Source organism: Actinomadura parmotrematis (genome assembly GCF_019458805.1).
GTDB classification, from domain to species: Bacteria; Actinomycetota; Actinomycetes; order Streptosporangiales; family Streptosporangiaceae; genus Spirillospora; species Spirillospora parmotrematis.
The window spans coordinates 111536-169206 of record NZ_JAIBOA010000011.1 but is presented as its reverse complement, the minus strand read 5'-3'; the positions used below and the strand labels follow the sequence as shown (position 1 = coordinate 169206).

The window sequence follows — 57671 nt, the reverse complement described above, 5'->3', positions numbered from 1 at the left end:
CCAGCCCCTCGTTGCGGAGCAGCGTGATGGCGCCGCGGACGACGATCTGCGAGACCCCGTACCGGGCGCTCAGCTCCGCGAGCGTCGGCAGCCGCGTCCCGGGCGGGTGCGTACCGTCGCGGATCAGGTCCCGCAGGGCGTCCGCGATGCGCGCGTAGGCCGGACGATCGGGCACCGGCCCACCTCCTTCCCCCGCGACCGATGCCTCCTGGGCGCTATCCCCAGGGGGACGGTCCGCTTACGGACAGCTTGACACCTCTTTGACCGAGTAAGACTTTTGTATACAGAAGAACCGCCTCGGGGAAGGGACGACCTTGATGGGCGACTTCGAGGATCTGAAGACGGCCATCGAGCGGGAGTTCCCGGGCTGGCTCGTGTGGCGCAGCGACGCGGGTCGCTGGTACGCCACCCGCAGCGGCGACCTCACCGACGCCCAACTCCAGGCGGGATATGCGATGACGGTCGCGGCCGACGACGCCGAGGGGCTGCGCGTCCTGCTCCGGGACCAGTCCCGGCGCGGCGCGGCGGAACCGTGACCGGGCGGAGGAGGGACGGGCGGGGCCGGCCCGCGTGCGGGGGCGGACCGGGCTCGAACGTTCCGTTACGGAAGGGTCCTGTGGCGCCCAGGTGACACAGGACTGGATCTGGGGTCGGCGGGGTCACCCTGACCGCTCCGGACAGAGAGACGTGACCGCACGGGCGGGCACAGTCGGCGCGACCCCTGGCGAAGAGTCGTGCCCGCCCGTGCGGTCGCAATCGCGGCCGCCGCCGCACCGGGCGACCCCTGCCCGGTGCGGCGGCGGGCACGGTCGCGGACGGCGCCGCGCCCCCGGCCCCGGGCCCCGGCCGTCCACCAGGACGAACGCGATCTCAGCCCCATTCCGGGCGCCCGCACACCGTCCGGAAAACCGGTCACGGATGGCCCTTATTGCGTGACGCTCGGTGAGACGCGCGCGCGGCCAGCGGCTGCGGCGCCGCCCGCGCCCCGGGGTGAGGCAGATGTGGCCGCGTTGCGGTCCGGGGGGCGTCGGCGCAGGTGAACCCGCCCGTCGCGGCGGCGCTCTAAGCACATGTCCGGCTTTCGCCGGGCGGTCCGTGCAGGCCCCGCACAGGAGGCCCCTCTTGGAAGTCCAGCAGCGCGCGAAGCCCGAACGGGCGTCCCTGTTCGGCAACCGGCACGGCCGGCACGGGCGCCCGCACCGGCGCCTGTTCCTCGTCGCCCTCGTCGCGGCCCTCGCGGGAGTGCTGACCTCGCTCACCGTCCTCGCCGTCACCGGCCGGCTCCCCGGCGGCGGCGCGCCCGCGGCCGCGCCCGCCGCGCCCGCCTCCCGGGTCGCGCCCGGCGCGCCCGCGGGCTGGCCCGCGTGGGGCTTCACCCACACCCAGAACTCGGTCGACCCGCGGAGCGGGCCGGCGCAGGCGCTCGCCGACATCGGGTCGCAGCCCGTCCCGCAGGCCGTCCCGATCATGGGCTGGGGCGTGGACAACCCCGAGCCGCGCAAGGGCGGCTACAACTGGGGCACCCTCGACCGCCGCATGCAGGCGGTCCGGCAGACCCGGGGCGTCCCGGTCGTGACGCTCTGCTGCTCGCCCGACTGGATGAAGGGCGGCGCGCCCGGCACCACCGACTGGTCGAAGCTGGAGAAGCCGGTCGACCGGGCGCACTTCGACGACTTCGCCGCGCTCGCCGCCGAGGTCGCCCGCCGCTACCCCGACGTGCGCTACTACGCCGTCTGGAACGAGTTCAAGGGCTTCTGGAACCAGGCCGCCAACCGCTGGGACTACGAGGGCTACACCGACCTGTACAACAAGGTGTACGCGGCGCTGAAGAAGGTCGACTCCGACATCAGGGTCGGCGGCCCCTACATGGTGCTGAACAGCAGCGCGCCCGGCGTCCAGTCGAGCGGCCCGCCGTCCGAGCTCGCCGGCCCCTGGGGGTCGATGGACCAGCGCGACCTCGACGCCCTCAAGTACTGGTACGCCCACAAGAAGGGCGCCGACTTCCTGGCCGTGGACGGCGCGTCGCTGCCGCAGCAGCCGGGCGCCCGCGTCGACGAGTTCACCGCGCTCCGCAAGTTCTCCGACGCCACCCGCTGGCTGCGCGGCCTGGACGGCGGGCTGCCCGTCTGGTGGGCGGAGTGGTACGTCGAGCCGGCCGCGTCGGGCTGGACCGACGAGCACCGCGGCGCCGTGCAGGCCGTCGCGATGATGGAGTTCATCGAGGGCGGCGCGTCCAGCGCCTTCTACTGGAACCCGCAGGGCGCCGACGCGAACGACTGCGCGGGCTGCCTCTGGTACGGCAGCGCGCACGGCGGCGGCGGCACGCCGACCCTGCAGAACCTGCAGTCGTTCGGCCGGTGGTTCCCGCCGGGCACGCCGCTGGTGCGGGCGAGGTCGTCCAACCCGGCGGTGCGGGTGCTGGCGCAGCCGCACCGGATGGTCGCCGTCAACACGAGCGCGCAGGCGGCGTCCGCGCGGATCGACGGCGCGACGCTGACGCTCGCCCCCTACGAGGTCAAGTGGGCGGCCCGCTGACGCGCCCGCCCGTCCCCCGAAACGCACGACCTACCCGAGGAGAGAGACCGTGGCCGTCAACTCGGCGCCGCCCTCCGGCCCGGCCGGCATCGACCCGGCCCGCATGAATCTGGCCGGCATGGACTTCTGGGACCGCCCGCCCGCCGAGCGCCTCGCCGACTTCGCGCGGCTGCGCGGCCACGGCGTGCCCGTCCACTTCCCCGAGCCGCGCGTCCCGCTCGTCCGTTCCGGCAAGGGCTTCTACGCGCTGGTACGGCACGCCGACGTGGTCGCGGCGAGCCGCGACGCCAAGGTGTTCTCCAGCGAGCCCGCCGCGACGTCGCCCGAACCGCCGCCGTGGCTCGCCGCCGTGTTCGGCACCCCGATGGTGAACATGGACGACCCGCGGCACGCGCGGCTCCGCCGCATCGTGTTCCGCGCCTTCACCCCCAAGATGCTCGCCCGCATCGAGGACGACGTCCGGGCGACGGCCGCGCGCATCGTCGACGAGGTCCTGGCCGAGGGGCCGCGCGACTTCGTCGCCCAGGTCGCGGCGCGGCTGCCCATCAACGTCATCTGCGCGATGATGGGGATCCCCGAGCGGACCCGCCCCTACGTGCTGTCGCGCATCGACGCGATGACCGAGTACTCGGGGGTGCGCGGCTCGCTCGCCAGCCCCCGCACGATGCGGCTGCTGTACGGCAACCTGCGGGCCATCGTCGACCTGCACCGGCTCGTCGCCCGCCTCGGCGAGGCGCGCCGCGCGAACCCCGCCGACGACCTGGTGTCGGCGCTGGTCAACGCCAACCCCGACGGGGAGCGGCTGTCGGTGCGCGAGCTCGGCTCGTTCTTCGACCTGCTGCTCGTCGCGGGCAACGAGACGACCCGCAACGCCCTCGCGCACGGCCTGAAGCTGCTCACCGACCACCCAGAGCAGCGGGAGGAGCTGCTCGCCGACTACGACGCGCGGATCGGCCTGGCCATCGAGGAGATCGTCCGCTACGTGTCGCCGATCATCCAGTTCCGCCGGACGGTGACCGCGGACGTCGAGATCGGCGGCCGCACCCTCGTCGCCGGCGACAAGGTCGTGCTGTTCTACCCGGCCGCCAACCGCGACCCCGAGGTCTTCGCCGACCCCGACGCCTTCGACATCGCCCGCTCCCCCAACCCCCACGTCGGTTTCGGCGGGCCGGGCCCGCACCTCTGCCTCGGCGCGAACCTGGCCCGGATGGAACTGAAGATCATGTTCCGGGAGCTGTTCGACCGCCTTCCGGGCCTGCGCGCCGAGGGCGAGCCGGAGTACCTGCTGTCCAGCTTCGACAACGGCATCACCGGGCTGGGGTTCTCTTATCGGAGATAGCTGCGTCTCATCGGGCCGGGGCAGGTGATATGACCGGATCTCGGGGCAGTGATACAGCACTGGCACACAGGTCCGGACCCCCGCACAAGGAGGCCATGCATCCATGGCACGGGTGACGCGCGCTGAGATCGACCGGCTGGTCGGCGGCGACCACCATGACCCGCATTCGGTCCTCGGGGCGCACCCCGACCGCGACGGCGTGGTGGTGCGGGCGCTCCGCCCGCTCGCCGAGCGCGTCGAGGCGGTGCTGCCGGACGGGTCGCGGCACCGGATGCGGCACGTCCACGAGGGCGTGTTCGAGGTGACGCTGCCCGAGGGCGCCTCCCTGGCCGGGGACGCGCCCGGCGAGGCGCCGCTCGCCACCGCCGACTACCGGCTGGCGGTGACCTACGGCGACGGCGCCGAGACCGTCCAGGACGACCCCTACCGGCACCTGCCGACGCTCGGCGAGCTGGACCTGCACCTGATCGGCGAGGGCCGGCACGAGGAGCTGTGGCGGGCGCTCGGCGCCCGGGTGCGCGGCTACGCGTCGGCGTTCGGCCCGACCGAGGGCGTGGCGCTCGCGGTGTGGGCGCCGACCGCGCGCGGGGTGCGCGCCGTCGGCGACTTCAACCACTGGGACGGCCGCGCGCACCCGATGCGCTCGCTCGGCTCCAGCGGCGTGTGGGAGCTGTTCGTGCCCGGCACCGGCGACGGCACCGCCTACAAGTTCGAGATCCTCGGCGCGGACGGGGTGTGGCGCACCAAGGCCGACCCGATGGCGCAGTACACCGAGGTGCCGCCGAAGACGGCGTCGCGGGTGTTCACCTCCCGGCACGAGTGGGCCGACGGCGACTGGATGGACCGCCGCAAGGACCGCTCCTGGGTGCACGAGCCGATGAGCGTGTACGAGGTGCACCTCGGGTCGTGGCGGCCCGGCCTCGGCTACCGCGAGCTGGCGGACGAGCTGAGCGCCTACGCCGTCGACATGGGCTTCACGCACGTGGAGTTCCTGCCGGTCGCCGAGCACCCCTACGGCCCGTCGTGGGGCTACCAGGTGACGTCGTACTACGCGCCGACGTCGCGGTTCGGCGACCCCGACGACTTCCGGTACCTGGTCGACCGGCTGCACCAGGCCGGCGTCGGCGTCATCGTCGACTGGGTGCCCGCGCACTTCCCCAAGGACGAGTGGGCGCTCGCCCGGTTCGACGGGACGGCGCTGTACGAGCACGGCGACCCGACGCGCGGCGAGCACCCCGACTGGGGCACGCTGGTGTTCAACTTCGGCCGCTCGGAGGTCCGCAACTTCCTGGTCGCGAACGCCTCCTACTGGCTGGAGGAGTTCCACGTCGACGGGCTGCGCGTGGACGCCGTCGCGTCGATGCTCTACCTGGACTACTCGCGCGAGGACGGGCAGTGGACGCCGAACGTCTACGGCGGCCGCGAGAACCTGGAGGCGATCTCCTTCCTCCAGGAGATGAACGCCACCGTCTACAAGCGCAGCCCCGGCGTCATGACGATCGCCGAGGAGTCCACCGCCTGGCCGGGCGTGACGCGGCCGACGCACCTCGGCGGCCTCGGCTTCGGGTTCAAGTGGAACATGGGGTGGATGCACGACACCCTCAACTACCTCCAGCACGAGCCGCTGTTCCGCAACTACCACCACGGCGAGCTGACGTTCTCGCTGGTGTACGCGTTCTCGGAGAACTACGTGCTGCCGCTGTCGCACGACGAGGTCGTGCACCTGAAGGGGTCGCTGCTCGGCAAGATGCCCGGCGACGCCTGGCAGAAGTTCGCGGGACTGCGCGCCCTGTACGCCTACATGTGGTCGCATCCGGGCAAGCAGCTGCTGTTCATGGGCGGGGAGTTCGGGCAGGGCGCCGAGTGGGCCGAGTCGCGGCCGCTCGACTGGTGGCTGCTGAACGACGCCGCCGAGGGCGCGCACCACCTCGGGCTGCAGCGCATGGTCCGCGACCTGAACGCCGCCTACCGGGCCGAGCCCGCGCTCTGGACGCGCGACAACGATCCGGAGGGGTTCCGCTGGATCGACGCCAACGACGCGGGCGGCAACGTCCTGTCGTACCTGCGGTACGGGGCGGAGCCGACCGCCGGCGACGTCGCCGAGCCGCCGGTGCTGGCGTGCGTCGTCAACTTCTCCGGGACGCCGCACGAGGAGTACCGGGTGGGGCTGCCGAGCGGGGGCCGCTGGCGCGAGGTGCTGAACACCGACGCGTTCGACTACGGCGGCAGCGGCGTCGGCAACCTCGGCGCGGTCGAGGCGGTGGCCGAGCCCTGGCACGGGCTGCCCGCGTCGGCGGTGCTGCGCGTCCCGCCGCTCGGGGCGCTCTGGCTCGTCCCCGAGGGGTGAGCGGCGGCGTCTAGGGTGGCGGGATGAGCGTCCCGCAGCACCTGCGCATCGTCCCGTCGGAGTTCGTGGTGGAGCACCTGCCGCACGCCACGCTGCCCGAGGACGACGAGTGGATCGCGCTGGTGCGCGCCCCGGAGGGCCTGACGGTCGTCCGGGACGCGCCGCCGTTCGGCGGGGCGACGCGCTGGACGGGCTTCTACGGCGACGCCGCGCACGGCCTCGACCAGCCGGGCGTGCTCGCCGCGGTCGTCGCGCCGCTCGCCGAGGCGGGCGTGCCGGTGTTCGTCGCCTCCACCTACCACGCCGACCTGGTGCTGGTGCCGTCGCCGCGCGTCCCGGACGCCTCCGCCGCGCTGAAGGCCGCGGGGCACCGGGTCAGCCAGAGCTGACGGGGCCGCGTCGCGGCAGCCGGTCCAGCAGCCAGCGCGGGCCCGTGACGGACGCCCCGGCGGCCTCGCAGCGCGCGCGCAGCCCGCGGTCGGCGGTGACGACGACGCGGCGGGTGTCGGGCTCGTCCAGACCGGCGAGCTCGGCGATGAGGTCGTCGCCGCTGCCGGGCGCGGCGACCACCCGCAGGCCGTCCGCCGGCTCGTCCGCGACGCCGCGCGCGGCGCCCTCGACGACGAGGACGGTGTCGGGGAAGGTCCGGTCGAACGGCGAGCCGGGCACGCCGCCGACGCCGTCGCCGAGGGCGGCGAGGTCGTCGCGCAGGCGGGCGTTGGCGCCCGCGCGGTCCTTCCACCAGCCGTCGGCGCGGGCGCCGACGACGTTCGCGGCGTCCACGATCAGCACGATCCGGACGAGGCCCTCGCGGAGCGCCGGCCACGTCCGCTCGAACGGCGCGAACAGCTTGTACCCGGCGACGCGGTCGGCGGCGACCCACGCGGCGCGGCGGGTCTCCCGGGACGCGGCGCGGACCGGCGGCATCGCGTCCACGGCGCCGACGACCGAGGTGAACGCCCAGCCGCCGTGGTCCTCGGTGCGCGCGCCGAGGACGCGGACGGCGGAGGTGTCGAGGGTGCACTCCTCCTCGGTCTCGCGGAGCGCGCCGGTGACGGGGTCCTCGTGGCTGTGCGTGGCGCCGCCGAACATCCCCCACGTGCCGCCGCCGAGGCCCCACCAGGCGCGCTGCTGGAGCAGCACGTGCAGGACCCCGGCGCCGTCCCGGTGGAACGGCAGCAGCCCGGACGCCCCGTAGCGGCCCCAGTGCGTGTGCCCCTGGCCGCACTCGGCCCAGCCGTCTCCGTCACCCATGAGCGCGACGATATCGGGCGGCGTTCTCTGTACGGTGGGTTCCACGTCCGGGGGGATGGCACCAGCTACGCCGAGGGGCGCCCATGCCGCACGACCCGCTCGACCCGTCCGACCCGCGCTCCATCGGCCGCTACCGGGTGCTCGCGCGCCTCGGCGAGGGCGGCCAGGGGGTGGTGTACCTCGGCGCCGACGCGACCGGCGAGCAGGTCGCGATCAAGGTGCTGAAGCACGCGGACGCGTCCGCGCGGGCCCGGTTCGCGCGGGAGATGGCGGCGGCGCGGCAGGTCGACGAGTTCTGCACCGCCGCCGTCCGGGACGTCTCGGTGGACGGCCGCGAGCCGTACGTGGTGAGCGAGTACATCGACGGGCCCTCGCTCGCCGAGCGGGTCCGCGAGCGCGGCCCGCTGAGCGGCGGCGGGCTGCGGCGGCTCGCCAACAGCACCGCGACGGCGCTCGCGGCGATCCACGCCGCCGGGATCGTGCACCGCGACTTCAAGCCCGCCAACGTCCTGCTCGGCTCCGACGGGCCGCGCGTCGTCGACTTCGGCATCGCCCGCTCCATCGACGCCGAGACGCACACGCAGATGGTCGGGACGCCCGCCTACTTCGCGCCCGAGTGGCTCGCCGGGCGGCCGCCGACGCCCGCGTCCGACGTGTTCGCCTGGGCCGGGACGATGGTCTACGCCGCGACCGGGCGGCCCCCGTTCGGGTCGGGGCCGTCGCTGCCCGCCCTCATGAACCGGATCGCGCACGGGCCGCCCGACCTCGCGGGGGTGCCGCCCGCGCTCGCCGGGCTGCTCGCCGAGTGCCTGGACAAGGACCCGCGGCGGCGGCCGACGGCGCGGGACCTGATGATGCGGCTGGTCGACCTGAACGCCACCCCGTCGCAGCCGCTCCCGCAGCCGTGGACGGGCGCGGAGGCGACCGGCCCGCTCGGCGGCGCCGCCCCGACGGTGGCGGCGGACGCGGCGCCTCCCCGCCGCCGCCGGACGGCGGTGGTCGCGGTCGCGGCGGCCGCGGCCGTCCTGGTGGTCGCGGCGGGGGTGTGGCTGGCGTCGCGGCTCGTGTCCCCGGACGCGCCGCCGGTGGCGGCGAGCGGCCCGCCGTCCGCCTCGGCTGCGTCGGCGTCGGCGTCGGCGTCCGCGTCGTCTTCGGCGCCGTCCGGGACGGTGGTCCCGGCGGCCTTCGCGGGCACCTGGAAGGGCACGATCGTGCAGGAGGGCGGCCTCACCTCGTCCGACAGCGTGCGGACGCCGGTGACGCTGACGCTGAAGGAGGGCGAGTCCAGGGGGCACGTCTCCTACGAGGGCTGGAACTGCGCGTTCGACACCCAGGTCACCGAGATCTCGGGGGACGTGCTGACGCTGCGCGAGCTCGGCGGCAGCGCGGCCGGCTCCGGCGGCTTCTGCGTCCCCGGCGAGGTGACGCTGACGCGCTCGGGCGGCGGCCTGGCCTACTCCTCGGGCGGCGCCGGGACCGGCGACACCACGGGCGACCTGCGCAAGACCTGACCCGTGCGGTGACCCGTGCGGCGGCCCGTGCGGCGGCCCGTGCGGCGGCCCGTCCGGTGACCAACGGCACATCGCCGCGCCCGGCCCGCGCCGAATACCATTCGGCGGAGCACCGTCTGCGAGAGGAAGGCCCGATGAGCGCGGAGGCCGAGGCCGCCGACCTGTGGAACACCCTGTCGGGGGCCGAGCTGATCCAGGCCATCGCCGACGGCCGCTTCCCGCAGATCTCCGACATCAACGACCACATCGGCCAGGTCATGGTGTCGGCGGTGCCGGGCCGGATCGAGCTGTCCTGGACGCCCGACGAGCGGCTCTGCAACCCCGGCGGCATCGTGCACGGCGGCTACATCGCCATGATCCTCGACAATGCGGTGTGCCTGGCGGGCACCAGCACCTGCGAGCACTTCATGCCGATGCTGACGCTGAACCTCAACATCGACTACCTGCGGCCCGTGCAGGCCGGCCGCACCTACACGGTGTCCGGCGTCTGCGTGCACCCCGGCCGCACCCGGATGGTCTGCACCGCCGTCCTGGCGGACGCCGAGGGCCGACCGGTCGCGCAGGCCAACGCCGGCGTGCTGCCCAACAAGGCCTTCGCACGCTGATCGTCAAGGCAGCGCATAGGCTGGGTCCATGGTGGATCCTGGCTCCGTCGTCAACGTCATCAAGCAGGCGCGCGGGCGCCGCGCCGCGCCGCTGATCCTGGAACTCGACCTCGCCGACGGGCTCGCGGAGGCCCCGCCCGCCGACCCGGTGTCGGCGCTGCTGTCCCTGCGCCGCACCCACCTGCGCGACGTCCTGGACGGCCTGCGGCGGGCCCGCTCGGACGCCCGGGTGCGCGCCCTCGTCGTCAAGATCGCCGGCGGGGTGCCGCTCGCCCTGGCGCAGGAGCTGCGCGAGGCCGTCACCGCCGTCCGCGCCGCCGGCAAGCACACCGTCGCCTGGGCGGAGACCTTCGGCGAGGGCGGCCGCGGCTCGGTCCCCTACTACCTGGCCACCGCCTTCGACACGGTCTGGCTGCAGCCGTCCGGCGAGGTGGGCCTCACCGGCGTCGCGCTGGAGGAGCCGTTCCTCGCCGGCGCCCTGGAGAAGGCCGGCGTGCAGCCGCGCTTCGCCAAGCGGCACGAGTACAAGACCATGGCGAACACGTTCATGGAGACCGGCTACACGCCCGAGCACCTGGAGTCGTCGCAGCGCCTCGTCGACTCGCTCGGCGAGCAGCTCACCGCCGGCATCGCCGCCGCCCGCGGCCTGCCCGAGGACAAGGTCCGCGACCTCACCGACCGCGGCCCGCTGCTGGCCGGCGAGGCCCTGGACGAGGGCCTGGTCGACCGGCTCGGCTACCGCGACCAGGTGTACGCCGACCTGCGCGAGCGGTTCGGCGCCGAGGCGCAGCTGCGGTTCGTCACCCGCTACGCCCGCGCGACCGGGCTCGCGAAGCGGCTCCCGACCCCCGGCAAGCACGACGGCGTCGCCCTGATCACCGGGCTCGGCGCGATCCGCCTCGGCCGCAGCGGCCGCGGCGGCCCGCTGCCGTCGCAGGGCCCCGCGATGGGCTCCGACACGATCGGCGCGGCGTTCCGCGCGGCCGTCCGCGACGAGCGGGTGAAGGCGATCGTGTTCCGGGTGAGCAGCCCCGGCGGATCCGCCGTCGCCTCCGACGCGATCTGGCGGGAGGTCGCCCTCGCCCGCGAGGCCGGCAAGCCCGTGATCGTATCGATGGGCAACGTCGCGGCGTCCGGCGGCTACTACGTCGCGATGGGCGCGGACACGATCGTCGCGCAGCCCGGCACGATCACCGGGTCGATCGGCGTCGTCATCGGCAAGCCCGTGGTGACCGGCCTCCTGGACCGGCTCGGCGTCGGCCTCGGGCACGTCGCCGACGGCCGGCACGCCCGCATGTTCTCCGTCACCGAGGACTTCACCGAGTCCGAGTGGGAGCGCATCGACGCGTCCCTGGACGCCGTCTACGACCAGTTCACCGCCAAGGTCGCCGAGGGGCGCGGGCTGACCCGCGAGCGCGTCCACGACCTGGCCCGGGGCCGCGTCTGGACCGGCGCCGACGCCAGGGACAACGGCCTGGTGGACGAGCTCGGCGGCCTGGACACCGCCCTCGATCTCGCCCGCAAGCGGGCGGGGCTGCCCGCGGACGCGCCCGTCCGCTCGTTCCCGCACTCCTCGCCGCTCGACCGGCTCCGCCCGCCCGACTCCAGCGAGGACCGCACCGCCGCGGCGGCGCGCTTCGACGGCTGGGGCTCGCTCGGCGGCGTCGCCGCCCGCCTCGGCCTGCCCGCCGCCGGTCCGCTGACGCTGCCCGGGACCTGGGAGATCCGCTGACCGGCGCCGACTTCACCGACGCCGTCGCCGGGTTCGCGACGGGCGTCGTGGTGCTGACCGTCCGCGACGGCCGCGACGACCTCGGCACGACCGTCACCTCGTTCATGTCGGTGTCGCTGGACCCGCCGCTCGTGCTGGCGGGCGTCGCGACCTCGTCGTACCTGAGCGAGGTGCTGTCGCGGCAGGACCGGTGGGCGGCGACCGTCCTCAGCGCCGGGCAGAAGGCCCTGGCGGGCCGCTTCGCCGCCGAGGGCCGCCCGTCCGCGCGGCTGCTCCTGGCGTCCGAGCCGCACCACCGCGGCCCGCGCTCGGACGCCCTGGTCCCCGACACCGGCCTCGCCGCGCTGGAGTGCCGCACCCGGCAGCGCATCGAGGCCGGCCACCACACCCTCTTCGTCGCCGAGGTCGAGGCCGCCGACTACATCGCCCGCGCCCGCGACCCCCTGATCAGGGTGAACCGCCGCTATCTCGGGACGGCGTGAGCGGCCTTGCGCCTGCTGGACGGGGAGCCGCGCTACACCAAGATCGGTATCGCGCACCGGGACCGCGACGCCGCCGTTCGGGATCCGGCTCGGCCGGGCGGAGCCGGAGGTCGGCCCCCCGTCCTGGGCCGCCCTACCGCTCCTGGGCGGCGAGGTCCTTGGGGAGGCGCTCCAGGAGGCCGCGGAGGTCGTCGGCGTGCTCCTCCTCCTGGGCGAGGAGGTCCTCGAAGACGCGCTTGGTCGTCGGGTCCTTGTCGCCGAGCCACTGGACGATCTCGGTGTAGGAGGCGATCGCGATGCGCTCGGCGATCAGGTCCTCCTTGATCATCTCCACCAGGTCGGTGCCCGCGTGGTACTGCGCGTGCGAGCGGGTCGTCAGCGTGTCGGGGTCGAAGTCGGGTTCGCCGCCGAGCTGGGCGATGCGCGTCGCCAGCTTGTCGGCGTGCTCCTGCTCCTCGCCGGCGTGCTCCAGGAACTCGGCCGCGACGGCCTCGGAGTGGATGCCCGTCGCGGTGTAGTAGTGCCGCTTGTAGCGCAGCACGCAGACCAGCTCGGTCGCCAGCGCCTCGTTGCAGACCTGGATCACCCGCTCCAGGTCCGCGCCGTACGCCTCGGTGATCGGCCCCTTGTCGATCTCCTGGCGGGCGCGCGCCCGGATCGTCTCGATATCGGTAAGAAATTCGGCCATGTCTGCCTCTCCCTCGGCTGTGCAGGAGTCCGGTGCCCGGGTCTGCCGACGTTCACACTTCCCTTTTCCCCGCCTTCCACACGGCCGCCACCTGCGGCACGCCGGGCCGGTAGGCGAGGTGCACGTGCGAGGGCGCGTCCAGCACCAGCACGTCCGCGCGGGCCCCCGCGCCGAGCCGCCCGACGTCGGTCCGCCGGAGCGCGCGGGCGCCGCCCGCCGTCGCCGCCCACACCGCCTCGGCGGGCGTCATCCGCATGTCCCGGACGGCCACCGCGATGCAGAACGCCATGCTGGAGGTGTAGCAGGAGCCGGGGTTGCAGTCGCTGGCGAGCGCGACGGCGGCACCCGCGTCCAGCAGCCGCCGCGCGTCCGGGTAGGGCTGCCGGGTGGAGAACTCCACGCCGGGCAGCAGCGTCGCGACCGTCTCCGATCCGGCGAGCGCGTCCACGTCGGCGTCGCTCAGGAAGGTGCAGTGGTCGGCGGACGCGGCGCCGAGCTCCACCGCGAGCCGCACCCCGGGGCCTTCGCCGAGCTGGTTCGCATGCACGCGCGGCGTCAGCCCGGCCCGGACCCCGGCCTCCAGCACCTCGCGGGCCTGGTCGGCGTCGAACGCGCCGCGCTCGCAGAACACGTCGATCCACGTCGCGTAGGGCGCGCACCTGGCCAGCATGTCGGTCGAGACGAGCCGCACGTACTCCCCCGGCCGGTCCGCGTACTCGGCGGGCACGACGTGCGCGCCGAGGAAGGTGACCTCGTCGGCCTCCTCCGACGCGATCCGGACGGCGCGCTCCTCGTCGTCCACGGTGAGCCCGTAGCCGGACTTGCACTCGACGGTGGTCGTCCCCTGCCGCACCATCTCCGCGACGAGCCGCCGCACGTTCGCGCGCAGCTCGTCGTCGCCCGCCGCCCGCGTCCGCGCGACGGTCGTGCGGATGCCGCCGGCGGCGTAGGGCTCGCCGCTCATCCGCGCGGCGAACTCCTCGGCCCGCTCCCCCGCGAACACCAGGTGCGCGTGCGAGTCCACGAACCCGGGCAGCACGGCCCGGCCCCCCGCGTCGTAGACCTCGTCGGCGTCCGGCGCGGCCGCGGCGTCCCCGGCCCAGACGACCGCGCCGCCGTCGATCACCAGCGCGGCGTCCCGCCGCACCCCGAGCACGCCCTCCCCGAAGCCGGGCTCGTTGGTGACCAGTTCCCCGATGTTCCTGATGACGGTGCTCACCCGCCCAGAATGGCACCCGCACCACCGCCGCCCGGCCCCCGCCGCACCGCCTCCGTCTCACACCCGAGACGTGTATCGTCCGCCCCGGAGGCGACAGGGTGCCTGGTGGCCCTCCCGGTCTTCAAAACCGATGGTCCCGAGCACCTCGGGACGGCGGGTTCGATTCCCGCTCGCCTCCGCTACCAGGGCTTTCACCCCCTCCCCCACCTCTCCCCACGACGCCAGGACCCCACCTGGACACCGCGATGGGAACAATATGGGAACACCTCGCCGTGATCGCGTCCGAGATGACCTCTCGCACCCCTCCCCTGAAGGACTGATCACGTCTTCGGCAGGCAGTGCATACCGAACCCCGGACACCGCCATGCGATCTTCCCCGTCCCCGAACCGGTCCAGCGAACGATGCTCTTGCGAAGCGCCAGGCTCCTTCGGCCCTTCCGTCCGCTCCTTCGAGAAGGGCGATGATCCGTTCCGCGACGTTGCCCTGGTCGACCTTGCGAACGTGCGCGTACAGGTCGCGCGTGATGGTCGTCGTCGAGCGACCGAACTGATCGGAGACGATCTTGACGTCGAGGCCGGCTGCTTCCAGTGCCAAGGTCGGCCAGTCCACAGCCCCTGACCTCCCATGGTCAGCGACTGGTCTCTATCTGCCTCTCAACGATCTAAAGTGGCGACACGACCAGAACACGCCGCCCGCCAATATGGTCTCAAATTGGTAACGCACTCCTATAAGTGCAGGTCGCGAAGTGTTCTCTCCGCGCGAGCGGAGGTGGTCCGCATTGGAAGGGCATTCTTTCCATACTCACCGGGTTCTCTCCGCGCGAGCGGAGGTGGTCCGGTCTACAGCGAGGTTCCCGAGTGAGGATCGAGGGTTCTCTCCGCGCGAGCGGAGGTGGTCCGGCGTGTGCCCGAGCCGCATAGTCACATAGGAAGTTCTCTCCGCGCGAGCGGAGGTGGTCCGTACGCCTGGAATGTGCGGCTCACTGTACGGGCGTTCTCTCCGCGCGAGCGGAGGTGGTCCACCGGATTCGATGGGCTCACAGCGGTAGTAGTGGTTCTCTCCGCGCGAGCGGAGGTGGTCCGGTGATGTGTACCTTGCGCTCATTCGCCGGTAGGTTCTCTCCGCGCGAGCGGAGGTGGTCCGACCGCGACGGAGACGGTCAACAACTCGGCGTCGTTCTCTCCGCGCGAGCGGAGGTGGTCCGGACGATCCGGCGGGGATCGACATGGACGAGTTGTTCTCTCCGCGCGAGCGGAGGTGGTCCGACCGTCCATCCGGTGACGGTGGAGTCCCTGCCGTTCTCTCCGCGCGAGCGGAGGTGGTCCGCCGTGATAGTGATCGGTCACGTCTTCTAGATCGTTCTCTCCGCGCGAGCGGAGGTGGTCCGACGCCAAGGCGCTGGCCGAGACGGCGCGGGCGGTTCTCTCCGCGCGAGCGGAGGTGGTCCGTCCGCGTCACCGACCGGCCGATCTTCACCTGCGTTCTCTCCGCGCGAGCGGAGGTGGTCCGGCGCCGATGGCCATCCAGAGCAGCGACTTGAGGTTCTCTCCGCGCGAGCGGAGGTGGTCCGCCCCGGCGCCGTAGCGCCGGGGCTTCCCCATCGTTCTCTCCGCGCGAGCGGAGGTGGTCCGGGCGGGGACGCTGCGGCGGCCCGCCCGAGGGCGTTCTCTCCGCGCGAGCGGAGGTGGTCCGGGTTTGTTGCTGTCCCCTCTCCGGGGCAACCGGTTCTCTCCGCGCGAGCGGAGGTGGTCCGTTCGACGAGACGCTCATGGAACCTCTCGACCCGTTCTCTCCGCGCGAGCGGAGGTGGTCCGCCAACCCATATCGGCACGTGGGCGTACAACAAGTTCTCTCCGCGCGAGCGGAGGTGGTCCGCCCTGCCCGGACTCCTGACCCCGCGCCCGCGAGTTCTTTCCGCGCGAGCGGAGGTGGTCCGCCGTACGGGATGTCGCCGAACAGGTCGGCCTGGTTCTCTCCGCGCGAGCGGAGGTGGTCCGCGGCGGTCGGAGTTGTCGAGGGTCGCGGCGAGGTTCTCTCCGCGCGAGCGGAGGTGGTCCGCTCCGCCTGGTCTACCGCCTGCTGCACGAGTCGTTCTCTCCGCGCGAGCGGAGGTGGTCCGAGGCGGGCACCGGAACGCTGCACTTCTCCCGCGTTCTCTCCGCGCGAGCGGAGGTGGTCCGCCCGCTCGACACGAACGGCCCACCTCCCCGATGTTCTCTCCGCGCGAGCGGAGGTGGTCCGACCCGCAAGGGCCGCCACGAGAAGACCTACACGTTCTCTCCGCGCGAGCGGAGGTGGTCCCTGGTACTGGCCGGTGAACGAGCCGATGCCGAGGTTCTCTCCGCGCGAGCGGAGGTGGTCCGCGGGCGTGGAGCGCTACCGAGCGCGGATCGCGGTTCTCTCCGCGCGAGCGGAGGTGGTCCGATGATCGCGCCGCCGCCGAGGATGACCAGGTTGTTTTCTCCGCGCGAGCGGAGGTGGTCCGCGACCACGCCCCCGCCCCCGTTCATCCCCGGGGTTCTCTCCGCGCGAGCGGAGGTGGTCCGGTCTTGCGGTCCATCCCCTCGTCGCGCGTGAAGTTCTCTCCGCGCGAGCGGAGGTGGTCCGGTCTTGCGGTCCATCCCCTCGTCGCGCGTGAAGTTCTCTCCGTGCGAGCGGAGGTGGTCCGACGTCGAACGACCCCCACATCTCACAGGAGTAGTTCTCTCCGCGCAGGCGGAGGTGATCCGGTGCTGGAGATCGCGGCATCGATGAAGGGCCAGTTCTCTCCGCGCAGGCGGAGGTGGTCCGCAGGTCGGACCGGGTCCAGGTGTCGCGGGCCTGTTCTCTCCGCGCAGGCGGAGATGGTCCGGCGACGGCCGCCAGACACAGGGCACCTCGTTCGTTCTCTCCGCGCAGACGGAGGTGGTCCGCCTATCGAACCTGACGAGTTCGCCGGACCGGGGTATTTAGCTTGATAGCGCCGTTAAAAGAGTTCGGTCTCGTCGTCGATTGGTTCGGCTGGGTTGAGGGCGATGAGGGTGAGGCCGTCGAAGTCGATGGGGGTTCTGCGGCGTTCGCCGGCGGTGTGCAGGGTGAAGCCTTGTTCGTTGGCGTCGGGGTGGAGCAGGAGGGCCGCGCCGTCGCCTATTGATGCGGCTACGGCTGACCAGAGTTCCGTTCGCACGCGGGCTGAGAGGGTGCCGATGTAGAGGCCGGGCATGGGTTCGGTCATCCAGCGGGTGAGGGCGCCTCGTAGGTGGTCGGAGACGGCGGTGGTGGCGATGACGGTCATCGTGGCCATAGGTTATTCCCCGCCGTAGTTGGTGCCGCCGGCCAGGTTGCCAAAGTCGGGATCCCAGAGGTCGACGAGTTCCTCGCTGGCCTCTTCGGCGTCTTCTCGGCGGGTGCCGTCGTCGGGGTCCAGGAGGGTTTGGATGTCGGCGACGATGCGTGGCAGGAGCCGGAAAAGGCGTAGGCCGTCGCGGAAGGAGCGGCGGGCTTGGCCTTCGGGGTCGGCTGCGTCGTGGAGGGAGAAGGCGAGGGGGATGGTGAGTTCGGCTTTGTACAGGTCGGCGATGTCGTAGACGAAGGAGTGCGATGTGCCGGTGTGGACGAAGCCGAGTCCCGGTGAGCAGCCGATGGTGCTGATGGCGGCGTGGGTGATGCCGTACAGACAGGCGCTGGCCGAGGAGAGGGCTCGGTTGACGGGGTCCTGCTGGTCCCAGTCGTCGGGGGCGTAGGAGCGTTTGAAGGGCTTGATGCCGTTGCTCTGCGCCAGCGTCCGGTAGAGGGCCTTCATGCGGTGGCCTTCCAGGCCGCGGAGCTGGGCGACGGTGGCGTTCGCCGGTGCGGTGTCGCCGAAGCGCTGCAGGTACATGCGGCGGGCGATCTCGGCTCTGGTGGTGTCGTCGGCCCAGGCGCGGACCTGGGTTTCGAGCCAGCGGGTGGGGAGCGAGTCGGGGACGTTGGCGGCATAGCAGCGCACGCCGGCTGCGCCGGTACAGACGACGGTGGTGCCGTGGCGGGCGAAGGTGGACAGCGCGCGGGTGGTGATGGAGACGCCGGGGCCGAGCAGCAGACATCCCAGGGCGGCGGTGGGCAGCGCGACACGGCGGACGTCGTCGCCGATCTGGAACATCGCCTTGACGCCGGTGTCGTCCTGGACGATGCGGGCGACGTCGACGTACAGGAACGACAAGGAATCGCCGATGCGCGGGAGCATGGCGGCGGTCGGGGCGGCGAGGCGCTGGCGGGCGTTGCGGGGTGTTCGCGCGCTCATCGGGCGGGGGCCACGGTGAGCAGCCCGCATCCGAACGCCTTGCCGCGGCCGATGCCGGAACGGATGCGGGTGAGCAGGGCTTGGTGGTCGGTGATGGTGGCGGTGCCGTCGAAGCGGGTCCGGACGTGGGTCATGCGTCCGCCCTGGCGGTTGCCGGTCGCGCTGTCGAGCGGGGTGCTCGTCAGGCTGTGCAGGACGAGGCCCGCGGCTTCGGCCTGGCGGCGCCACCAATCGTCGGCGTCGGGGCCGGTGAGGGGGACGATCTGCTTGGGACGGCCCGCTGTGGTGTTCTTGCCGAGCTTGCTGGTGGCGTTGGCGGTGATCCGGTAGTTCACCGTGGCGCCGTTCCGCAGGCTTTCCAGCAGGGGGGACAGTGTCTTGCTGCGGGCGGTGCCGTAGGTGTCGGGCAGCCTCTCCAGATCCGGTTTGAGGTTGCTCTGCACGAGGATGCCGGTGCCGCTGCGGGTTTCTTCGATGCGGAAGAGAACCGCCGCCTGGAGGCGGGCCTGGTCGCCGAGGTCGGCCGGGAACAGCTTCATGATGCGCCGGTGCAACTTCCCGACGTCGCGCAGGTCACCGTGGACTCCGGAGTGGCGCAGGTCAGGGACGATCTGGGTGAGGAACAGTTCCGTGGTCATGAGGGGGCGCTCCCGGGGGACGGTGCAGGACCCAGGTGTTCGATGAGCCGGTCGATGTAGTCGGTGCCGTATCCGCCGCACTGGTCCGCTGGCAGTTGCTCGTGGCGCCTGTAGACGGGCCGGGTCTGGTACCGGCGGTGGTGCGGCAGGAAGGAGACCGGATCGTCCTGGATCTCGGTGTAGATCTGGTCGGCTGCGGGGAGGTGCGGCCATTCCGGATGTTCCAGCGGTGCGTCGCTGCGGAACTCCACCCGGACCGATTCGGTTTCGCCGTTCGGCTTCACTCGGGCGAGAGGCAGTTTGATCAACTGCTCCAGGGGGTCGCCGGTGATGGTCGTCAGCAGCAGGGGCGCGGTCGGTGGGCATGAGCGTCGACCCAGGTAGGGGGGCCAGACGGGATCGCGCAGCGCGGCAGCGCACTCGTCCAGGAGGCCCGCATCGGGCGCGGTGACGGCCACGGTGAACGCGGCGTCGGCGAGGTAGTAGCGGTCGGAGATCAGGGTCGCCTTGTCCGAGCTGCGCCGCTTGCCCTCGGCGGTGATGACGGTGAGCGAGCGCGGCATTCCTCCGCCGACGGTGTGGAAGTCGCGGAGGAGCCGTCCGGGACGGTCGATCCGCACGGTGAAGCCGAGCGCGGCCAGCTCTCCGATGGGCCGATCCCGCGCGCGTCCGAGCGCTGAGGAGATCAGTCCGATGAGCCCGGAGCGGGTCGGGGCGGTGCTGGTGTCGCGCTCGTTGAACCGGGATCGCTCTCCCCAGGACTGCATGGGACCGCTCAGATGCAGCAGGAAGGCGGTGGTGCTCATGCCCGTGCCCCATCGGGCAGCGCTCGGGCGAGCGCGCCCTTGATGAGGTCGTCGAAGGAGTCGACTCGCTCGCCGAGGTTGGTCGATTCGTCGTCCGCCAGGGTGGCGTAGGCGCTGTAGAGGAGCCCGCTCTTGCCGAGCAGCTTCTGGACGGCGCCCGCGTACCTGTCCAGCTCGGCGACCGAGGGAGCGGCGTGGCCGCCGAAGCGCTCCGGGCGCACCGGCTTCTCGAAGGCGGCGGCGTAGGAGACGGGCCGGCCCGAGCGGATGGTCACGTGCGCCAGGTGCGGGATGGTGTTGGGGGCGGTGGAGTTCTTCTTGGCCTGCGGCAGGGAGAGCAGGGTGGCGCGGACGAGCTCGGCGCTCAGGCGGGCGGTGTCGTCCAGGGCGCCGCCGAGGTTGCGGTGCAGGTCCTCCAGGTCCAGGACGACGTAGCGGTAGAGCACGCCGGCGCTGTGCTCGGAGTTGCCCATGTGGGCGCTGCCAGTGGTGTCCCGCCAGTCGGCGGTGATGTCGTCGACGGCGCTGAAGTAGTCGATCTCGGTGTCGGTGGCGTGGGTGGTGAAGGAGTGCGCGACCTGGACGGCGCCGTCGACGTGGGCATCGTCGACCTGGGCGAGCATGCGGCCGAACAGGTTGATGATGCCGTTGCGGCTGCGCAGGACCGCGTCGACCTCGGCCGTGGGGATGACGGCGGCGGCGTGCTTGCGCTCGAACTTCGTGGGCTGCTTGGCCTGCTCCAGGGCGTCGCGGTAGCGGATGGCCAGCCGGGCGAGCTCGGCGACGGCGGCGGCCGGAACGTAGATCATGGCCGCGGTCGTCCACGCCTTCTCGCCGTCGCTCTCGTCGTCGTCCTTCTTCTTGTTGGGCGGTTCGGCGCCGACGCTGCTCGACATGCTGACGTACCGGCCGGCCTTCTCGGCCAGGTCGGCGGGCCAGTCGTGCTCGTCCGTCAGGGCGGCGGCGATGAGTTCGGGCAGGCGGCGGGTGCGCAGGGCCTCCTGGCCGATCGCCTGCTGCAGGTGCAGCCGGATCGCGCGCTTCCAGGACTGGCTGCTGACGCGCGTGCGCTCGACGCCGCCCCACTCGACGGTCTTCACCGAGTTGGTGTCGTCGCGGTTGAGGTTGGCGTACGGAACGGGCTGGATCACGTGCACTTCGAGGAAGCGCCCGGGAAGGGAGGTCATCACGGCTCCTGGGGAGGGTCGAGTTCGTCGCCGGCCTTCGCGGCGGCTTGGTCGGTCTTGAAGCGGGTGCGGTAGAACTCCTGGAGCCAGCGGCGAGCCGTCCGCTCGCGGGAGGTGTCCCAGGTGCGGATGTCGAGCAGGAGCTGCGTCCAGTCGACGGAGTCCGGGCGGACGGCGAGCGCGCGGACGGCGGCCGGCAGGTGCCGGTGCAGGCCCTTGGTGCTCTGCCTGGTGAGCAGGTTGAGCCGGGCCTCGGCAGCGCTCTCGCGCAGGACGCCGCGTGCGACGCCCTCGGCGAGGCAGACACCGAAGTTGCGGCTCTTGGCCTGCGCCGCGTCCTGCGCGCCGCGTGCCTGCGGCGGCAGCGAGGCGATCATCGACGCGATCGCGTAGTAGGCGCGCTCACGGTCGGTGTCCCTGCCCGCCGGGACGTATGCGGCGATCAGCTTGTGCATGCGCTGGCACTTGTCGATGGGCTGCCCGAGGCCGCTGCGCAGCGCTGCGCGCTTACCGGGGTCCTCGCACAGCCTGTGGACGAGGGCGATGAAGTCGGCGGCCTCGCTGGGCTGCCGGGCGGGCGACGCCGCCTCGGTACTGGACTCGCTGGTCATGGATGCCTACCGGAAGGTGGGACGGACAGGTCAGGCGGAGCGCTTGGTCTTGGCGCGGCCGAACAGTTCCAGGCGCGCCTGCTCGACGGCGCGGGCGCTGCGGGCGTCACGGACGTGCGACCAGGTGACCTCGTTGAACGCGCGCAGAGCGAGGGCCAGGAACGGGCGCCAGGGATCTTCGATGTCCTCGCCGTCCATGATCTTCCTGTGCAAGGCCCAGAACAGCTCTTCGGCCTCGGGCCAGTAGATGGCGGCGGCGTGCTCGTTCCAGGCACAGTCGGCGATCTTGGTTTCGGTGAGCAGCGCCCACGCCCGCTTGGCCGCGTAGTCGAGGCGATGTCCGAACATCTCACCGGCGGTGCGGAGCTTGCCGATACGGTCGGCCTTCGCCGGCTCACGTTCGCCGATCTTTACGAGCAGGGGCGGAGTGACGGCGGTGACGAACTGGACGTCTTTGGTCTTGCCGTCCTGATCGAAGCCGAGAGCGCGGACCTTGAAGAAGTCCATGACCCTGAAGGTGCGCAGCACCTCGGGGGGCCGCGGCCCGCTTTCGGTTCCGGTGCTCAACTGCAGCAGGCCGTCCAGGTCGCGCCAGAGCGCCCGGTCGGCCTTGGCGTACCTGGCATAGAGATTGCCCTGCTGGCTGAGCTGGATCATCACGTAGGAGTCGTTGGTGGAAGGCTGCTTGCCCCGGCGGCCCCAGGTGATGAAGGCGTCGACGACCTCTTGCCCGGCCTCGTCCGGGACCAGGAGGAGGGCGTGCTGCCAACCGCCCGTCAGCCTCGACCGCGGTCCGGCGTACGCCGACGCCCCCGCCGAGACCTGCGCTACCGGATCGGGGAGGTCGGGCCGCTCCCACGGACACAGGTCCTCGTCTCGCCGCACGTCGGGATCCGGCGGCACGAGGCCGGCGAGCAAGGTGTCCAGGAGGGTGTCGCCCTCCAGGTGGTAGGAGAGGCTGGAGCGCAGCGGGCCGGCTGAAACGTCGGCGGCGCTCACGCCTTCGTGCACTCGGGTCGCGCACCGCCCGGAAGGGCCGTAGTAGAGCCACACCAGCAGGTCGGCGAACGCCTCGTCGGGCTTTAGCGGCACCGGCGAGGCGTCCCAGTGATGACCGAACCAGACCGCGTTGTTGCCGGCCGGACGTCCGATGGCGAGCTTGTTCACGCCCGACGACTTCGGGCAGACGGCCGGATCGGCGAGCCGGGGGTCCTGGAGGAACGGACGGTTCTCGTCGAAGAGGTCGAAGCGGCCGGCGAACTCATCGAAGTAGGCGTCGACGTCCTCTGCCGCCAAGCCGCGCTCGCGGATCTCCTCCCAGCGGTCCCACCACTCCTGGCCCTCGTACTCGTCCTCGTCGAGGTGAGCGATCCGCGAAGTGATGGCGTAGAGCAGCCGGTACAGGGCCGACTGCGCCGGCGGCGGCGTGACACCGATGCCCTCGATCTCGTGAGCATGGACCAGCAGGTCCCGAAGCCCGAGCCTGACGGGACGCTTGGCATCGCGGTCCGCCCAGCGCACACCGATGCAGGCTTCGGTGGAGACATCGAATCGAGGTCGCGTCACGGATCAACCATTCGTGAAGATGGATAATTGGCCGGAGATATTAAAGAAACCCCACCCGGCAAGGGCAATTCGCCGATGATGCGCAAGATCGGCCGAGCTGAAAAATTTCTCAAACCGGCAGAGCGAAGCACCCCACCGATACCCCGTCCAGTAGACACCCCCAATATCACATCATCCCAAAGAGGGCTTCACTTAGGATGAAGCAGTCCGGATGAGTCTTCAACTGAATTATGACAAGTCGATAAGGCATGGGTGATGGATTCGCTCAAATCCATCACAACCAGCAGAGGAGGTTCGAATCCCCGCCCTCTCTCAATCTCCCACGAGAGTACATATCCGCAGGTCAGACTATTAATGACGCACCCTAGACGAGAAGTTTGAGCCCATCATGCGGGCTGTAGACGACTCTCCCTGACCGCATTCGGCCATGCCACACCCCGCCTGCGTCCTGCCGCATAGGCAGCAGCTTCCAATAGCGGAGCACGGAACTCTCCTCCCATCCGTCCGGGAGTTCGAGAAGTTCCGTCCCCTCGCGAATCCATTGCTCTGGGACCGGGATAACGAACCGGGCGATGGTCTTGGCGTCCCCGGTGGTGACCCGCCGGCTGCCTGACAGGCCAGGGACCGGCAGCTCTCCTGCTTCGTCGAGGGTTCGTTCTCCAGACGGCTGGCCATAGACGCAGACCACGCGTTCGGAGGCAGCACCCAAGCGTGTCGTGATCATCGACTCGGTGACATGTTCCATGGGCTCGGTCAGCGGCCGAAGAGTGCGCAGCTTGACGTGATGTGGTGAAGGAATCCGAACTCCGTCGGCGATCTGGTGCGATGAGGCATCCCTCGCGAGCCGCTGGAAGTCTTCCTTCTGCAGCGCTTGTTCCTCGGGCTGGGCCATGGGCACATGAGAGGTGAATTCCTCGTTATAGACCGCGTCGACGAGCTCTTGGACCGAGCCCGGAACGGCGACCGGTGCGCCTTCTCTCATCCGCAGCAGTCCGCTCGTCCGGCGCAGGAGAGCGGCGTCGTAGACCGCCGCCCATGCGGTCGGAGGCTCGAAGCCTCCCTTGCCGTCGGTCGGGTCGAGGACGACGATGCGCGGACGACTTCCGATCCATTCCGGGCGGCGCGCGTGATGCAGGTCCCCGGCGGGATTGCGGTGGCGCTGGCAGCGTCCCGAACGCTGGAGGAGGAGGGCGATGGGCGCCAGGTCGGTGATGATCAGGTCGAAGTCCAGGTCCAGGGACTGCTCGACGATCTGAGTGGCGACCAAGACGGCGCGCGGCCTCGTCCCCTTCGCGGTCCCTTCTTTCCCGAACTCGCGCTCGCAGCGGTCGGTGATGTCCGCTCGATCGCCGGTCCGGAAGCGCGAGTGCAGGAGAGAGAGCGCCGGGGGCTCGACGCCGCTCGCGCGCAGTTCACCGAACCAGCGCTCCAGCTCGGTGTAGGTCTGCTGGGCCTCGGCGACCGTGGTGCAGCAGACCAGTACGCAGCCGTGCTCGCTCTCGACGACGGGGGCGAGCTGCGTCCGGATCACCGACATGCGGCTGTCGGGGCGGCCATCGCCGGCGTCGTGGCGGAAGGGGCGGACGTCGAACTCCAGATCCCGTTCCCGTTCGCTGGTCACCTGCCGGGGAGAGGAGACCGTGCCGGTGACGGCGTCGGCGAAGAGCCAGCCCGGATAGCACGGCGTCACCTCTTCGGAGAGGGTGTGCCCCGCTCCCTTCATGTAGGCGCCCACCAGCGCTCGGGCGGCGGAACCCGTCAAGGTCGCCGACAGCAGCACGACGGGGGTCTTGAACGCCCCCAGCCATTCCAGCAGGCGGAGGAGGAGCGCGTTCATCCACGCGTCGTACGCGTGCGCTTCGTCGATCACGACGACTTTTCCGGACAGGGCGAGGAGGCGGAGCACGTTGTAGCGGACGGGCAGTACGCCGGTCAGCGCCTGGTCAATGGTGAAGGTGCTGAGCGGGGCGAGAAGCCCGCGGCGGCTGGAGTGCAGCCACTGAGCGGCGGCGACGGACGCCTGCCGATCGCTGAGAACCGGAGACGCCTCCGCTGCCGCCGATGCGGCCTCGGCAGAAGCGTCGGCCGAGAGCCAGGCCATGCTGTGCACGCGGGTCAGCGCGGCGTCACCGCGGAGCGCCCGACCGGCGAACTTCTCGACTCGCTTGTGCATGGCGTCGGTGGTCGCCATGGTCGGAAGACAGAACCCCAGGCCGCTGACGTCACACGAACGGCTGAGGACGCCGGCGGCATGAAGCGCCACCTCCGTCTTTCCATCTCCCGGCGGTGCCGTGACCAGCAGCAGACCGGGTCCGTTGACCAGAGCCGGTAGGTCGTCGGCGACAGAAGCTTGCAGGCTGTTGGGCGAATGGAACCCGAACAGCTCGCTGAAACCGAGGTCCGCGAACTCGGCGCGCCCCAGACCGGCCTCGCGGATGAGAGAAGGCGCATCCGCGACGGCCTTCGCCCAATGCGCCCGCACCGCCTCGCCCGTGGCCACCCACCCCTCTGCCGGAAGACGGCCCTGGATGAACGACTCCTGGCTGGCCAACCAGTCCGCCACGATCACGATGCCGATGACCGCGACGGCCAGCGGAACAGGAAGCGGTTTGGAGAGCGATGCGTCGGCTTCGGTCAGCTCGCGGAGCAGAAGTACATGAGCCTCACGCTGTTCGGCCCACACTCCGTCGCCCACTCCTGGGCACGTCCCGGCCGGGTCCTTTATCTCAAGCCCTCGCAGCTCCGTGCAGAAGCGCCCATGATGCCCGCCGAGCAACTGGGCGATCTGATGGCTGGCACCGCGCCACTTCGATGGATCGCCGTATCCCAGATCGCCAAGGATCTTGGCGAGCGCCCGGTGACTCACCTCAGCATGGCTCAATCCCCTGGCAGGAGCCGAATCGGCATATTCGGGGCTCTCGTCCAGCAGACGCTTGAAGGGGCTTTGCACCAGTGTCTGGAAGGACGGCGAGATCTTCCCTATGTCGTGCAGGCCGGCCCAGAAAGAGATCAGCTTTCGCATGTCCTGCCGCGGCAGTCCGAGCACGTCCGCCTGCGCCAGGACGGGAGCGCCAGGTGCCATGGCATCGTAAAGAGCGCCGGCGACGGCTGCGACGTCCACAAGGTGGCATACCACTGGGTAGGGACGCGCGAGGCCGTGCTCCTTGCCCCAGAGCCGGGCATCAACGCGTCCCGCTCCCTGCTCACGCCTCTCTAACTCGTCTGCGCCCATCACGCTCCCGGGTTGAACGACCACGAACAGATACGAGCTAAGCAGACGACACTCACAAAATCGGGCTCGTTCTAGAATTTGGCCATGCCACCGCCCGACCGCACCTGGACAGCAATGTCTCAAATTGATAACGGCCCTACATAAGCCCAGGTCGCGAAGTGTTCTCTCCGCGCAGGCGGAGGTGGTCCGTACGGGGGGAAGGTCACCGACCCGGTCGTCAAGTTCTCTCCGCGCAGGCGGAGGTGGTCCGATGGCGCCGAGCTGCAGACGGATCGCCTCATGGTTCTCTCCGCGCAGGCGGAGGTGGTCCGGGCATCCATGTCCGCCTGAGCATCTCGGAGCAGTTCTCTCCGCGCAGGCGGAGGTGGTCCGACCGCTCGTGTCGCCGCCGAGCGGGCTCTCGCGTTCTCTCCGCGCAGGCGGAGGTGGTCCTTCGATTGCGATTGTGGGATCGCTTTCCTGCCCGTTCTCTCCGCGCAGGCGGAGGTGGTCCGCCAGGCGGGGGGAGACGGGGCAGCGCTACGCCGTTCTCTCCGCGCAGGCGGAGGTGGTCCGTGCTCCCATGTCTTGGCGTCAGCGGAGCGTCCGTTCTCTCCGCGCAGGCGGAGGTGGTCCGGGTATTGAAGACACGTTCGCCCGCTTCGGTTCGTTCTCTCCGCGCAGGCGGAGGTGGTCCGCCGAGATCACCCGTACACTCGCCGCCCAAGCAGTTCTCTCCGCGCAGGCGGAGGTGGTCCTCGCGCCCGCCGCCCGCGACCGCCACGAGTGGCGTTCTCTCCGCGCAGGCGGAGGTGGTCCGGTGATCGAGACGCCGTGGTCGGGGTGCATGCCGTTCTCTCCGCGCAGGCGGAGGTGGTCCTGTGAGCGCGCCGGCGTCGATGCGGCGCTGCTGGTTCTCTCCGCGCAGGCGGAGGTGGTCCGATATGGCTGTCTCGGGGCCGGCCGCTCGCGTTGTTCTCTCCGCGCAGGCGGAGGTGGTCCCGCGACCTCATCGACCACTGCCGCGAGCGCCTCGTTCTCTCCGCGCAGGCGGAGGTGGTCCGAGCGGCACGAACAAGTTCCGGGTCCGCACCCGGTTCTCTCCGCGCAGGCGGAGGTGGTCCGCCGGTGACGCCATGACGCCCCGCTACCAGGTCGTTCTCTCCGCGCAGGCGGAGGTGGTCCGTTGGAGTTCCGCGCGGTCTCGTGGGTCATTTCGTTCTCTCCGCGCAGGCGGAGGTGGTCCGGCGCTCCAGAAGGCCGGTCTGCTTCCCGGTGAGTTCTCTCCGCGCAGGCGGAGGTGGTCCCGTCCGGGCAGGCCGGCGCGGTCAGGCTGATGCGTTCTCTCCGCGCAGGCGGAGGTGGTCCGGAGGCCGCCGAGCACGACGGGGTCATCGTGGCGTTCTCTCCGCGCAGGCGGAGGTGGTCCGCCGGCACTAACACCCCCGTGCTGCTCGCCCGCGTTCTCTCCGCGCAGGCGGAGGTGGTCCGTACCGGAGTTCGGGAGTTCGGAGGTGTCGGAGGTTCTCTCCGCGCAGGCGGAGGTGGTCCGGGGATCTACGCGATCAACGCGGGTGACCAGCGGTTCTCTCCGCGCAGGCGGAGGTGGTCCGGCGGATCTCGTTGAGCCCGTTGACCGGAGAGCGTTCTCTCCGCGCAGGCGGAGGTGGTCCGCCCTCACCAGCGCCGGATTCGACGCCGCGGGCGTTCTCTCCGCGCAGGCGGAGGTGGTCCGTCGGTGATGGTGACGGTGACGGTGCTGCCGTCGTTCTCTCCGCGCAGGCGGAGGTAGTCCGGTCGCGAGGGACCTCGCGTGCCTGGTCATCGGGTTCTCTCCGCGCAGGCGGAGGTGGTCCGATCGGCAGCCCCGCCAACGTCCGCCGCGCCCTGTTCTCTCCGCGCAGGCGGAGGTGGTCCGGAGAAGGGCTCCTCGCCGCCGCCGATCCGGCGGTTCTCTCCGCGTGGGCGGAGGTGGTCCATCGTCCTTTGGGCACGTTCCCGTTATGGGAACAACATGGGAACAGGCAGCACTGTACGGGCCAGGACTGCATGTGATCGAGGATCATTCGCCAAGGCTCTGAGCAGGCAATACAGCACTGCAGCGCATTGCGGGAGACACCAGGTCAGTGGCTGATCAGTCTTCAAAACCGATGGTCCCGAGCACCTCGGGACGGCGGGTTCGATTCCCGCTCGCCTCCGCCACCAGCCCCTTCACCGCTTCCCCCCACCTCCCCACGCGACGCCGGGATCTCGCTTGGACACCGCGATGGGAACACCTCGCCATGATCGTGTCTGAGCCGGCTTCTCGATGCCCGCTCCGCGGAGAGTGATCACGTCTTCGGGGGATGGCGCTCGCGCCGGGGTCACCGCAGCGGGTCGGGGCGTGAACGGGGCGCCTGGCCGGAGCGGTGCACGGTGAGGGAGGCGATGCGGAAGGTGATGGGGCGCGGGCCGGTGGGGCGGGCGTGCAGGCGGCCGTCGTCGATCGACAGGCCGGCGGCCAGGTGGGCGTGGAAGTCCGGGCCGACGCCGCGTTCGTCGCCGTGCACCGCCCGCAGCGGGCCCGGCGGCAGGCCCACGTACCAGGTCACGCGGCGGGCGCCGAGCCGGACGGCGACGTCCAGCCACCGGCCGGGACGGATGCCCGGCCAGGTCCAGAACATGCCGGTGCCGGCGCGGCCGAGGATGTGGTCGCGGGTGTGGTTGGCGAATTCCAGGGTGTCGGGGCGGTCGGCGTGCCACTCGAACAGATCGATCTCGTTGCCGCCGGCGCGCCAGGTCCAGATGCCCGGCCATGCGCCGCTGGTGGTCTGAGGGAGGCGGACGCGGGCGGCGACGACGTCGCCGGTGCGGACCTGGAAGCCGTTGCCGCCCGAGGCGCAGGTGTCGCCGGTCGATACCAGCCCGGTGCGCCACCGCTCGGCCTGCGCGGTGGCGGCGGCTTGCTGGGGGGTGGCGGTCACGGTCAGCACGCCGTCGGCGGTGGCCAGGGCGGAGCGGGTGAGGCGGTCGAGCTTGAAGTCGGCCGGGTTGGTGGGGCAGTCCGGGTAGGCGCCGCTCTTCCAGCCCCAGCGTCGATCGGGTCCGATCCGCGGCCGGGCGAAGTCCTCGGCCAGCACCGCCGTGCGGCCCTGGACGGGAACCAGGCGGGCGCCGGTGAGCGCCGGCACCCTCAACGAAGGCGGCATCATCGGCGCGGCCGGAAGCGTTCCCGGCGGCAGGGGGTGGCAGCCGCTGGACGCGAGCAGCACCGCGACCGCCCCCAGCGCGCGGCTTGCTCGGAGCGCTCCGGACGGTCGCCCGGCTCGCCCGCCCTCCCTTCCTGGTGCGTCCCATGCGTTCAAAGCGTGCCGGAACCCGCACACGGAAAAGATCGGAAAAGGCGCCAAAGGGTGGGAAAGTCTGCGTATCCAATCAGGGTGCCGGCTTCCGACGCCGGTAACGATCGGTTGAAGAGCTTCACCGGTGACCCGGCCTGCGACCGCGACCGGAATGCCTGCGCGAGTGTCCCGCCCGGCACGTCATGCGCCGTCGGGATGCCCGACCGGTGGTAAGCCCATGCTCGGGCCCGCACCGAGATCTGATCGACCGGCCGCCGGTTTCCGGGCCGCTGCGGACTCACGGGTCCGTTACCTGGGGCTCAAGGTCCTCCCATCCGGGTCGTGGACGATCCGGGCACGTGGTCGCGGCGTGTACAAGGAATCGCACCGGGTCGTGGGCGAGGAAGAAGGACAGTGGTGGTGGAGATCAGTCGTCGGAGCGTGCTCGGCGGGGCGCTGGCGGTGGGCGGGGCCGCACTGGCCGGGTGCTCCTCGGACTCGGAGGACCGGAAGGCGTCGCAGCAGGGCGACACCGCGAGCACCCTCGAGGTCAACCTCGCGCTGGCGATCCTCGGCGTCCGCAACGTCGACTTCGCGACCGTCTGGGGGCAGGGCCACACCATGGCCGAGCTGACGGGCAGCCCGGTCACCGACTTCATCCAGTGGGTCAGGAAGAGCGTGGCGTAGGCGCCCACGCTCCCGGTCTCGCCGGCCGGAGATGTCACCGATGTCTGGCGCGGCCGTTTCGGGGAAGATCCCCCACCTGCGCAGAGGTAGCGATGGCACGTCCTTCCGGGAGCGAACGAACGATGGGCAAGGTTGCAGGGCACGACGCGAACTGGGCGGACCGGGCCGACCGGATCGACGAGCGGCTGCTGGAGGCGGTGGTCGCGCGGCGGACGCCGCTGCTGGAGCGGTGGATGCCGCGCACCTCGCGGGTCGCCGACCACCTGGTGGTGTGGTGGGGCGTGGCGGCGGTGCTCGCGGCGGCGGGCGGGCCGGACGGACGGCGGGCCGCGCGCCGCGGGGTGGTCGCGATGCTGGCCGTCGGGCCGGTGTGCAACCTGATCGGCAAGCAGGTGGTGGACCGGGACCGGCCGCCGCGCCGGCTGCGCGAGCGCACCCCCGGCCGGGTGCCAGACTCGGGCGCGTTCCCCTCCGGGCACACCGCGGCGGCGGCCGCGTTCACCACCGCGGTGGGCCTCACGCTGCCGTGGGCGGGCGTCCCCGCCGTGGCGCTGACCATGGCGGTGGGCTACTCGCGCCTGTACACCTGCGCCCACTACCCCTCCGACGTCGTCGCGGGGGCGGCGGCGGGCACCGCGATGGCCGTCGCGCTCCACCGCGTCGCGCTCCACCGCGCCCGGCACCGGTGACGCCCCGCCGCCGGCGTCAGATCCAGCCGCGGCGACGGCTCCCGCCCGGAAGCGGCGGCGCGGTCGGGCAGCCCCTCGTGCAGGCCGGTCAGAGCGCCGACGACCGCCGGATCGCGGATGATGATCAGGCCGTTGGAGAAGACGTCCAGGTCGAGCGGGACCATGGCCGTCGTCGGGTCGAACACCGCGAGGCGGAAGGGAATGCGCTCGATCAGGCGCGCCTGGCCGCCGCCGTGGCCCGCGAGGTCGTCGAAGGTCAGCAGCTCCCGCCGGGTGATCGCGGCCGGCCGCGCGACCGCGGCGCCGGCCTGGGGGGGGACGGACGCCCTGCGCGGCGCGGAGGGCCGACTCCGCGAGGGCCTCCCCCGGGTCCTCGCGCGCCCGGGCCGTCGCGGGCTCTGCGGTCCCCTGCCCTTGACTCCCCGGGTCCCGGCGCGCGGCCGAGCGGCTCGATGGTCCAGTCGTCAACCACTGGCGAGTTCACGCCGTGGGCGGGCCGACGGCGAGAGCCGCTGCACCGGCCGGTGGTAGGCCGCCGCCGTCCCGGCCCCGGCGGCGTCGCCGGGGCCGAGGCGGCGGTATCGCGGTTGACGGCGGGGAGCGGCGCCTGTGAGGGTGGCCCCATGTCCCGAGCGTAGTCGCACGTCGATCACTCGCAGGTGACGGTCCCGGAGCCGGAGGCCCGGTGCGACCGTCGCCTGCCGATGCCGCCTGTCACGGCGGCGGCCCGGTGCGCCGGGCGCGCCGCCGACCTGTGTGAGCGACGGGGTTCCGGCCGATGCCGAACCCCTCCTGTGATCGACGCGGGCGTCGAGGACGCCGAGAAGGACTGCACTTCCATGGACATGCACGAGTACGCGAAGTACGACGCCGTCGGGCTGAGGGCGCTGATCGAGGCGGGCGAGGTCACCGCCGGGGAGGTCGAGGGCGCGGCGCGCGCGGCCCTGGCCGCGGCGGACGCCGAGGTCAACGGGCTGGCGCTGCCGCCGTTCGACCCGGCGCTGGACCGCGCCGCGACCGGGCCCCTCGCGGGGGTCCCGTTCCTCATCAAGGACCACGGGCCGGTGGCCGGGGGCGTCCCGTTCACCATCGGCAGCAGGGCGCTGCCGGGGATCGTCGCCCCGCACGACAGCGACCTGATGGCCCGTTTCCGGGCCGCCGGGCTGGTCACGCTGGGCCTCACGACCGTGCCGGAGATGGCGCTCAGCTTCTCCACCGAATCGGTCCGGTACGGGCCGACCCGCAACCCGTGGGACCTGGACCGCGGCGTCGGCGGGTCGAGCGGCGGCGCGGCCGCCCTGGTCGCGGCCGGCGCCGTCCCCGTCGCGCACGGCAGCGACGGGGCGGGGTCCATCCGGATCCCGGCGTCGTGCTGCGGTCTCGTCGGCCTCAAGCCGAGCCGGGGCCGCGTCCCCTGCGGTCCCGACGCGGGCGAGCCGATGCTCGGGATGGCCTACGAGTTCGGCCTGACGCGCACCGTCCGCGACGCCGCGCACCTGCTGGACGCCGTCCAGGGGCCGGGCGTCGGCGACAAGTACACCGCGCCGTCGCCGCGGGGCCGGTACGCCGGCGAGCTGGGGATCGAGCCGGGGCCGCTGCGGGTGGCGGTGGCCACGGAGGCGTGGTCGGGCGCGGCGGTCGACCCGCAGGTCGCCGCGGCGGCGGTGCGGGTGGGGCGGGTGCTGGAGGGCATGGGGCACGCCGTCACCGAGGACCGCCCGGTCCTGGACTGGGAGGACGTCATGCGGTGCATGACGGCGACGGCCGTGGCGATCGGGTCCATGATACTCCTGGCCCCGCGGCGGCCCGATCCGGGCAAGCTGGAGGCGGTGTCCCGGCGGCTCCTGGAGTTCGCCGAGGGGTACGGCGCGCTGGACATGCTGGCCGCCTTCGGCGCGCAGAACCGGGTGACGCGGTCGGCGGCGGCGTTCCTCACCGGCCATGACCTGCTCGTCACGCCGACGCTCGGCCGGCTGCCGGCGCCGCACGGCACGCTGCGCTACGACGACCCCGGCCACACCGTGGACAGTTGGCTCCGGACGCTCTTCGAGTACGGGCCGTTCACCATGGTCTTCAACGTCTCCGGCCAGCCCGCCATCAGCCTCCCGCTCGGCTGGAGCGACGGCGGGCTGCCGATCGGCGTGCAGCTCGTCGCGCCGTACGGGCGCGAGGACCTGCTGTTCCGGGTCGCGGGCGTGCTGGAGAAGGCGATGCCCTGGGCCGAGCGGACGCCCGGGTTCTCGGTCGGGCGGCGCTGACGGTGGCGCGGCGCTAACGAGCGGGGTCCTGCGGGTCAGTAGGTGTCGCCGGGCGGGCTGCACGCCTCGGCGTCCTCACCGAACGCCCGCAGGGCCTCGTGCAGGGTCGGGCAGAGGGTGAACGCCTCGATCAGCCCGTAGGCGTGCAGGCGCCGGGTGAGGTGGCCGGCCGGGGTCACCAGCACGAGGTCGGTCCCGGCGGCCTCCGCGCGCCGGCGGACCTGCAGGAGCAGCCGGACGCCGAGCGCGCAGGCGCGGTACACCGCGCTGAGGTCCAGGATCAGCGCCCGGCCCGGCGCCGTCGGCCAGAACGAGTCGATGCCGCCTTCGGCGTGGGCGACGGTGCCCTGGGACAGCGGTCCCGACAGCGCGACCACCACCGCGCGGTCGTAGAACGCCACCCCCACCCTCATCTGGCTCACCGCTCCGTACCCCCGAGCTCGACACCGCCGAAGCCCCCGTTCCCTACCCGGGTCGGGGGGCTTCTACCGCCACCGCGAACGCGGCGGCGTTGGCGTGTCAGGAGCGGCCGGGGGGTAGGGGGCGCGCAGCACCGCCGGCCGTCCGGACTGCGGGCGGTGCCAGGGGGCGTCCGTCCAGAAGTGCGGCGGACGCCCCCGTCCGCACGCGGGTCGCCGTCCGGTCCGGCCCGGCGCGGCCGGACCGGACGGCGGGCTCTAGGCGGGGCGGTTGGTCGTCGGGATCTGGATGCTGATCGGGTACTGCGCCTCCGAGAGGAAGAACAGCGCGGCCTGGCGGAGGATCTCGTCGAAGGCCCAGTAGATCTCGCGCAGCTCCTTCGGCGCCTTCGTGAGGTCGAGGATGCCCTCGCGGACCGCGATGAACGGCGGCCAGAGGGTGGTGATCAGGGTGTCCCAGACCGGCTCCCGCTGGATCTTCAGCCAGCCGGCGATCTCGTCGCCGAGCAGGAAGCGGGTGAGCGCGCCGAGGACGCCCTTGGTGAGGATGCCGCCGTCGATCACCGAGCCCAGGTTGAGCAGGATGTCGGCGAGCTTGATGCCCTCGGGGGTGGGGGCGAGGATCGGGGTGAGGACCTGCTTGGCCTGCGCGTTCGCCTCGTCCCAGGAGTTCGGGATGTACTCGTCCAGGATGCCGAGCATGTGCGCGGTCACCTGCCAGGAGTGCAGGAACGCGGTGGACTCGGCGGCCGGGATCGGCACCTTCCACTTGACCAGGTTCTGCATGACGGTCGTCGGCAGGCTGTGCCAGGTGACCATCATGTCGGCCTGGCTGATGGGGACCTGCTCGTCGGCGACCTTGGTCCAGGCCGGGGACTGCGGCAGCAGGTGGCGGACGCCGGCGTGGGCGAGCCGCGTCTTGACGCAGGTGACGATCATCTCGCCGTCGGGCTCGAACGCCTTCTCGGTGCCGATGTCGTAGCCGAGCTTGGCGGTCTTGGTGATGCGGTCCTTCATATCCGCACCGCCCTTGGAGTAGTAGACCGCGCGGGCCTCCTTGGGGATGGCGGTGCTCATCATCCCGCTGGCGAAACCGTAGGTGACGCCGAGGTAGAGGCCGCGCTTCTGGTTGAACTCGAACGCGGTGGCGAGCTTGCCGTGGTCGGCCCACGAGGGGAGCTTGCGGGCCTCCTCGATGAAGTCGCGCAGGTCCGCGGGCAGCCCGGCGGGGAGCGCCTGGCCGTTCTTGGTCCACGTCTTCAGCAGGTCGTTGACCTTCGGCACGTCGCCCCGGTCGATCAGCGAGGCGACCAGCGGGTCGGCCACCTCGTCCCAGACCCACTTCGGGTCGGCGCCCTCGCCCGCTCCGGCCACCGAACCCTTCGGCGACCACGTCCAGAGCGAGGACGCCTGCGCGGGGGCGGCCGCGGTCAGCGCGCCGAGCGCGCCGAGCGCACCACCCGCCATCAACACATTGCGTCTGCTGGGACTCTCCATGCCTGAACGCCTCCTCGGGGCCGGAGAACCTGACTGATACGCTGAAACACGAACCGCTTCCTCGTATCATCGATCGCCGTTATGACAGCACAACGTGGCGCCCATCACAAGACCCGATTTCGGCGGACCCTCCGGCGGGGTGGGGCAGAATCGGATCCCAGGAGGAGAGCATGGAACCTGCGCTGCCCTTTATCGGGGGGCCCTCGGACGAGGCGTCGCTGCTCGAACGCGCGTTCACCGACGCCGTCGAGCGGGTCGGCGACACCGACGAGACGCGGGCGCGCATCCTCAAGGCGGCCTACGAGCAGTTCTGCCGGGTCGGCATCCAGCGCTCCACGATGGAGGACGTGGCCCGCCGCGCCGGCGTCTCGCGGATCACCGTCTACCGGCGGTTCTCCACCAAGGACGCGCTGGTGGAGCAGGTGGTGCGGCAGGAGTTCCGCCGCTACTTCGACCGGTTCCTGGTGGAGATCGCGCGGGCCGAGACCGCCGCGGACCGGGTGGTGCTCGGCTTCGTCAGCTCGCTCCGCGCCATCCGTGACAACCCGCTGATCGGCGGGCTGATGGAGACCGAGCCGGACCTGCTCGTGCCGTCCATGGTCAGCGACGGCGGGTGGACGGTCGCCACCGTCCGGCGGTTCGTCGCGGGCCAGCTCCGCGCCGAGCAGCACGCCGGCACCGTGGCCGCCGAGCTGGACGTCGACATCGTGGCGGAGATGATGGTGCGGGTCTCCGCCTCGTTCCTGGCGATCCCGAGCCACCTCATCGACCTCGACGACGAGGCGGAGCTGGCCGCGATCGCCCGCCGCTTCCTCGTCCCCATGCTGGAACCGCGCGCGCCCCGCATCGAGCCGCGCTGACACTTCCCCTTGCAAGTGAACACTTACTCGATGATAATCGCCTGAGCCTCACATCCCCCTGCCGTGCGACGGAGGTCCGCCATGGCCATCGAGGACGGCTCAGCGCCGCTCGCCCCCACCGCGCCGCCCGCGCCCGCCCTCTCCACGAAGGCGACGGCGTCGCTGGTGAGCGGGTCCATCAGCGTCTTCGGGCTCTCCATCGCCTCGGCGAACGTCATCATGCAGCTGTCGCGGCTGCCGGTCGCCTACGGCGTCATGGAGAGCAAGGTGGAGAGCGGCCGCGTCGACCGGCACCCGGTGAAGCGGCTGCGCACGACGCTCTCCTACATCGTGGTCGCCCTGTTCGGCACCGCCGCCGAGCAGGAGACGATGCGCCGCGAGGTGAACAGGGCGCACCGCCACGTCCGCTCCGCGCCCACCGAACCGGTGCCCTACAACGCCTTCGACCGCGAGCTGCAACTGTGGGTCGCCGCCTGCCTGTACTGGGGCCTGGAGGACTTCCGCGAGCGCATGGTCGGGCCGTTCACCCCCGCCGAGCGCGAGGCGTTCTACCGGCACGGCGCCCGCTTCGGGACGACGCTCCAGCTCCGCCCCGACATGTGGCCGGCCGACCGCGCGGCCTTCGACGACTACTGGACCGCGTCCATGGACAAGGTCCGCATGGACGCGACATCCCGCGCCTACCTGCGCTCGCTCGCCCGCCTGGGCTTCCTCCCGAAGCCCATCGGCCTCCTCTTCGGCCCGTTCCACGAGTTCATCACCGCGGGCTTCCTCCCGCCCCGCTTCCGCGAGGAGATCGGCCTCCCCTGGAACGCCCGCCGCCAGGCCGCCTTCGACCGCCACGTCCGGCTCATGGCCCGCGTCAACAACGCCCTGCCCGCCCCCCTCCGCCAGTTCCCCTGGAACCTCTACCTCCGCGACGTCCGCCGCCGCATCCGCACCGGCCGCCCCATCGTCTAGGCTCCTGCCCAACGCAGCCACGGAACGCCTTCTGGCAAAATCTCTCCGCCATCCAGACGCTGCTCGTTTTTCAGGTTTCCCCGCCGTTGCAGAGAGTTTGTCCCTGGCGCAGTCAGGCTGGGGCTGCACAATCGAGGTAGGCGCGCGGGATACCACCATTCAAAGCGTTGCCGTAAATCTCAAACTCCATCAGAAAATTATGGACGAAAAGCCCACCGTCACACACGACGCTCCAACTATCGCAATCAGTAGCGGTCAAACGAATCGAGACCAGACATAAAGGTTAATCGATCCAAGACTCTACGGACCAAATAACCGCGCCGACGTCCGCTGCGATTACCTTCGCGACATGCGGAAGAGTCGCGATCAACCGCAGCGATCAACCGATAGGCGTCCGGCTATCAGAGCACACCCAACGACGCCAGAAAAGGTTTTCGATAATTTTACGCACACTATCTCGGCGCGACGGAATTCACTCTTATTTGCCAGACGGAATAGAATCCTGCATTTTACTCGATAGATCTACTCGACAACCAGGAAAGAGAGGCGAGATACGACAAATTCTCCATAATCAAATTCTCTCCCAAGATTCAACAATCGCCCATACTGGAATGAATTTAAATCTATAGAATACTCCATAAGAACACGCAATAGCACCCTAAAGGCAAGCTCTGGACTTATATTCAATGCACAATTTTTCAAAGCCGAGACCGCACCAGGCACGCCCGTAGTGAAATTTCTCTCGACCAGAGAAACAAGAGCAGATTCGACGCTATCGATTTCCTTTATGATATTTGTCCGGAGATTGCTAAAATTATTACCGACATTAATAATATCAGGATTGTCTATTTTTACTTCGCATATATGTATTATATACTGGAACCATATTAGACCCGTTTCATTTGCAGAACGTAGGCTATGATTAGATCCAGTAGCACATTCCCATAGAATGGATACTGTATTTTCGTCCCCCCTAGAAACCAGCTTGAGTGCATCATTGGCAAGTGCCAATATATATGTTTCTGGCATTTGTTCTACATAATCGACAACTATGCTTCGAGCACTTCCTGAAGATTTCCAATCCTGGTGAAAGAACGAAGCCAGGTGCGTAATTCCGAAATCATCATCCGTAAATCTAATTGACACACTTCCCTCATCTTGGATATGCGGTGGATACATAATACCCACCCGGATGACCAGCTGCGCGCTGAAGAATTATCGTGTAAGCATTACTAGTTGGAGTGATCGCTCCATCCGCATCGGCTCTCACGCCAATAGAATTATTGGCGCCGAACCTACCTTTGATTTCCAGAGGACCCACTCCTCCCCGGCGAAGCCACGTCGCAATACGCCGTTGATTGTCCGCTATGCCGTAATCGACCACCTGTTGAGCAGTCTGGAGATCAGTGAAGCGCGATTTAATGCCGCTTTGCCGCGCCATGTTGATCAAGTCTTGATCTGTCACATTGACATGCTCATTGAGTGTATGCGCAGCCGGAAAATGGGCGTCGTCTGCAACCAAGTCTGGGCAGTTATGAACAAGAATGGAAACTTTTCCGGCCAGTACATAATAAGTATGAAGCTGCTCAACAGCCAGATTGTAAGTGCGTGCGGGAAAATCCAATTCTTGAAGAGAAATGATTTTTACAAGGCGTCCATTCATGCCCTGTAGGAAATCGCCTGCCTTAAGCTGGTCCGCTGCAGTCCATGCATTCTTTGTTGCGTCCCAATACAGATGGCTACTCGTGCCCGTGACGCTCTGCGGTCCATGCTTGGTCGCTATAGTGACCTTGGTAAAACGGGTATCACGAGGTGTGACCGCCACGCCTGATACTCGGTGCCGTTGCGCTGGGGCGATATCTCCAGGAACCGTATTCGCTACTAGCTCTCCCTTTTTGACTTCCTTTATTGATTTGCTTTTTCCGTCAGGCAAGAGCACTGGTGTTTCTGGTAGAAAACTGCATTTAGCTCCGCGGAGCCCTCCCGATGAAAGCTTTCCTCCACGGATCGTGATGCCTTCACCCGCCTCGGCGCCTTTTCCTCCCCCTGCAAAAGATATCACTGTGGCTATCACCATCAGGCAAGCACGCCACCGGTTGCTACCAGTAGAACACTCGTACATCGCATCACCGATGAGTGCATTGAAAAAATTGACGAATGAGCTGTCCTTAGTATCGAGCGGATTACCCAGATCAGGGCCCTGACTCGTATCGAGGCCGAATCCATAAGCCTTGACAGATGCACTTACTTCTTGCCGATGCCGAAACCCGGACAATCCTGAAAGAATCACAACCGGATCTGCAACTATCGGACCAGGCGGATTTCCATTATCCCTTTTCCGCGGGTCACCCAAATCCGATATAACATTTCGGATAGCATCGCGAGTTGGATTACGAATTCCTGGACGACCGCAGTCGAGGCCGCAGCCGCCCTTAGCGGGCTTGTCATGTCCGACGTTGACGATGCCGCCACCGCAGCGGTCGATGGGGCACAATCCGCTGGGGTCACTGGAGGTCACAGGATTCGAGTCCGCGTAGGTGTAGCCATTCTGTTGCTGTTGTCCCGTGGCGGACAAAATCGGGTCCACGCTGATAAAGCGGCCGAGAGTGGGGTCGTACCAGCGGGCTCCGACGTTGACCAGGCCGGTGGTCTGGTCTTCGACCTTGTCCAGGAAGCCGTGGTTGTCCGGCCACGAGGACGGCTTGGTTCCGCGGCTGTCCCCGTAGGGGGTGCTCTGCTTCCAGACGGGCTGGGCCCAGTCCTTATCGATGTTGAAGGTTCCGGTGCCGTGCGGGTCGGAGGTCGTGAAGGAGACCTTCTGGATTCCGCCGGCATCGACGGCGCGCACGGCGGTGACGCCTCCGGGCTGGGGGTAGTAGCGAACGCCGCTCAAAATCCCGGTGGCCGTGTTCAGACTGAGTTGTTCGCCCGGTAGGTAAAGCGTCGTGACCTTGGCGGAGGCGTCTTTCTGGAGCAGAAGCTGGCCGTCAGGGCCGTACAGATAGGAGACGCCACCTTGAGAAGTGGTGACGGTGGACAGTTCTCCTTGGTCGTCCCAGCCGAGCGTGCGGCTGTCCGTCGTGCTGTTCGGCTGGTTGGGGTTGGTGATGGTGGAGCGCTGGTTAAGGTTGCCGACCTTGTCGTAGCCGAACGACTGCGTCTGCACGGTGACCGGCGTTGCCCCCGGTGTCGCCGCAGTGGTCTTGGTCAGGGACGTCAGCGTGTGCGGCTGCGCATTGCCACTGCCGGCGTAGGTATAGCTCGTGACCATGTCACCGGTGCCGCCGACCCCGTGGTCGGTCTGCTTCTGGCGCTGGCCGAGGGGATCGAACGTCCAGCTGGTCCAGTACGCACCGTTCGCGATGCCGGATCCGACAGTGGCGCCACCGTTGCTCGCCGGATCGGCCTTGCAGTCGTCGGTGCCCGTCCATGCCTGGGTCAGCCGGTCGAGGCTGTCGTATCCAAAGCACTGGGTCTCGCGCTGGCTGCCCTGGCGGACATTGATCTGCTTGGTCGGGTTGCCGGCGAGATCGTAGGAGTACAGGTTCTGATCGATCGGGACGGAGGAGCGGTCAGAGTAGGTGAACTGCTGGTCGTCCAACCGCCCGGTGTGCTCGTCATAGTGCAGCGAGAGGTAGGCGGGTTTGCTGGACGCCCCGGACTTGACCTGCGTGACCTGGCTGTAGGCCGAATAGGTCACATCACTCGCATAGCCGCCAAGGCCGTTGCTGCCGGACTGCAGATCGAGGCCGCCGGCGGTCTTCCAGCCGTAGTCGACCTGCTCCTCGGGCAGCGGCCCGTCCGCGTTGTAGTAGGCGTCCAGCAGGAGGCCCGCACGGTCGGTGTAGTCGTAGTACACCGTGTGATCGCCCTTGAGCGCCCCCTCCGAAGCAGGGAGGGTCGTGGTGCTTCCCAGCGGATCTCCGAAAACGGTGAAGCCGTCGGTCACATGGGTGGTGTATCCGCGCTGCTTACCGGTGAGGCCACCGACGGTGGCGCTGCCGTTGACGTCGTAGCGTGTGGAGGAGGTCAGGTGGCCGATCGGGTTGGTCAATCCGGCGATGTCGGCGCTGCCGTCCGGCTTCAGGTTGTCGTACGTCCAGGACGCGATCTGCTTGGTCGCGTCCGGCTGGCCGCTCGTCGGGGCGGCACCGTGATAGCTGCCCGTACGGCGGTCGACGACGTCATAGGTGTAGGAAGTCGTGGCACCGTTACCGTCGGTCGACTGGACGATGCGGCCGAGCAGGTCATAGCTGGTGCTGGTCTTGCCCGCATCAGGATCGGTCTTCGTGAGGACCTGGCCCAGCGTGCCGTAGTCGGAGTGCCAGACGTCTCCTGAAGCAAGGTTCTTGATGTCGGTCTGGTTGCCGCGGGCGTCATAGCCGTAGGTGACGCCCTGCGTCTTGCCGTTGGACGCGGTCGTGCTGCCGCCGCTGATGGTCACCGAGGGAATCGCGGCCGGGCCGGTGCCGGGATTGATAGTGACGTTGGGACGTGAGGTGTAATTGTCCGCTTCGATCGAACGTCCGAGCGCGTCGGTGACCGACTGCGTGGCGACGCCGCCGGGAGGCGGCACGGTTATGGTCTTGTCCCCGTAGTAGGCAGTCGCCGTCTGCTCTCTCACCTGCGACTGGTAGTACGAGGTGGCCAGGATGGGGCGTCCGGCACCGTCGAAGGTCGTCACGATCTGACTGGGGATCTTGGAATCCTCGGCGGCGGCCAAGGTGTTGTTGGGAGTCGCGCCCGAGTCCCAGTAGGCGGCATTGCTCTTCCACGTCCAGCCATGGGTGTCGTAGAAGGTGTTGGTGAGCAGCCGCCCGCCCTGCGGAGTGGGACTCTGCGTCTGGACGGGCCGCAGCATCGCGTCGTAAAGGGCGGTGGAGAGGCTGTACCCGTTGGCGTCGTTCGCGGTCTGCGTGGTGACGGCGGACACCGCGGTGCGGGAGAGCTGGTAGCCGTACTTGACGTTCGCGGGCTGGCTGGTGGGGCGGGAGTTGCTCCACACGGCCGTCAGCCGCCCGAGGCCGTCATAGGTGCTGCTGGTCGTGATCTTGTTGGGATCGCTGGTGGAGATCGGGACGCTGCGGCGCGGATCGAGGACGATCGTGGCCGTCTGCCCGAGCGGGTTGGTCGTGACCGTCTTGGTGACCACTCCGGCGGTGACGGTGTTCTCGGTGTGGGTGTGCGCCCCAAGGGCGTTCCAGGTGTCCGTGCTCACGCCGCTGTCGTCGTACTTGGTGGCCGCGGCCACCTTCCAGACGACTTTGCCCGCGGCCACGTCGTAGTCGGCCTTGCGCACCTCGGTCACGTTGCCGACGACCGGTGTCTTTAGCGGGTGGCCGGTGCTGCCCGGGTCAAGGTCGGTGGGGAGGCTCGGGCCGAGCGTGTCGTCGTCGTAGATCGTCTTGGTGTCGGAGACCAGTTCGGTCGCCGCATTGTAGGACGAGGGCGCGGTGAGCGCGTTCACCTGCCCGGAGGCCGGCACGCTGGCACCGTCAGGGTTGGCTCCACCACAGGCCTTGGCGATCGTGACGACCTCTGCCGGCAGGCCGGCGAGATTATTGCCCGAGTTGTAAGGGGCGTAGCTCGTCGTGGTGCACTTGCGTTGATCGGTGCGAGAGGTGTCGCCGTGCTCGTAGACCCGTACCGGCATCCCGAAGGTCGGCGACGTAGCTGTCGTGTCGTAGGCCGTGTCTGTCTCAGTGATCCGCCAGCCGGGAGTGCCCGACACCTTCTGCCGTGTCCACGTCTCCACCTGACCGGTGGCGTTCACCGTCAGGTCGGGCAGGGCGTTCCTGGGGCGGGAGGCGATGGCCGGGGAGACCCAGTACGAATTGATCGTGGAGCCGGTGATGTTGTCGTTGCCGCCGGCCCAGTTGTAAGTGGTCGTCTCAAGGGGGCTGCCGGCCAGCCTGTCGAGGTCGGGATGGTCCTTGCCTTGGGAGTCGGTGATGGACGAGTCGCCGGTGAAAGTGATGGGCTTGTCGGCGTCCACCACCGACCAGCCGCCCTCGTTGTCATCGAAAGCAGCGTTCGTGATGTTGTTGTTGGCCATGCCGCGGTAGTAGACGGTCTCGGACTCGGTTTGCGGATCCGAGCCCTGACCCATGAAGGTCTGCACCTTGCCGAAGCCGCGCCACTGCCCGTAGGTGCGGTACTTGGGCTTGACGACCTCGTTGGTGTCGAAGTGCCAGGCACCGCCGCCCAGGTACGAGTAGCCCGTGTAGGTCGCCGGTGATCTACCGGTGGGGTCGGTGCCGATCGCGCTGGTCTGGGTGACGGACTTGACCTGATAGGTGTTGAACCAGTCGCGGAAAGGCTTGCTGGAATACGGCGGAGTCCAGTACACGGGGAAGCAGGACGTGGTGTTCTTGGCCGGGTCGATGCTGGACGGCGTCGGGCACGGATTGGCCTGAAAGTAGTTGACGCCGATGACCGAGCCCGTCTCGGTCGTGATCGACAGGAGCCGCATCCGGTTGAGCGGGCCGTTCCCGTCGGTGCCGGCGTCGACGCGGTTCGGCAGTGTCTGCGGCTCGAACGTCACGTCCGGCAAGGTGACGGCGCTTCCTCCGCCGGCAGTGTCCGCGCCCTTGCGGCTGATGCTCGACAGCCACAATGTGGGGTCCGCGCCATCGTTGGGGTCGGGCATCGTCTGGGTGAAGGTCCAGGAGTCCACCGGCGCATAGGCGCTGCCGTCCCACTGTTGGGTGGCGATCCCGGTGAGACGGACGGTGGACCAGTGCGTGGGAGCGCTCACCAGGCAGCGGTCCCCGACCTTGCAGATCAGGTCGTTGGGCGTGTCCAAGTAGCCGTTACGGCTCGTCCCGGTCGGGAAATCGCAGCTCCCCGACAGGCAGCGCGGCGACGACTTGAAGATCACCTGAGCCGGTGCGTGACCGGAGTTGACGCTGTAGGCTTGGCCGTCACGGAAGCCGTAGTCGATGTGGTCGAGGTAGGAGTCGCGGACGTAGTCGGCATTGGCCTTGATGGTCGCCGGATCGGTGGTGGTCAGAGGCGCGTTCTGGGTGTACGAGTTCGTGGCCTGCTTGTAGTAGTACGACGTCGCGTTGCCGCGGACGTCCACGACGTAGTCCAAGTGCCAGCGGTAAGCGGTCTTGCAGACCGACTTGTCGAATCCCTCGGACTTCCAGCAGGGGTCGGTGTAGGTGGTGCCGTTGGGCTGATGGGCTGAGAACACCGGTTCCCAGTCCACCGAATTGGTCGCCTGCTTGCCTGAGGTCCACCCGGGAAGCTGGTTACGGCCGAAGTAGTACTGGGTGCCGTCCCGGCCGGTGATTCTCCAGAAGTCCTTGTTGTCGGCGCCGGTGCCGTTGTTGGCGTTGGTGACGCGCTCCACCTTCTCGCCGCTGGCGTCCGAGGTGGTGTACTTCCCGTTCTGAGCGATGATGTCGACGGTGCGTCCGTTCAGCGACATCGACAGGATCGGCCCGTCGTAGCACAGGTCACCGATCTTCTTGGGAGCAGCAGCCCCCTCCGGCTTGTCCGCGCAACCGGCGAAGGTCTGCTCGATGAAGGAGTTCGGGGTGCTCCAACCGTCTCCCAGCCAGTTGGCTTGTGAGGAGGTCGCCGATGTCTGTCCGTCGACGCTGCCCGAGTCATAGTTCAGCCCCAATTGGGGCGCCAGGACAGTGGCCACCGACGGCACTGGGATCGGGTAGCTGTAAGTGAACGACCCTCTCGAGCCGCCCGCCGTCCAGGAGCCTGACGGCTTGAGGTCAGTCGAGTTGCTGGAGCCGGCGGCGCCGCCGTCGGCGCCGCCCGTGGTTGTGCCATTAGGGCCGGTGCCGCTGGTGACGGCGAGGACAGTAGCCGTGCCGTTCACCGAAAGAGCGGTCGGCTGGGCGTAGACGTCCTGGCCCTTGACGTAGATCCCGGCACCTGGAAGGGACGTCTGGGTCCGACACTCGGTCTTGTCGGGCGAGGTGAGCGCGCAAGCCGGGAGCTGCACCATGTGCAGGCTCGTCGCCCAGTTGCGACCGTAGTAGGCGGTCAGCCAGTTGTAGTCGACGCCGATGCGCACCGGGCCCGCGCCCTTGGTGACAGGAGTGCCGCCGTGGGGGGTGGCGGTGAAGACCAGGCCGGTGATGTTGAGGCGCTTGGCTGTGTCACGGGCGGCGGTCTTGACCGTCACCTTCGCCGGGCCGGTGTAGGCGCCGGACGGGGATTTGACGGGTTGCACCCACACCGGCGTGCCCTTGGCGGGTGCCTGGCCCGCGCCGGGGTTGCGGACGCTCAATTTGGCCGGGTCGAGGGAGACGTCGGCGGTCGTGACCGCAGGCCAGGTCTCCTTCGGAGGCTTGACGGACGGAGGCTGCTTCGCGGTCGCCGTCTTCTCGAAGTGCACGTCGTGCACTCCCTTGACCGCGACGCCCTTGGCTGCCGGCGGGCGGGCATGACCTGCCAACACCCAGTGACCGACTCCGATGAGTGGTGTCACCACAGCAAGGGCGACGAGCACGCGGAACAGGCGCGAGCGCGCCGTCCATGCGGCCCAGCCACGAACGAGCCAACCCGAGAACCGTCCAGCACGCATCGACGCCCCAGCAGCCGGGCCCCACTGAACACGGCCTCGCTCCGGCGACGGCCGGTGGCGGAGTCGTGCGAAGCGAGGAGCGATAACAAGATCGGCTGGACCGTCTCACGTCGACAGCGCTCTCCACCATCCTCCGTTTGCGTAGTCAAGTCGTTGCACATCTGCGCAAACGATCTCTGAGCTGCCCGAATATTCGATCTTCGCCCGCAGAGTGACCCCCTGGCCATATCTGGTCATTGATCACGGTCAGGGTGATGCCTTCTCATGGTGATGCCCTGTCCCCTGACTCCGCGTCGAGGGGACCGTGAATCCCTTAGGAGCTGGGATTTGACCCGTAGACGCCTCAGGCGCAGGCCCCATCGCGCCATGACCGCGTTCACCGCGCTGGTGACCGGATCGACAGTGATGATCGCTGTCAACATCGCATCGACCGCGCAAGCGTCCCCGTCGCTTCCGCACCAGCCGCTCGCTGCCGGACCGGGAGCGGCCGCCACGCAGAGTAGGGGCGACCAGGCCATCTCCAAGGCCTCCGCGCAGGCCGCCGCGACCGACGAGCCGGTCGTCGTGGACGCGCTGACGACCCCTACGGCGCAGATGACCGCCCAGCCCGACGGCACCCTCAGCGTGGAACAGGCCCTGGAGCCCGTGCGGGTACGTCAAGGGGGTGTCTGGAAGGACCTGGACCCGACCCTGCACTTCAACTCCGACGGGACGGTCTCCCCCAATGTCACCGTCGGAGACGTCAAGCTTTCGGGCGGCGGTGTCGGTCCGTTCGCGACCTTCGACTCGGGCGGGCGCGGCTTCACGATGGGCTGGCTGCCGCTGCCCAAGCCGACGCTGAGCGGCGCGGCAGCCACCTACAGCGAGGTCATCACCGGCGTCGACATGACGCTGACGGTCCAGGACGACGGGTCCGTCGAGGAACTCATCATCATCAAGAACAGGACCGGTGCCACCAATCCGTGGCTCACGGTGCTGAAGTTCGGACTCGGGCTGTCCAGCGGCACCAGCATGATCAAGAATGGTGACGGCACGCTGGACATCACCGCCGACGCCGACGCCGAGCCCGTCTACAGTGCCAACGCACCCCTGATGTGGGACACCGTCGGCGCCCCCGACGCGGCGTCGGCTCCGCCCGGCGACAACGACGAGCCTGACGCCGATCCGGTCAACACCGATCCCGATCCCGCCCCGGCTGCGGCGGGCGCCGCTGCGAAGGCCGCGGCCGCCACTGATCCGGCGGATCACGTGAAGGCGATGAAAACCGCCGTCGTCAAGGGCGACACCACCGCTCAGCAGCAGGCGGCCGCGCCGAAGCGCACCGGGACGCTACTGAAGGCCGCGTCCGACACCGACGGCGGCGAGCAGACGTTGGAGATCACGCCGGACCAGGCGTTCCTGAACGCGGCATCGACCGTGTATCCGGTGTACCTGGACCCGACGCCCACGCCGGTGCATCCTCCGCGTGGCGGCAACGCCGATGAGGACGGCACCTGGGCGCAGTGGACGACGAGCGGACCCGCGGCTCACGGCTACGCCTACCGGCCGACGAAGAAACACAGCGACACCGGCCGGGTGGAGCACAACATCCAGGTCGGCTTCATGGGCTGGTACCCCTACAACACCACCCAACCTGTGTCCCGCGGCTCGGCCGGCACCTACGTGTCCCGCGGGTACGTCCAACTGCCGATCGACAAGGCGCTGCACCAGGCCGGGAAGATCGTGTCGTCGAAGCTGAACATCGCCCCGTGGCACGCGCCAGGCTGGTCATGTTCGGCCGAGACCGTCGGCACCGACCTGTATCTCAGCGACGCCTTCAGCAAGTCGAACAAACCGAACTGGACGCCCAAGGGCGGCGAGCTCGGCCATGTCAACAAGCCCGCCTGCTCGGACAAGAAGCTCGGCTACGACATCACGAGCCACATGCAGAGCTGGCTCGGCGGCCACAAGACCGACACGAAGATCAATTTCCAGCTCAAGGCGCACAACGAGAGCAACGCCATGACCTGGAAGCAGATCAAGCCCAAGGACGTCCGGATGACGACGGTCTTCAACCGGACTCCGAACGCGCCGCAGTGGCTGGCCTCGGCGCCTGGCGGCGCGTGCCAGGCGAGCCCGGCCAAGGTCGTCATCGGCAACGACGACATGACCTTCTCGGCCCGCCATTCCGACCCCGACAGCGGCACCCTCGCCACCACCTTCCACGTCACCGACACCGCGACCGGCAAGGAGGTGTGGAAGACGACCGTGCAGAGCAAGTCGGGTACGACCGCCCTCACCACGACGGTCAAGCGGTCGACGATCCAGAGCACGTGGTTCAGTGACGGCGCGGCGCACACCTTCACCTGGTATGCGCAGACGAGCGACGGTGAGCTCACCAGTCCCAAGTCTTCGACATGCGGATTCACCTACGATCCACGTGCTCCGCACGCGCCCGGTGTGAAGTTGCCGACCACGGACGGCTCGCCCATCGGTACCGTCGGCGCCCAGGTCGACCTCCAGTTCGCGCCGTGCCAGGACATCCTGGCCGATCCGCCCGCATCCGCCTGCGCCTACTCCTCCACCGAGGCACACACGGCCGGGTACGTGTACCAGTTGAACAGCGGTCCGCCGGTCACCGTCACCGCTCCCAGCGGTGACGTGGCGAAGAGCGTCCCTATCACGCTGACACGAGTTGGCACCAACACCCTCACCGTCAAGGCGATGTCGGCAGGTGGCAACTACAGCGAACTGGCAGTGGACTCCTCACGCTCCGGCCAACTCTTCACCTTCAGTGTCAAGGCGCCCGCTTCGGCGGTCCGTGACGCCGACATCAACGGCGACAACGTGCCCGACCTCCTCTTGAACGGGACTACGACGAGCGCCGGTCTATGGCTCGCCTCCGGCGTTCCGGGCGGCCATGTCAGCAGCCCGGTCAACATCGGTGCGACTGGTCCCGGCTACAACACCGTTCCCAGTGTCAACGATTGGAACGGCGCACAGCCCCTCCACGGCGACTTCACCAACGACAACGTCCAGGATGTGGCCGTCTACTATCCGCAGGGCGATCCGATACGGCCGGGATACGCGACCGTGCTGTACGGAACGAACAGCGCCGATCCCCTGTCGTCCACATCCGATATGAAGCTGGACCTCAAGCCTGAACACTTGCGCGACCGCAACTTCCGTAATGTCTACCCGACCCAGCTTATCGCAGCCGGGAACGCGACCGGCGACGCGCCGAGCCGCCTGCCCGATCTGATCGGCATTCTCGGCGAGGACGGAAAGGGGCGCGAGCTGGTCGCCTTCTCCAGCAACAATACCTTCGCCGACTACAACAAAGCTCGAGTCATCGCTTCTCCAGGCGACTCCTCCAGCGGTACCTACTCCGGCGATAAGACTCCGGACAACCCGAACAACGACTGCCCTACCTGTACGTGGAGCCGCTTCACCATCGTCGCCTCCCAGAAGGAAGGCGTGACCACCCTGTTCGCGATGCGGGACGACGGTGCCCTCTGGTCCTCCACCGCCGCCGCCAATTCACCGCCCGGCACACAGGGCACCTGGACGTCCATCAGCGTGCCGTGGACGAGCAAGTCGCTGAAGTCGGGGATGGACCGGCCGGGCGGCCCGCTCTGCCTCGACGCGCTGGACGGTGCCCACATCAACGGCACCGCCGTTCGCGCCTGGGACTGCAACGGCCTGATCCCCGCGCAGCAGTGGACGCTGAACAGCAATGGCAACGTCAACCTGGCCGGCGACACTGGCCTGTGCCTTGAGGTCGTTGGCGGAGCGTCCGCCAAAGCCAACGGCACCAAGGTGGACCTGTCCGCGTGCGTCGCAGGCGCGGTGAACCAGCAGTGGCAGGTTTACAACGGGGGCCTGAAGAACCCGAACTCCGGGCGCTGCCTGGACGCGCCGGGCTCGGCTGCCGGAGCCCAACTCGACATCTGGGACTGCAACGGCGGGGCGAACCAGCGCTGGACCTTCGGTCCAGGGCTGCCCAAGCTCGTCCAGGCCGACGTTCGGGCCGACGGCACCACCGAACTGTGGTGGCGCAACCTCATCTTCGCCACCTCGTTGTGGATGGCTGCCGACGGCAAGTCGATCGCCCTCGGCCCCTACAACGACCTCGCATCGCCGCTGCACAACTGGTCACTGCACGACGGGCCGGGTACCACTCAGGCCAGTGACCAAGGGGGCACGCCGGGCGTGCTCAACAACGTGTCCTGGACCGATCCGTCGACTGACCCGGTCCATCTCAGCGTCGCGCAGTTCGAGGGCGACAAGAGCTGGATCAAGCTCGGTCCCGACGGGGTGCTCCAGAACAGGGCGGAGATGACGCTGTCCTTCCAGTTCCAGGCCAAACCCGGCACTAGCGGCATCTTGCTATCGACGGGGCACGACACTCCCGACAAGAACAATGCGGCGGCGATGCCTCTCGCTTACATCGGCACCGACGGAAGGCTGTACGCGCAGTTCTGGAACGGTGTGGTTCGCCCCATGACATCCCCCCGGCAGGTGAACGACGGCCAGTGGCATACCGTCACGCTGGAGACCGACGGCGCGAACCAGTCGCTCTTCATCGACAATCACCCGCGGATCGCCATGGCTCTGAACCCGACCGTCAGCGTCTCCGACCCCCAGGTCTACGTCGGCGGTGGTGTCTTCCCAGTGAAGGCGTGGGTGAATTCTCCCGGCGGCAATACCACCGCACACCCGAGCTACTTCACCGGCACCATGGCCAATGTCCTCATGTACAACACCTGGCTGTTCCCGGGGAACCAGCTGGACCCGTTGAACAAGCAGGCGGACGTGACTGGACGGTTCGTGAGCGGGGCCGGGCCCTGCATGGACAATCGCGACGGAGCCGAGGCCGACGGCAACAAGGTAGCGATCTCGGCGTGCTCAGCAGCCGCCAACGCCAACCAGGACTGGACGGTGAAGCCGGACCACACCATCCACTGGAAGAGCAAGTGCCTCAACGCCTCCGGCACGGCCAACAAGTCGCTGGTCGTCATCTCCACCTGCTCGTCGAGCAGCGCCACCCAGCAGTGGTACCTCAACTCCGCCGGGGAGATTTGGAACGCCGGCGCCAAGCTCTGCCTCACCAATCCCGGCAACACCACGGCGAACGGCGTCCAGCTTCAGGTCGCCACCTGCGCCATCGGCCCCGACCAGACCTGGAGGTACCCGTGATCATGTGGTAGGCGTCCAGATTCCCGCCTCGGGAACGGGATTTCCCCTTTCTTCTCCGCCCGCCGGCGGCCGTCGGCTCGACGGCCGCCGGCGGGTGCTCCGCCCCCGCATGCGAGGAACTCCATGCCCATGACCGCCGTGCGCCGCCGTCCGCCGAAGAGCGGACGGTATCTATATGTTCTGGCCTTCCTGAGCCCGCTGATGGTGATCATTTCTACCGGTCCCTCCTGGGCGGACGATGGGTCGCCGGCCGCGACGGCCACCACCTCGCCTTCGGCCTCCGCAGTGCCCGCGAGAGCACCTGTCCTCGTCCTGCACACGACCGTGAAGGGTTCGGTCGCCTCGGCGAAGGGCACCCGTGCTGTGCAAGCCGAGGTCTGGGTCGCCGCAACCGGCGGGCAGGCCCGCAACGCGACGCTGACCCTGACGGTCGATTCCCGCTCGGTGTCCATCGGTGCCCGCTGCACGCTGACCGGGACCGCGCGCTGCAGTCTCGGCGACGTCGGAACGGGCGGTGTCACCGTACCCGTGACGTTGACCGCGCCGAGCGGCCCGAAGGCTCTGGCGTTCACGCTGAGTTCGAGTGCCCAGGCCACCGGCGCGGCTGGGGTGAAGTCCACCGCGAAGGTCACCCTGGCGGCCGTGAAGCCGACGCCGTCGCCGTCGGCCACACCGAAGCCTTCACCGAAACCCACGCCCCATGCGACGCATGCGACTAGCGCCCCGTCGGCATCGTCTGCGGTCATCTCCGAGCCGACTGCATCCATCTCCGCCCCTTCGACGACTCCGCCGGCGTCTTCGGCAGCGGGCCTGCTCCCCCAGATCGCTCCGGCGGCCACGCCGGGCCCAGCGGCCACGGCGTCCCCGTCCGCCGGGAACGTGCCGGCCGGCCTCGCGTATCCGACGGCGTTGCGAAGCGACCGCAAGACCCACAAGGCAGCCGTGCCGGGATTCGTGAATCTGGAAAGCGTGCTCTGCGTGGTCGCGGTGCTCCTCGTCGCTGGTCTTGCGGCGCTGCCCAAGAGGCGCCGTTCCACCGCCGTTGCCGGGACGGCGTTGGCGCACGGTTCCGAGGAGCGGCCGGGAACGTCAGGACTCGCGACCCCGTGGAGGAATGCCTACGCCAAGGTCAGGGGTGGGCAAGGGGCGTCCACTGATTTGGCCTTCGGTATCCGCCTGCGCACCTTCCGGAAGCCTGGGCAGAGGACGCGGCGGGAACTCGATATCGCCGTGCGCCAGCATGTGCAGCCGCCTGAATCCTGACCGTGGCGCCGTCGTCTAGCGGAGGGCGCGGGCGGCGGTGTCGTGGAGGGCCAGGGAGAGGGCGACGGCGGTGTCGGTGACGGTGTCGAGGTCGTCGCCGAGGCGGCCGTCGGCCCACTGCTGGGCGAGCTCGTTCATGGCGCCGGTGAACATGGTGGCGGCGATGACGGCGGGCGGGCCCGGGTCCGCGACGCGGCTCATGGCGAGGACGGCGTCGAGCAGGGCGGTCTGGGCGGCGCGGCGGCGGGCGGCGAGGATCTCGTTGCCGCGCGCGGCGGCGAACAGGACGCGGCCGCGGCGCGGGTCGTCGCTGATGAAGCCGAGGACGGCGCGGATGCCGGCGCGGGTGCGGGCCTCCGGGCGCGGGCCGGCGGTGTCGACGGCGCGGGCCAGGACCTCGGCGAGCGCGGTCGCCTGCTGGTCGTAGACGGCGGCGAGCAGCCCGGCGGTGTCGGTGAAGCTCTCGTAGAAGTAGCGGGTGTGCAGCTCGGCCGCCCGGCAGACCGCGCGGACGGTGAGCCCCGCCTCGCCCTCGGCGCCGAACAGCGCGTAGGCGGCGCGGACGAGCATCTCGCGGCGCTCGTCCCGGCGGCGCTCGGCCGGGACGCCCGCCCACCGCGTCGCCGCCGGGGTGTCCGCCATGGAGGCAGCCTAGCAGTCTGGACACGAGTGTACCCAGATGCTTACTCTGGCTACGGTCGTATCCAGAAAGGGCCGGTGCCGGCATGCCCAGAGCCAACCCCCTCGCGGCGCGCTTCGAGCGCGCCTTCGACACCGACATCCGGTCGCGGTTCTTCCGCGGCCTGGCGTTCGACGGCCCGGACGGCGACCCGGGCTGGTTCGGGCCGGGCAGCGCCGTCTGGTACGTGCACTCCCACCTGCCGACGGTGATCCTCGGGCTGGTCGCCGCCGCCTACATCGAGGGCCTGGACCCCAGCATCAGCTGGATGGCGCACGACCACTCGCGCCTCGTCGAGCGCGCGGACGGCGTGCCGACCGGCGCGATCGACGAGGAGGGCGCCAAGGTCCGCCTCGGGCACTCGCTGTCGTTCTTCCTCGGCACCGCCTACGGCTCCACCGCGACGGCCGAGCGCCTCGCCCGCACCGTCCGGGCCATGCACCACACGATCAAGGGGACGCGCCCGGACGGGCTGCCCTACGACGCCGACGACCCCGAGTGGCTGCGCTGGAACTACGCGACCGTCGTCTGGGGCCTCGCGACCGCGCACGAGCGCTACCACCGGCGCCCGCTGCGCGGCGCCGGCCTGGACCGCTACTACGGCGAGTTCACGCGCGTCGGCGAGGCCCTCGGCGGGACGGACCTGCCGGCCACCAAGGCCGAGGTCGCCGCATGCCTGGAGTCCTACCTGCCGCGCCTCGCCGTCAGCCCCATCAAGGCGTTCTCCACCGGACCGAACCTGCGCGGCAACGGCGTCCCGCCCTGGCGGCCCGGCAGCGAGTTCATGGACTGGGCGGCGCGCGACATGCTGCCCGAGTGGGCGCGGAAGCTCGCGATGTACCGGCCGCCGAACCCGGTGACGCTGCGCGCCCGCCGCTCCGCGCTCTGGCTGGCGGTCAACGGCCTGCACGAGGCGACCGGACCGCTGCCCGAGTACCGGCAGGCCGAGGCCCGCGTCGCCGGCGGCACCACCGAGCCGGTCGCCTCGACCGCGCCCGCCGCCCCGGACGCGGTGCTGAGCCGCGCCGAGGTCGAGGCCGTCCCGAACGCGCTCGTGTGACGGCCGGTGCGGCACCGCCGGGCGGTGCCGCACCGGCGTCCGGTCACGCCTGGACGAGCAGCGCGTCGTAGGCGGTCGAGGACCGCTGCCCGCTCATGAACGCCACGAAGTCGCGGACGAAGTCGGCGCGCGAGCAGCGGGCGCGGGCGTCCTCCCCGTCCGGCCGGCCGTCCAGGTCGCGGCCGAAGGCGGTGCGGAACAGGGCGCGGTGCTCGGCCGCGCTGATGTCGCCGTCGCCGTCGGTGTCGGCCGTCGCGAACAGCACCTCGGCGAGGCGGATGAGGGCGGGCCCGGCGAGCGAGGACGCCGCCGCCGCGTACTCCCCCCGCGTGATGCGGCCGTCGCCGTCGGCGTCCAGATCCGCGAGCAGCTCGCGCCACCAGCGGGCGTAGGCGTCGTAGAGCCGCTCCTCGTCGGCCGCGTCCAGGTCGAGGCGGCCGGCGATCTCGCGGGCCATCGAGGCGAGGTCGGGCCAGTCCAGGGTGCCGTTGCCGGTCTGGTCGAGGACCTCGGCGAAGAACCGGTCGGCCGAGCGGGCGGCGGGACCGTCCCCGGCGCGGGGGCCGGCGTCCGCGCGGTCGGGGGTGAGCAGCCGGATCAGCGCGGCGGCCTGGCCCGTCCGGCCGCGCAGCGCCTCCAGCACGGCGGGCAGCTCCTCGCCCTCGGGGTCGAGCAGGCCCATGACGGTGCCGGTGCGGGTCCATGCCTTCGGCAGCAGCCGGGTCGCCACACCGGTACCGAGGTGCAGGCCGCGGCTCAGCGCGCCCGCGCCGGGCAGGTCGGCGAGGCCGGCCTGCCGCCGGAAGGACTCCGGCAGCGTCGCCACGACGACCATCGCGGCGGCCGGGCCGCCCACCGCCCGGCCGACCGCCCACACCGCGGGGCGGCCGCGCAGCACCGGCGGCGCGGGGACGTGCGCGAACAGCTTGTAGAGGATGACGCGGATGGCCTCGGTGTTCTCCAGCCCCCGCGCGAGCATGCCGTCGTAGTAGGGCCAGAACTCGGGGACCGTCGGCGGCAGCGCGTCGGCGTTCCCCTCCAGCAGGGCGAGGAACGCGCGGAACTCGCCGTAGAGGCGCTCCATGGACGGGCCGTCGAGGGACTCGCCGCTCAGGCGGGCTAGGGTGACCGTCGACTCGAACAGCGTCGCGACCACCCAGGCGCGGGCGCCGGCGTCCAACGCGCTGTAGGGGCGGCCGGCCTCGTCGGTACCGGAGATGCGGGCGTGCAGCCGGTTCAGCCGGGCCGCCTCGCGGTCGCGGACGTCGGGGTCGGCGTCCATGATGCGGCGGGTGCTGAGCAGGGTGTTGCGGAGCCGCCGCCAGGGGTGGGTGACGAAGGTCGAGTTGTCGATCAGCGCGGCGCCGATTTGCGGGTGCGCGGCCTCCAGCACGGTCGCGCGGACGACCGCGAGGCCCCACCGGGCGTCGTCGCAGTAGGAGGCGAGCAGCGCGTGCGGGCCGAGCACGTCGGCGGGGTCGTCGTGGACGGGTGCGGGGCTCATCGTGGTCCCTTTCCGGAGGCGGCCGGCGCGCGGACGCCGCCGAAGCGGCGGTCGCGGCGCCGGTAGGTGTCCAGGCACTCCCGGAAGTCGGCGGCGCGGAAGTCCGGCCAGAGCGCCCCCGGGAAGATCCATTCGGCGTAGGCCACCTGCCAGAGCATGAAGTTGGAGATGCGCTGCTCCCCCGAGGTGCGGATCACCAGGTCGACGTCCGGGGTGTCGGGGTGCGGGAGGTGGCCGGCGAAGCTGTGCTCGGTGACCTGGTCGGCGGGCACGCCGCCGCGGATCAGCGAGCGGGCGGCCTCGACGATGTCGCGGCGGCCGCCGTGGTCGAGGGCGATGGTGAGCGTCATCCGCCGGTTGCGGCGGGTGAGCTCGGTGAGGTCGGCCATGTCGCGGGCGAGGGCGGGCGGGATGCGCGGGTCGCCGGTGCCGAGGAACCGGCAGCGGATGCCCCGCGCGTGCAGGAAGAGCGCGCGGCGGCGGACGGTGCGCCGCGCGAGCCGCATGAGGAACTCGACCTCGCCGCCGGGGCGGCCCCAGTTCTCGGTGGAGAAGGCGTAGAGGGTGAGCCACTCGACGCCGGCGCCGTGCGCGGCCTCGATGGTGTCGATGACGGCGGCCTCGGCGGCCTCGTGCCCGGCGGTGCGCGGCAGCGACCGCTGCGCGGCCCACCGGCCGTTGCCGTCCATCACGCACGCCACGTGGCGCGGCGTACCGCGCGGCCCCTCCGCCACTGCCACCCGCTCCTCCACCGCACGCCACGGCCGTCCCATGGGTCATGCCCGCGAGCAAAGATCGTTACTCGCTGCGATCGAAGGATATCCAAAAGTGACCGCCGCGCACCGGGTTATCGGGCGACGGTGGCGGGGTCCTGGCAGGACTGGTGCAGGCCGGCCGGGATGTGGTGGCGCACCGGGACCGAGCGGCGGACGGTGCACCAGGCGACGGCGCCGCCGAGCGCGCAGAGGACGGCGGCGATGAGCATGGCGCGCGAGTAGCCGGGGCCGAGCGGCCCGTCGCCGGTGTTCACGCCCGCCACCAGCGGCAGCACCGCGACGGCGAGCAGGTTCGCCAGCCGCGACACCGCGTTGTTGGTGCCGGACGCCGCGCCCGCGTGGGCCTCGTCCACCGACGCCATGACGGTGGAGGTGAGCGGCGCGACGGTGAGCGCCATGCCGAGGCCGAACACGACGACGCCGGGCAGCACGCCCGTCCAGTAGGACGCGCCGGGGCGGGCCAGCGCCATCAGCGCGAGGCCGCAGGCCGCGACGAGCGGCCCGGCCGTCATCGGGACGCGGGCGCCGGCCTTCTGCGCGAGGGCGCCCATCCGGCTCGACAGCAGCATCATGATGAGCGTCATCGGCAGCGTCGCGACGCCCGCCGCGAGCGCCGAGTAGCCGAGCGAGTTCTGCAGCTGCAGCGTCAGCAGGAACAGCGCCCCGCCGAGCGCCGCGTAGACGGCGAGGGTCGTGGCGTTGACGCCGACGAACTGGACCGAGCGCAGCATCGACAGCGGCAGCAGCGGGTCGGCGGCGCGGCTCTCGATCAGCGGGAACAGCGCCAGGCCGGCGGCGCCGGCGGCCGCGAGGGCCGTCGCGAGCGGCGTCCAGCCGTGCGCGGGGATCTCGATGAGGGCGTAGACGGCGCCGCCGAGCCCGGCGGTGACGCTGATCGCGCCGGCGACGTCGAGGCGCCCGGTCGCGGTGGCGCGGGTCTCGGGGACGCCGCGCAGCGTGGCCAGGGTGACGGCGGCGAGCGGCAGGTTGATGAGGAACACCCAGCGCCACGACGCGGCGTCCACCAGCCAGCCGCCGAGGAACGGGCCGATCGCCGACGCGACGCCCGAGAACCCCGCCCAGCGGCCGATCGCCGCGCCGCGGTCGGCCCGGTCGATCGTCGCGTCGATCATGGCGAGGCTGCCGGGGACGAGCAGCGCGCCGCCCGCGCCCTGGAGCAGGCGGGCCGCGATGAGCGTCCCCGACGTCGGCGCGAGGCCGCAGGCCAGCGACGCGGCGGTGAACAGGGCGAGCCCGGCGCCGAAGACGCGGCGGTGCCCGTAGCGGTCGCCGAGCGCGCCGCCGAGCAGCAGCAGCGCGCTCAGCGTCAGCAGGTAGCCGTCGAGGACCCATTGCAGGATGGCGAGGCCGCCGCCGAGGTCGCGGCCGATGGCAGGGAGCGCGACATTGACGACCGAGCCGTCCAGGAACGCGACGCCGGAGCCGAGGACGGTCGTGACGACGACGCGGCGGCCCGTCGCCGACGCCAGCCGGACCGTCCTGTCCGCCATCAGTGGTGGAATCCGGGCCGCTCGGGCGCGCCCGTGGAGCCGGGGGCGAGCCGCTTCAGGGAGCGCTCGATGTCGTCGGCGAGCAGCGCGATCTCGTCGCGGCCGATGCCGTGCCGCACCAGGACGCGCTGGATGACGGTCCGCTCCCGGTTCGCGGGCAGCGGGTAGGACGGCACCTGCCAGCCGCGGGTGCGGAGCTGCTCGGTGAGGTCGTAGAGGGTGAAGCCCCGGTGGCCCTCCTTCAGCGTGTACGACACGGCGGGCAGCGCGCCGTCGCCGTCGTAGAGCAGCTCGAACGGGCCCATCTCCGCGATGCGTCCGGCCAGGTAGCGGGCGGTGCCGGCGCACGCCTGGTGGACGCGCCGGTAGCCCTCGCGGCCGAGGCGCAGGAAGGTGAAGTACTGCGCGATGACCTCGCCGCCGGGGCGGGAGAAGTTGAGCGCGAACGTCGGCATGTTCCCGC

General features: G+C 70.1%; 40 protein-coding genes, 2 tRNA genes and 2 CRISPR repeat arrays (2 of these 44 running past the window's edge). Of the genes, 19 read left to right on the top strand and 23 right to left on the bottom strand.

From position 1 onward, the window contains the following. A protein-coding gene (locus tag K1Y72_RS18875) for a GntR family transcriptional regulator (protein ID WP_220167674.1) crosses the window boundary here: on the bottom strand, window positions 1–175 show its beginning. The gene continues 596 nt to the left of window position 1, outside the view; the window shows 175 of its 771 coding nt (coding positions 1–175); the start codon lies at window positions 173–175; its stop codon lies beyond the left edge, outside the window. A gap of 142 nt (window positions 176–317) precedes the next feature. Between K1Y72_RS18875 and K1Y72_RS18870 the strand changes: the two genes are divergently transcribed. From K1Y72_RS18870 to K1Y72_RS18850, 5 genes are all read left to right on the top strand, one after another. After that, a complete protein-coding gene (locus K1Y72_RS18870) occupies window positions 318–536 on the top strand; it encodes a hypothetical protein (protein ID WP_220167673.1) in 219 nt (72 codons plus the stop codon). A gap of 586 nt (window positions 537–1122) precedes the next feature. Continuing rightward, a complete protein-coding gene (locus K1Y72_RS18865; protein WP_258572777.1) occupies window positions 1123–2535 on the top strand; it encodes a glycoside hydrolase family protein in 1413 nt (470 codons plus the stop codon). 103 nt (window positions 2536–2638) lie between these two features. Continuing rightward, window positions 2639–3874, top strand: a complete 1236-nt coding sequence (locus K1Y72_RS18860; protein ID WP_220167748.1) for a cytochrome P450 — start codon at window positions 2639–2641, stop codon at window positions 3872–3874. Between the two features lie 103 nt (window positions 3875–3977). Then, entirely contained in the window at window positions 3978–6221 is a 2244-nt protein-coding gene (glgB, locus tag K1Y72_RS18855) for a 1,4-alpha-glucan branching protein GlgB (RefSeq protein ID WP_220167672.1), read from the top strand. Window positions 6222–6244: 23 nt separating this feature from the next. Beyond that, window positions 6245–6610, top strand: coding sequence for an ACT domain-containing protein (locus K1Y72_RS18850; protein WP_220167671.1), 366 nt, complete (start codon window positions 6245–6247; stop codon window positions 6608–6610). Here K1Y72_RS18850 and K1Y72_RS18845 read toward each other — a convergent pair. Continuing rightward, entirely contained in the window at window positions 6597–7475 is an 879-nt protein-coding gene (locus K1Y72_RS18845; protein ID WP_220167670.1) for an NUDIX domain-containing protein, read from the bottom strand. The genes K1Y72_RS18850 and K1Y72_RS18845 overlap by 14 nt on opposite strands. 83 nt (window positions 7476–7558) lie before the next feature. On the opposite strand from K1Y72_RS18845, the gene K1Y72_RS18840 reads away from it, so the two are divergent. The 4 genes from K1Y72_RS18840 to K1Y72_RS18825 all read left to right on the top strand — a co-directional run bounded on the left by K1Y72_RS18840 (window position 7559) and on the right by K1Y72_RS18825 (window position 11805). Further along, on the top strand, window positions 7559–8986 hold the full coding sequence (locus K1Y72_RS18840) for a serine/threonine-protein kinase (protein ID WP_220167669.1): 1428 nt from the start codon (window positions 7559–7561) through the stop codon (window positions 8984–8986). A gap of 134 nt (window positions 8987–9120) precedes the next feature. Further along, window positions 9121–9591: a PaaI family thioesterase gene (locus K1Y72_RS18835; protein ID WP_220167668.1), complete on the top strand. Its 471-nt coding sequence runs from the start codon at window positions 9121–9123 to the stop codon at window positions 9589–9591. A 28-nt stretch (window positions 9592–9619) separates the two neighbouring features. Continuing rightward, on the top strand, window positions 9620–11323 hold the full coding sequence (gene sppA / locus K1Y72_RS18830) for a signal peptide peptidase SppA (RefSeq protein ID WP_220167667.1): 1704 nt from the start codon (window positions 9620–9622) through the stop codon (window positions 11321–11323). Then, on the top strand, window positions 11308–11805 hold the full coding sequence (locus K1Y72_RS18825) for a flavin reductase family protein (protein WP_220167747.1): 498 nt from the start codon (window positions 11308–11310) through the stop codon (window positions 11803–11805). Before sppA ends, K1Y72_RS18825 begins: the two co-directional genes overlap by 16 nt. Before the next feature lie 133 nt (window positions 11806–11938). Here the strand turns inward: K1Y72_RS18825 and K1Y72_RS18820 are convergent, their stop codons facing one another. Then, complete coding sequence (locus tag K1Y72_RS18820) at window positions 11939–12493, bottom strand: ferritin-like domain-containing protein (RefSeq protein ID WP_220167666.1); 555 nt, start codon at window positions 12491–12493, stop codon at window positions 11939–11941. A gap of 52 nt (window positions 12494–12545) precedes the next feature. Then, entirely contained in the window at window positions 12546–13712 is a 1167-nt protein-coding gene (gene hutI / locus K1Y72_RS18815; RefSeq protein WP_220167665.1) for an imidazolonepropionase, read from the bottom strand. Window positions 13713–13798: 86 nt separating this feature from the next. Between hutI and K1Y72_RS18810 the strand changes: the two genes are divergently transcribed. Further along, a tRNA-Sec gene (locus K1Y72_RS18810) sits at window positions 13799–13891 on the top strand. Window positions 13892–14460: 569 nt separating this feature from the next. Continuing rightward, a CRISPR array of direct repeats spans window positions 14461–16625; the repeat unit is 29 nt; unit sequence GTTCTCTCCGCGCGAGCGGAGGTGGTCCG. Between the two features lie 53 nt (window positions 16626–16678). Here the strand turns inward: K1Y72_RS18810 and cas2e are convergent. From cas2e to cas3, 8 genes are all read right to left on the bottom strand, one after another. After that, window positions 16679–16987 carry a type I-E CRISPR-associated endoribonuclease Cas2e gene (cas2e, locus tag K1Y72_RS18805; protein WP_258572773.1) on the bottom strand — a complete coding sequence of 103 codons (309 nt, stop codon included), beginning with the start codon at window positions 16985–16987 and terminating at the stop codon, window positions 16679–16681. Window positions 16988–16999: 12 nt separating this feature from the next. Then, on the bottom strand, window positions 17000–17974 hold the full coding sequence (gene cas1e / locus K1Y72_RS18800; RefSeq protein ID WP_220167663.1) for a type I-E CRISPR-associated endonuclease Cas1e: 975 nt from the start codon (window positions 17972–17974) through the stop codon (window positions 17000–17002). Next, on the bottom strand, window positions 17971–18612 hold the full coding sequence (gene cas6e, locus K1Y72_RS18795; RefSeq protein ID WP_220167662.1) for a type I-E CRISPR-associated protein Cas6/Cse3/CasE: 642 nt from the start codon (window positions 18610–18612) through the stop codon (window positions 17971–17973). Before cas6e ends, cas1e begins: the two co-directional genes overlap by 4 nt. After that, on the bottom strand, window positions 18609–19418 hold the full coding sequence (gene cas5e, locus K1Y72_RS18790; protein WP_220167661.1) for a type I-E CRISPR-associated protein Cas5/CasD: 810 nt from the start codon (window positions 19416–19418) through the stop codon (window positions 18609–18611). Before cas5e ends, cas6e begins: the two co-directional genes overlap by 4 nt. Next, window positions 19415–20605: a type I-E CRISPR-associated protein Cas7/Cse4/CasC gene (cas7e, locus tag K1Y72_RS18785; protein ID WP_220167660.1), complete on the bottom strand. Its 1191-nt coding sequence runs from the start codon at window positions 20603–20605 to the stop codon at window positions 19415–19417. Before cas7e ends, cas5e begins: the two co-directional genes overlap by 4 nt. Further along, on the bottom strand, window positions 20605–21216 hold the full coding sequence (gene casB, locus K1Y72_RS18780; protein WP_220167659.1) for a type I-E CRISPR-associated protein Cse2/CasB: 612 nt from the start codon (window positions 21214–21216) through the stop codon (window positions 20605–20607). The genes cas7e and casB overlap by 1 nt, the downstream gene beginning before the upstream one ends. A gap of 30 nt (window positions 21217–21246) precedes the next feature. Beyond that, a complete protein-coding gene (gene casA, locus K1Y72_RS18775) occupies window positions 21247–22782 on the bottom strand; it encodes a type I-E CRISPR-associated protein Cse1/CasA (RefSeq protein WP_220167658.1) in 1536 nt (511 codons plus the stop codon). 364 nt (window positions 22783–23146) lie between these two features. Continuing rightward, window positions 23147–26014 (bottom strand): CRISPR-associated helicase Cas3', encoded by a 2868-nt coding sequence (gene cas3, locus K1Y72_RS18770; RefSeq protein ID WP_220167657.1) that lies wholly within the window; start codon window positions 26012–26014, stop codon window positions 23147–23149. Window positions 26015–26174: 160 nt separating this feature from the next. Beyond that, window positions 26175–27971: a CRISPR direct-repeat array (repeat unit 28 nt; unit sequence GTTCTCTCCGCGCAGGCGGAGGTGGTCC). Window positions 27972–28104: 133 nt separating this feature from the next. On the opposite strand from cas3, the gene K1Y72_RS18765 reads away from it, so the two are divergent. Beyond that, window positions 28105–28195 (top strand) — tRNA-Sec (locus tag K1Y72_RS18765). A 161-nt stretch (window positions 28196–28356) separates the two neighbouring features. Here the strand turns inward: K1Y72_RS18765 and K1Y72_RS18760 are convergent. Continuing rightward, the gene (locus K1Y72_RS18760; RefSeq protein ID WP_308287144.1) at window positions 28357–29163 is read right to left on the bottom strand and encodes a LamG domain-containing protein; all 807 of its coding nucleotides are present in this window, start codon (window positions 29161–29163) and stop codon (window positions 28357–28359) included. A gap of 570 nt (window positions 29164–29733) precedes the next feature. Here K1Y72_RS18760 and K1Y72_RS18755 point away from each other — a divergent pair. The 3 genes from K1Y72_RS18755 to K1Y72_RS18745 all read left to right on the top strand — a co-directional run bounded on the left by K1Y72_RS18755 (window position 29734) and on the right by K1Y72_RS18745 (window position 32947). After that, window positions 29734–30000 (top strand): twin-arginine translocation signal domain-containing protein, encoded by a 267-nt coding sequence (locus K1Y72_RS18755; RefSeq protein ID WP_220167656.1) that lies wholly within the window; start codon window positions 29734–29736, stop codon window positions 29998–30000. 122 nt (window positions 30001–30122) lie between these two features. Continuing rightward, window positions 30123–30689 (top strand): phosphatase PAP2 family protein, encoded by a 567-nt coding sequence (locus K1Y72_RS18750; RefSeq protein ID WP_220167655.1) that lies wholly within the window; start codon window positions 30123–30125, stop codon window positions 30687–30689. A 794-nt stretch (window positions 30690–31483) separates the two neighbouring features. Further along, window positions 31484–32947 (top strand): amidase, encoded by a 1464-nt coding sequence (locus K1Y72_RS18745; RefSeq protein WP_308287140.1) that lies wholly within the window; start codon window positions 31484–31486, stop codon window positions 32945–32947. A gap of 35 nt (window positions 32948–32982) precedes the next feature. Here K1Y72_RS18745 and K1Y72_RS18740 read toward each other — a convergent pair whose 3' ends face one another. Both K1Y72_RS18740 and K1Y72_RS18735 read right to left on the bottom strand, forming a co-directional pair. Continuing rightward, window positions 32983–33360, bottom strand: coding sequence for an STAS domain-containing protein (locus K1Y72_RS18740; RefSeq protein ID WP_220167654.1), 378 nt, complete (start codon window positions 33358–33360; stop codon window positions 32983–32985). 264 nt (window positions 33361–33624) lie between these two features. Continuing rightward, on the bottom strand, window positions 33625–34863 hold the full coding sequence (locus tag K1Y72_RS18735) for an oxygenase MpaB family protein (RefSeq protein ID WP_220167653.1): 1239 nt from the start codon (window positions 34861–34863) through the stop codon (window positions 33625–33627). 170 nt (window positions 34864–35033) lie between these two features. Here K1Y72_RS18735 and K1Y72_RS18730 point away from each other — a divergent pair, with 170 nt between their 5' ends. Both K1Y72_RS18730 and K1Y72_RS18725 read left to right on the top strand, forming a co-directional pair. After that, the gene (locus K1Y72_RS18730) at window positions 35034–35723 is read left to right on the top strand and encodes a TetR/AcrR family transcriptional regulator (protein WP_220167652.1); all 690 of its coding nucleotides are present in this window, start codon (window positions 35034–35036) and stop codon (window positions 35721–35723) included. Between the two features lie 81 nt (window positions 35724–35804). Continuing rightward, window positions 35805–36683, top strand: coding sequence for an oxygenase MpaB family protein (locus K1Y72_RS18725; protein WP_220167651.1), 879 nt, complete (start codon window positions 35805–35807; stop codon window positions 36681–36683). Between the two features lie 522 nt (window positions 36684–37205). Here the strand turns inward: K1Y72_RS18725 and K1Y72_RS18720 are convergent. Both K1Y72_RS18720 and K1Y72_RS18715 read right to left on the bottom strand, forming a co-directional pair. Further along, window positions 37206–37862: a hypothetical protein gene (locus K1Y72_RS18720; protein ID WP_220167650.1), complete on the bottom strand. Its 657-nt coding sequence runs from the start codon at window positions 37860–37862 to the stop codon at window positions 37206–37208. Beyond that, the gene (locus K1Y72_RS18715) at window positions 37837–45237 is read right to left on the bottom strand and encodes an RHS repeat-associated core domain-containing protein (protein ID WP_220167649.1); all 7401 of its coding nucleotides are present in this window, start codon (window positions 45235–45237) and stop codon (window positions 37837–37839) included. Before K1Y72_RS18715 ends, K1Y72_RS18720 begins: the two co-directional genes overlap by 26 nt. Before the next feature lie 366 nt (window positions 45238–45603). On the opposite strand from K1Y72_RS18715, the gene K1Y72_RS18710 reads away from it, so the two are divergent. After that, a complete protein-coding gene (locus K1Y72_RS18710; protein WP_220167648.1) occupies window positions 45604–50415 on the top strand; it encodes a ricin-type beta-trefoil lectin domain protein in 4812 nt (1603 codons plus the stop codon). Here the strand turns inward: K1Y72_RS18710 and K1Y72_RS18705 are convergent. Then, window positions 50364–51182, bottom strand: a complete 819-nt coding sequence (locus K1Y72_RS18705) for a hypothetical protein (protein WP_220167647.1) — start codon at window positions 51180–51182, stop codon at window positions 50364–50366. The two genes, K1Y72_RS18710 and K1Y72_RS18705, sit on opposite strands and share 52 nt — an antisense overlap. Before the next feature lie 112 nt (window positions 51183–51294). Between K1Y72_RS18705 and K1Y72_RS18700 the strand changes: the two genes are divergently transcribed. Further along, window positions 51295–51678: a hypothetical protein gene (locus K1Y72_RS18700; protein ID WP_220167646.1), complete on the top strand. Its 384-nt coding sequence runs from the start codon at window positions 51295–51297 to the stop codon at window positions 51676–51678. Between the two features lie 15 nt (window positions 51679–51693). Here the strand turns inward: K1Y72_RS18700 and K1Y72_RS18695 are convergent, their stop codons facing one another. Next, window positions 51694–52320 carry a TetR/AcrR family transcriptional regulator gene (locus tag K1Y72_RS18695; RefSeq protein WP_220167645.1) on the bottom strand — a complete coding sequence of 209 codons (627 nt, stop codon included), beginning with the start codon at window positions 52318–52320 and terminating at the stop codon, window positions 51694–51696. 83 nt (window positions 52321–52403) lie between these two features. Between K1Y72_RS18695 and K1Y72_RS18690 the strand changes: the two genes are divergently transcribed. Then, entirely contained in the window at window positions 52404–53417 is a 1014-nt protein-coding gene (locus tag K1Y72_RS18690; protein WP_220167644.1) for an oxygenase MpaB family protein, read from the top strand. A 43-nt stretch (window positions 53418–53460) separates the two neighbouring features. Here the strand turns inward: K1Y72_RS18690 and K1Y72_RS18685 are convergent, their stop codons facing one another. The 4 genes from K1Y72_RS18685 to gad all read right to left on the bottom strand — a co-directional run. Continuing rightward, window positions 53461–54921, bottom strand: coding sequence for an oxygenase MpaB family protein (locus K1Y72_RS18685; RefSeq protein ID WP_220167643.1), 1461 nt, complete (start codon window positions 54919–54921; stop codon window positions 53461–53463). Further along, on the bottom strand, window positions 54918–55661 hold the full coding sequence (uppS, locus tag K1Y72_RS18680) for a polyprenyl diphosphate synthase (protein ID WP_308287139.1): 744 nt from the start codon (window positions 55659–55661) through the stop codon (window positions 54918–54920). Before uppS ends, K1Y72_RS18685 begins: the two co-directional genes overlap by 4 nt. Before the next feature lie 107 nt (window positions 55662–55768). Then, complete coding sequence (locus K1Y72_RS18675) at window positions 55769–57208, bottom strand: MFS transporter (protein ID WP_220167641.1); 1440 nt, start codon at window positions 57206–57208, stop codon at window positions 55769–55771. Next, window positions 57208–57671, bottom strand: partial view of a glutamate decarboxylase gene (gene gad, locus K1Y72_RS18670; RefSeq protein WP_220167640.1) — the final stretch only. It continues 913 nt past the right edge of the window; the window shows 464 of its 1377 coding nt (coding positions 914–1377); the start codon falls outside the window, past its right edge — the gene reads right to left on this strand; its stop codon occupies window positions 57208–57210. Before gad ends, K1Y72_RS18675 begins: the two co-directional genes overlap by 1 nt.

Bases quoted from the DNA above. Each gene is read 5' to 3' on its own strand.
- K1Y72_RS18870 (WP_220167673.1), top strand. From the start codon at position 318: ATGGGCGACTTCGAGGATCTGAAGACGGCCATCGAGCGGGAGTTCCCG.
- K1Y72_RS18860 (WP_220167748.1), top strand. From the start codon at position 2,639: ATGAATCTGGCCGGCATGGACTTCTGGGACCGCCCGCCCGCCGAGCGC.
- glgB (WP_220167672.1), top strand. From the start codon at position 3,978: ATGGCACGGGTGACGCGCGCTGAGATCGACCGGCTGGTCGGCGGCGAC.
- K1Y72_RS18850 (WP_220167671.1), top strand. From the start codon at position 6,245: ATGAGCGTCCCGCAGCACCTGCGCATCGTCCCGTCGGAGTTCGTGGTG.
- K1Y72_RS18845 (WP_220167670.1), bottom strand. From the start codon at position 7,475: ATGGGTGACGGAGACGGCTGGGCCGAGTGCGGCCAGGGGCACACGCAC.
- K1Y72_RS18840 (WP_220167669.1), top strand. From the start codon at position 7,559: ATGCCGCACGACCCGCTCGACCCGTCCGACCCGCGCTCCATCGGCCGC.
- K1Y72_RS18835 (WP_220167668.1), top strand. From the start codon at position 9,121: ATGAGCGCGGAGGCCGAGGCCGCCGACCTGTGGAACACCCTGTCGGGG.
- sppA (WP_220167667.1), top strand. From the start codon at position 9,620: ATGGTGGATCCTGGCTCCGTCGTCAACGTCATCAAGCAGGCGCGCGGG.
- K1Y72_RS18820 (WP_220167666.1), bottom strand. From the start codon at position 12,493: ATGGCCGAATTTCTTACCGATATCGAGACGATCCGGGCGCGCGCCCGC.
- cas2e (WP_258572773.1), bottom strand. From the start codon at position 16,987: ATGACCGTCATCGCCACCACCGCCGTCTCCGACCACCTACGAGGCGCC.
- cas1e (WP_220167663.1), bottom strand. From the start codon at position 17,974: ATGAGCGCGCGAACACCCCGCAACGCCCGCCAGCGCCTCGCCGCCCCG.
- cas6e (WP_220167662.1), bottom strand. From the start codon at position 18,612: ATGACCACGGAACTGTTCCTCACCCAGATCGTCCCTGACCTGCGCCAC.
- cas5e (WP_220167661.1), bottom strand. From the start codon at position 19,418: ATGAGCACCACCGCCTTCCTGCTGCATCTGAGCGGTCCCATGCAGTCC.
- cas7e (WP_220167660.1), bottom strand. From the start codon at position 20,605: ATGACCTCCCTTCCCGGGCGCTTCCTCGAAGTGCACGTGATCCAGCCC.
- casB (WP_220167659.1), bottom strand. From the start codon at position 21,216: ATGACCAGCGAGTCCAGTACCGAGGCGGCGTCGCCCGCCCGGCAGCCC.
- cas3 (WP_220167657.1), bottom strand. From the start codon at position 26,014: ATGGGCGCAGACGAGTTAGAGAGGCGTGAGCAGGGAGCGGGACGCGTT.
- K1Y72_RS18750 (WP_220167655.1), top strand. From the start codon at position 30,123: ATGGGCAAGGTTGCAGGGCACGACGCGAACTGGGCGGACCGGGCCGAC.
- K1Y72_RS18740 (WP_220167654.1), bottom strand. From the start codon at position 33,360: ATGAGGGTGGGGGTGGCGTTCTACGACCGCGCGGTGGTGGTCGCGCTG.
- K1Y72_RS18735 (WP_220167653.1), bottom strand. From the start codon at position 34,863: ATGGAGAGTCCCAGCAGACGCAATGTGTTGATGGCGGGTGGTGCGCTC.
- K1Y72_RS18730 (WP_220167652.1), top strand. From the start codon at position 35,034: ATGGAACCTGCGCTGCCCTTTATCGGGGGGCCCTCGGACGAGGCGTCG.
- K1Y72_RS18725 (WP_220167651.1), top strand. From the start codon at position 35,805: ATGGCCATCGAGGACGGCTCAGCGCCGCTCGCCCCCACCGCGCCGCCC.
- K1Y72_RS18720 (WP_220167650.1), bottom strand. From the start codon at position 37,862: ATGTATCCACCGCATATCCAAGATGAGGGAAGTGTGTCAATTAGATTT.
- K1Y72_RS18715 (WP_220167649.1), bottom strand. From the start codon at position 45,237: ATGCGTGCTGGACGGTTCTCGGGTTGGCTCGTTCGTGGCTGGGCCGCA.
- K1Y72_RS18710 (WP_220167648.1), top strand. From the start codon at position 45,604: ATGACCGCGTTCACCGCGCTGGTGACCGGATCGACAGTGATGATCGCT.
- K1Y72_RS18705 (WP_220167647.1), bottom strand. From the start codon at position 51,182: ATGGATGCAGTCGGCTCGGAGATGACCGCAGACGATGCCGACGGGGCG.
- K1Y72_RS18695 (WP_220167645.1), bottom strand. From the start codon at position 52,320: ATGGCGGACACCCCGGCGGCGACGCGGTGGGCGGGCGTCCCGGCCGAG.
- K1Y72_RS18690 (WP_220167644.1), top strand. From the start codon at position 52,404: ATGCCCAGAGCCAACCCCCTCGCGGCGCGCTTCGAGCGCGCCTTCGAC.
- K1Y72_RS18685 (WP_220167643.1), bottom strand. From the start codon at position 54,921: ATGAGCCCCGCACCCGTCCACGACGACCCCGCCGACGTGCTCGGCCCG.
- K1Y72_RS18675 (WP_220167641.1), bottom strand. From the start codon at position 57,208: ATGGCGGACAGGACGGTCCGGCTGGCGTCGGCGACGGGCCGCCGCGTC.